Source organism: bacterium (assembly GCA_023150945.1).
Classification (GTDB): domain Bacteria; phylum Zhuqueibacterota; class Zhuqueibacteria; order Zhuqueibacterales; family Zhuqueibacteraceae; genus Coneutiohabitans.
Genome location: JAKLJX010000025.1, coordinates 1 through 57,671, shown reverse-complemented (window position 1 = coordinate 57,671; position 57,671 = coordinate 1). Strand labels below are relative to the sequence as shown.

The 57,671-nt window shown below is 59.7% G+C and carries 41 protein-coding genes, 2 tRNA genes and 1 other RNA gene (1 of these 44 running past the window's edge); 25 read left to right on the top strand and 19 right to left on the bottom strand.

Going from position 1 to position 57,671, the window contains the following annotated elements; translation table 11 throughout:
- The 4 genes from L6R21_23740 to L6R21_23725 all read left to right on the top strand — a co-directional run.
- Positions 1 to 1,027 carry the 3' portion of an agmatine deiminase family protein gene (locus tag L6R21_23740; protein MCK6562224.1) on the top strand. Its footprint begins 200 nt before the window's first position, so only the last 1,027 of its 1,227 coding nucleotides appear in the window; its start codon lies beyond the left edge, outside the window; its stop codon occupies positions 1,025 to 1,027.
- A 183-nt stretch (positions 1,028 to 1,210) separates the two neighbouring features.
- Positions 1,211 to 1,513: a DUF433 domain-containing protein gene (locus L6R21_23735; protein ID MCK6562223.1), complete on the top strand. Its 303-nt coding sequence runs from the start codon at positions 1,211 to 1,213 to the stop codon at positions 1,511 to 1,513.
- 5 nt (positions 1,514 to 1,518) lie between these two features.
- Entirely contained in the window at positions 1,519 to 1,860 is a 342-nt protein-coding gene (locus tag L6R21_23730) for a DUF5615 family PIN-like protein (protein MCK6562222.1), read from the top strand.
- Positions 1,861 to 2,323: 463 nt separating this feature from the next.
- Positions 2,324 to 10,612, top strand: a complete 8,289-nt coding sequence (locus L6R21_23725) for an Ig-like domain-containing protein (protein ID MCK6562221.1) — start codon at positions 2,324 to 2,326, stop codon at positions 10,610 to 10,612.
- A gap of 405 nt (positions 10,613 to 11,017) precedes the next feature.
- Here the strand turns inward: L6R21_23725 and L6R21_23720 are convergent, their stop codons facing one another.
- The 7 genes from L6R21_23720 to L6R21_23690 all read right to left on the bottom strand — a co-directional run bounded on the left by L6R21_23720 (position 11,018) and on the right by L6R21_23690 (position 25,120).
- Positions 11,018 to 13,381, bottom strand: a complete 2,364-nt coding sequence (locus tag L6R21_23720) for a family 10 glycosylhydrolase (GenBank protein MCK6562220.1) — start codon at positions 13,379 to 13,381, stop codon at positions 11,018 to 11,020.
- Between the two features lie 31 nt (positions 13,382 to 13,412).
- Positions 13,413 to 14,102, bottom strand: a complete 690-nt coding sequence (locus L6R21_23715; protein MCK6562219.1) for a hypothetical protein — start codon at positions 14,100 to 14,102, stop codon at positions 13,413 to 13,415.
- A 294-nt stretch (positions 14,103 to 14,396) separates the two neighbouring features.
- Positions 14,397 to 16,649 (bottom strand): T9SS type A sorting domain-containing protein, encoded by a 2,253-nt coding sequence (locus L6R21_23710; GenBank protein ID MCK6562218.1) that lies wholly within the window; start codon positions 16,647 to 16,649, stop codon positions 14,397 to 14,399.
- A gap of 611 nt (positions 16,650 to 17,260) precedes the next feature.
- Positions 17,261 to 18,511, bottom strand: a complete 1,251-nt coding sequence (locus L6R21_23705; protein ID MCK6562217.1) for an IPT/TIG domain-containing protein — start codon at positions 18,509 to 18,511, stop codon at positions 17,261 to 17,263.
- 39 nt (positions 18,512 to 18,550) lie between these two features.
- A complete protein-coding gene (locus L6R21_23700) occupies positions 18,551 to 19,555 on the bottom strand; it encodes a PorV/PorQ family protein (protein MCK6562216.1) in 1,005 nt (334 codons plus the stop codon).
- A gap of 194 nt (positions 19,556 to 19,749) precedes the next feature.
- Positions 19,750 to 21,843 carry a hypothetical protein gene (locus L6R21_23695; protein ID MCK6562215.1) on the bottom strand — a complete coding sequence of 698 codons (2,094 nt, stop codon included), beginning with the start codon at positions 21,841 to 21,843 and terminating at the stop codon, positions 19,750 to 19,752.
- A 178-nt stretch (positions 21,844 to 22,021) separates the two neighbouring features.
- Entirely contained in the window at positions 22,022 to 25,120 is a 3,099-nt protein-coding gene (locus L6R21_23690; GenBank protein MCK6562214.1) for a TonB-dependent receptor, read from the bottom strand.
- A gap of 706 nt (positions 25,121 to 25,826) precedes the next feature.
- Between L6R21_23690 and L6R21_23685 the strand changes: the two genes are divergently transcribed.
- The gene (locus L6R21_23685; protein MCK6562213.1) at positions 25,827 to 26,417 is read left to right on the top strand and encodes a porin family protein; all 591 of its coding nucleotides are present in this window, start codon (positions 25,827 to 25,829) and stop codon (positions 26,415 to 26,417) included.
- A 338-nt stretch (positions 26,418 to 26,755) separates the two neighbouring features.
- On the opposite strand, the gene L6R21_23680 is transcribed toward L6R21_23685, so the two are convergent.
- Entirely contained in the window at positions 26,756 to 27,844 is a 1,089-nt protein-coding gene (locus tag L6R21_23680; protein MCK6562212.1) for a tetratricopeptide repeat protein, read from the bottom strand.
- Positions 27,845 to 27,950: 106 nt separating this feature from the next.
- Entirely contained in the window at positions 27,951 to 28,781 is an 831-nt protein-coding gene (locus L6R21_23675; GenBank protein MCK6562211.1) for a Ku protein, read from the bottom strand.
- Positions 28,782 to 29,078: 297 nt separating this feature from the next.
- Here L6R21_23675 and L6R21_23670 point away from each other — a divergent pair, with 297 nt between their 5' ends.
- Both L6R21_23670 and L6R21_23665 read left to right on the top strand, forming a co-directional pair.
- Entirely contained in the window at positions 29,079 to 29,474 is a 396-nt protein-coding gene (locus tag L6R21_23670; GenBank protein MCK6562210.1) for a BlaI/MecI/CopY family transcriptional regulator, read from the top strand.
- Positions 29,467 to 30,798, top strand: a complete 1,332-nt coding sequence (locus L6R21_23665) for a M56 family metallopeptidase (protein ID MCK6562209.1) — start codon at positions 29,467 to 29,469, stop codon at positions 30,796 to 30,798. Before L6R21_23670 ends, L6R21_23665 begins: the two co-directional genes overlap by 8 nt.
- 166 nt (positions 30,799 to 30,964) lie before the next feature.
- Here the strand turns inward: L6R21_23665 and L6R21_23660 are convergent, their stop codons facing one another.
- The 3 genes from L6R21_23660 to L6R21_23650 all read right to left on the bottom strand — a co-directional run bounded on the left by L6R21_23660 (position 30,965) and on the right by L6R21_23650 (position 34,512).
- Positions 30,965 to 32,359: a sigma-54 dependent transcriptional regulator gene (locus tag L6R21_23660; GenBank protein MCK6562208.1), complete on the bottom strand. Its 1,395-nt coding sequence runs from the start codon at positions 32,357 to 32,359 to the stop codon at positions 30,965 to 30,967.
- A gap of 173 nt (positions 32,360 to 32,532) precedes the next feature.
- Entirely contained in the window at positions 32,533 to 33,972 is a 1,440-nt protein-coding gene (locus L6R21_23655; protein ID MCK6562207.1) for a HAMP domain-containing histidine kinase, read from the bottom strand.
- A 54-nt stretch (positions 33,973 to 34,026) separates the two neighbouring features.
- Complete coding sequence (locus L6R21_23650) at positions 34,027 to 34,512, bottom strand: hypothetical protein (GenBank protein MCK6562206.1); 486 nt, start codon at positions 34,510 to 34,512, stop codon at positions 34,027 to 34,029.
- 253 nt (positions 34,513 to 34,765) lie between these two features.
- Between L6R21_23650 and L6R21_23645 the strand changes: the two genes are divergently transcribed.
- From L6R21_23645 to L6R21_23560, 18 genes are all read left to right on the top strand, one after another.
- On the top strand, positions 34,766 to 35,242 hold the full coding sequence (locus L6R21_23645) for a flavin reductase family protein (protein ID MCK6562205.1): 477 nt from the start codon (positions 34,766 to 34,768) through the stop codon (positions 35,240 to 35,242).
- Positions 35,243 to 35,380: 138 nt separating this feature from the next.
- On the top strand, positions 35,381 to 36,889 hold the full coding sequence (locus L6R21_23640) for a bifunctional metallophosphatase/5'-nucleotidase (protein MCK6562204.1): 1,509 nt from the start codon (positions 35,381 to 35,383) through the stop codon (positions 36,887 to 36,889).
- Positions 36,890 to 37,024: 135 nt separating this feature from the next.
- Positions 37,025 to 37,777 carry an exodeoxyribonuclease III gene (locus L6R21_23635; GenBank protein MCK6562203.1) on the top strand — a complete coding sequence of 251 codons (753 nt, stop codon included), beginning with the start codon at positions 37,025 to 37,027 and terminating at the stop codon, positions 37,775 to 37,777.
- 340 nt (positions 37,778 to 38,117) lie between these two features.
- On the top strand, positions 38,118 to 39,248 hold the full coding sequence (locus tag L6R21_23630) for an aminopeptidase (protein ID MCK6562202.1): 1,131 nt from the start codon (positions 38,118 to 38,120) through the stop codon (positions 39,246 to 39,248).
- An 18-nt stretch (positions 39,249 to 39,266) separates the two neighbouring features.
- The gene (locus L6R21_23625; protein ID MCK6562201.1) at positions 39,267 to 39,812 is read left to right on the top strand and encodes a hypothetical protein; all 546 of its coding nucleotides are present in this window, start codon (positions 39,267 to 39,269) and stop codon (positions 39,810 to 39,812) included.
- Positions 39,813 to 39,869: 57 nt separating this feature from the next.
- Complete coding sequence (locus tag L6R21_23620) at positions 39,870 to 42,170, top strand: hypothetical protein (protein MCK6562200.1); 2,301 nt, start codon at positions 39,870 to 39,872, stop codon at positions 42,168 to 42,170.
- Positions 42,171 to 42,266: 96 nt separating this feature from the next.
- On the top strand, positions 42,267 to 42,689 hold the full coding sequence (locus L6R21_23615) for a hypothetical protein (protein MCK6562199.1): 423 nt from the start codon (positions 42,267 to 42,269) through the stop codon (positions 42,687 to 42,689).
- A gap of 134 nt (positions 42,690 to 42,823) precedes the next feature.
- Positions 42,824 to 44,134 (top strand): signal recognition particle protein, encoded by a 1,311-nt coding sequence (ffh, locus tag L6R21_23610; GenBank protein ID MCK6562198.1) that lies wholly within the window; start codon positions 42,824 to 42,826, stop codon positions 44,132 to 44,134.
- Positions 44,135 to 44,215: 81 nt separating this feature from the next.
- Positions 44,216 to 44,650, top strand: coding sequence for a 30S ribosomal protein S16 (gene rpsP / locus L6R21_23605; GenBank protein ID MCK6562197.1), 435 nt, complete (start codon positions 44,216 to 44,218; stop codon positions 44,648 to 44,650).
- Between the two features lie 290 nt (positions 44,651 to 44,940).
- Entirely contained in the window at positions 44,941 to 45,171 is a 231-nt protein-coding gene (locus L6R21_23600) for a KH domain-containing protein (protein MCK6562196.1), read from the top strand.
- 137 nt (positions 45,172 to 45,308) lie between these two features.
- Positions 45,309 to 45,845: a ribosome maturation factor RimM gene (gene rimM, locus L6R21_23595; GenBank protein ID MCK6562195.1), complete on the top strand. Its 537-nt coding sequence runs from the start codon at positions 45,309 to 45,311 to the stop codon at positions 45,843 to 45,845.
- A gap of 9 nt (positions 45,846 to 45,854) precedes the next feature.
- Positions 45,855 to 46,541 carry a tRNA (guanosine(37)-N1)-methyltransferase TrmD gene (trmD, locus tag L6R21_23590; GenBank protein MCK6562194.1) on the top strand — a complete coding sequence of 229 codons (687 nt, stop codon included), beginning with the start codon at positions 45,855 to 45,857 and terminating at the stop codon, positions 46,539 to 46,541.
- Between the two features lie 30 nt (positions 46,542 to 46,571).
- Positions 46,572 to 46,913: a 50S ribosomal protein L19 gene (gene rplS / locus L6R21_23585; protein MCK6562193.1), complete on the top strand. Its 342-nt coding sequence runs from the start codon at positions 46,572 to 46,574 to the stop codon at positions 46,911 to 46,913.
- Positions 46,914 to 47,119: 206 nt separating this feature from the next.
- Positions 47,120 to 48,226, top strand: a complete 1,107-nt coding sequence (ugpC, locus tag L6R21_23580; protein ID MCK6562192.1) for a sn-glycerol-3-phosphate ABC transporter ATP-binding protein UgpC — start codon at positions 47,120 to 47,122, stop codon at positions 48,224 to 48,226.
- A 326-nt stretch (positions 48,227 to 48,552) separates the two neighbouring features.
- Positions 48,553 to 49,800, top strand: a complete 1,248-nt coding sequence (rho, locus tag L6R21_23575; GenBank protein ID MCK6562191.1) for a transcription termination factor Rho — start codon at positions 48,553 to 48,555, stop codon at positions 49,798 to 49,800.
- 283 nt (positions 49,801 to 50,083) lie between these two features.
- A tRNA-Lys gene (locus L6R21_23570) sits at positions 50,084 to 50,156 on the top strand.
- A 31-nt stretch (positions 50,157 to 50,187) separates the two neighbouring features.
- A tRNA-Lys gene (locus tag L6R21_23565) sits at positions 50,188 to 50,260 on the top strand.
- A gap of 113 nt (positions 50,261 to 50,373) precedes the next feature.
- Entirely contained in the window at positions 50,374 to 50,919 is a 546-nt protein-coding gene (locus L6R21_23560) for a hypothetical protein (GenBank protein ID MCK6562190.1), read from the top strand.
- 138 nt (positions 50,920 to 51,057) lie between these two features.
- On the opposite strand, the gene L6R21_23555 is transcribed toward L6R21_23560, so the two are convergent.
- From L6R21_23555 to L6R21_23525, 7 genes are all read right to left on the bottom strand, one after another.
- Positions 51,058 to 52,236 (bottom strand): RuBisCO large subunit C-terminal-like domain-containing protein, encoded by a 1,179-nt coding sequence (locus L6R21_23555; GenBank protein MCK6562189.1) that lies wholly within the window; start codon positions 52,234 to 52,236, stop codon positions 51,058 to 51,060.
- Between the two features lie 18 nt (positions 52,237 to 52,254).
- Complete coding sequence (locus L6R21_23550; protein ID MCK6562188.1) at positions 52,255 to 52,662, bottom strand: hypothetical protein; 408 nt, start codon at positions 52,660 to 52,662, stop codon at positions 52,255 to 52,257.
- Between the two features lie 175 nt (positions 52,663 to 52,837).
- A complete protein-coding gene (locus L6R21_23545) occupies positions 52,838 to 55,081 on the bottom strand; it encodes a VIT and VWA domain-containing protein (GenBank protein ID MCK6562187.1) in 2,244 nt (747 codons plus the stop codon).
- Between the two features lie 143 nt (positions 55,082 to 55,224).
- Positions 55,225 to 56,088 carry a glucose-1-phosphate thymidylyltransferase RfbA gene (rfbA, locus tag L6R21_23540; GenBank protein MCK6562186.1) on the bottom strand — a complete coding sequence of 288 codons (864 nt, stop codon included), beginning with the start codon at positions 56,086 to 56,088 and terminating at the stop codon, positions 55,225 to 55,227.
- Between the two features lie 58 nt (positions 56,089 to 56,146).
- Positions 56,147 to 56,515: RNase P RNA component class A (gene rnpB / locus L6R21_23535), an RNA gene on the bottom strand.
- A gap of 1 nt (position 56,516) precedes the next feature.
- Positions 56,517 to 57,245, bottom strand: a complete 729-nt coding sequence (locus tag L6R21_23530; GenBank protein ID MCK6562185.1) for a C4-type zinc ribbon domain-containing protein — start codon at positions 57,243 to 57,245, stop codon at positions 56,517 to 56,519.
- 232 nt (positions 57,246 to 57,477) lie between these two features.
- On the bottom strand, positions 57,478 to 57,671 hold a 194-nt coding region (locus L6R21_23525; protein MCK6562184.1), incomplete at its 5' end, for a hypothetical protein.

The window sequence follows — 57,671 nt, the reverse complement described above, 5'->3', positions numbered from 1 at the left end:
CATCCTCAGTCAGTTTGCGCCGGGATCCGAATCCTTCCGCGTGTTCACCTCCGGCTTGACGCGCGGCGGCTTGGGCCGCAATCGTCACGGCCAGCCACGGCTGCAATTCGTGCAGGATGCCGGCGCCTATGGCCCGTGGCCGCGCGACCAAGCGCTGGTGGACACCCGCGGCACGATGTGGGTCAGCCCCTCGGACAATCATCGCCTGCGCGCGATCTTCACCGCCCTGGACGAGAGCTACGGCCTGCGGCCGGCACAGGCGGCAGTGGCCTTCACCGGCGCCAATCTCATTCCATTCGACAACCTGGTGCTGTGCCCCGATCGGCTGGATACGCTGGCGCTTTCCGGCTTTTTGCAGGGGCCATTTCTCACTCTGCCCTCGCCGCCGCCGCCCACGCCATTTCATCTCGATCTGCTGGTGATGCCGCTTTCCGAAACCGTGATCGCGGTGGGCGATGATGAGCTGGCACGGTCGCGCTTGCTGGCGCTCGGCGTCGCGGAACAAAAGCGCATCGTGGCGCACTGGGCGGTGGAATTTGCGGCCTCCGGCCACAATCTCGAAGTCAAAGCCGCGGGCAACATGTTCCGTTTTCAAACCCTGCCGCGGCCGCATTTGATCTTGCCGGCATTGTTGCAGGAAAAATTGCAGATTCTCACCGAGTTGGCCAAGCCCGGCGCATTTCGCGCCGCGGTGCTGGCGGAGCCGGAGTATCGCTGGGATGATCGCATTGCTGCGGCCTTGCGCCGGCGCGGATTCAAGGTCGTGCGCGTGCCTTTTTGGCCGGGCGTCGCCGGCACGGTGGCCGGCAAGAAATCCGGCGGCCTGCCCATGCTGTGTTACGCCAACAGCCTGGTGTGGGAGAAGGGGTTGCTCATGCCGGTTTACGGCATTGCCAGCCTGGATCAACTCGCGCGGGACACGCTGGCGGCTGCTTCCGGCAAGCAGGTATTTGCCGTGCGCGGCGGCGCCTTGCTGGGTTACGGCAATTCCGGGCCGCATTGCCTGACGCTGGAATTCCGCCAGTGAAAGGCATGTTAGCAGTGCAGAAGAACCGTTGATCACACACCGTGCGGTTAGCAATAGGGTAATTATTTTTCATGGCAAATCTGGTACGAATAATTTGTTGCCATTTGCTCAGATTTTGCATAATGTTCCTCAGACGTTCAGTCACAGATAACGCGTTCCTACCAATAACAGTGAGTTCTTCCTATGAGTACAGCACTGAAAGAACTATCATACCCTCACATTACTTCTCACCCTGGAATCGCTGATGGGGCGCCAATTATTGAAGGCACTCGAATTGCTGTCCATACCATCGCGGGTTACTATCAGATGGGAATGAATGTCGATGAGATATTAACTACTCTATCTCATTTGACAGCTTCCCAAGTTCATTCTGCGCTTGCCTATTACTTTGATCATCAACAAGAAATTGATAGTGCTGTAGCCGAGTATTCTGACGAAGAGTTCTGGAAGCATCAAATCAACACGCACCGTAATTTGAAGGATTAAGTGCTGTGCCAAAGATTTCGCTTTACTTGGACGAGGATGTGCATTTAGGGTTGGGCTTGGCTTTGCGTAAACGAGGCTTTGATGTTATCCATGCCCAAGAGTTGGATCAAAAGGGATCGTCGGATGCAGCCCAACTTGCCCACGCTGTAGCACAGCAGAGATGCCTCCTCAGTTTTAATACAAAGGACTTTGTCTTACTTCACAACGAATATGCTGAACATGATAGAGAGCATTGGGGAATAATCGTCTCAAGGCAGCGGCCACTTGGAGAAACCTTGAGTAAAGTTCTGAAAGTATTGCAGCATTTTTCCAGGGAAACAATGAAAAATAGAATCGAGTTTTTATGAGCATGCACTGCCAACATTTTTTGCTGCGGACGGCGCAGCCGTGCCGTGATTTTCAAGATTGGTGGATTTCAACTGTGTTGTTCGTCCTGAACGATGTGGAAGCTGCGCCGCCGCAGAAAATTGTGTTATTGTCCCATTCCCCCTGCGAACAGCCAGAAAGTCAAACATATTGTCCCTCATTCGTTTTGCCTTCCTTTCCCGCCTTTGTTCCTTGTTCAATCCTGAAACAGATGTTCGGCGGAAACACATAATTCTGGCCGAAACCAGCCTGTTTGGCGCAAATTAACAGTCTGATAATTCAAGCTTTGCCATGGTGATGTCACCTCCGCGCGTCACTGGCATATGCTTTGCGCTAGGCGTTGCCGTTATCGAGCACAGGAATGGCGGCCGCACTTCAGCTCTTCAAACCGGAAGCGGCACAGGCGTACGAATCACAATTTTCAGGCGATGAAAAATGGTACCGATGAATTCCAAGCAGTGGCTGCGGCGGGTGTGGTGGTTGGGATTGATGGTGGCGGTCTTTGGCTCCGGCGCCGCCCAAGCCCAGACGAAGATCATGCCGCTGGGCAACTCGATCACCGAGGGCACCGGCTCGTCGAATAATGCCGGGTTCCGCTACTTTCTCTTCAATCTTCTGAGCAATGCCGGAACCTCGTTTGATTTCGTCGGCTCGCTGCAGGACGGCAGCGGTTTCCCGGACACCGAGCATGAGGGCCACAGCGGCTTCCGCGCCGAACAGTTGGACGTAACCACTTATCTCACGCAACACAACCCCGACTACGTACTGCTGGAAGTCGGCACCAATGACATCTCGCAAAACGACACGCCGGCGCAAGTGCGGGACGACATTGCCGCGATCCTGGATGCCATTCACGCCTACAACCCCGCCATCCGCACCTATCTTTCCACCGTGGTGCCGCGCAAGGACAATGCGGCGAAGGAAACGGCCACGCAAGACCTCAATGCCCTGCTGCCCGCGTTGGTGAGCGCCAAAGTCGCCGCCGGGCACAACCTGGTGTTGGTCGACAACTTTGGCCGCCTGACTTCCGATCCGAACTGGCAGACCACGCTGATGGCTGACAACCTTCATCCCAATGATGGCGGCTATGAGCTGATGGCCACGGAGTTTTTCAACGCTCTGCAAGGCTATCAACCCGGGGTCGACGATTTTGCCGACGATTTCAACAGCGGTGTGTTGAGCACGAACTGGACGGCGCATCCCGGTTTCCAGGTGCAAAGCAATCAACTGGTGAATACTTCCACGGTCGACGCCTGGAACAACCACCTCGCCATCCCCAATGTCATCACCAATCCCAATGTTTTGGAATTCACTTACGGCAGCCTGTCCAATGCCGAGGGCCGCTATTTCACCGGGGTGGCGCTGCTGCTGGACAAGGCGGCCACCGATGCCAGCGGTTATCTGCTGTTGCGTAATGAAACCAGCGTGCGGTTGTTCACGATCGTGAACGGCCTGCCGGGCGCGAGCGTGGCAACCGTGGCCGGCAACGTGGCGACGCCGCCACAGGCAGGCGACCGGCTGCGGGTGGAATGGCGCAGCGATGCCAACGGCCATCACTTTGTCGTTTATCTGAATGATCAACTCGATGCGGTGGTGGATGATCCCGCCAAACTGCAGGGCAATGCGGTGACTACCTATGCCGGCATGATAGTACACGGCAACACCACCGACGGCGTGGATGATTTTCATCTGTTCAAGCAGACCGACTCGACGCCGCCGGCTTTTGTTTCGGATTTGTCCGCGATCAACGTGACCTCCGCGACCGTGGAACTGCGTTGGAGCGCGCCGGGCGACGACGGCGACACCGGTACCGCCCGTTCCTATGACTTGCGCTACTCGACGGCGTTGATTACCGAGAGCAATTTCAACAGCGCCACGCAAGTGGCAGGCTTGGGCAATCCCAAACCCGCGGGCAGCGTGGAGAATTTTACCGTGGGTGGTCTGCAAAGCGGCACGCGCTACTACTTTGCGCTGAAAAGCTCCGACGAAGTCGGCAACACCTCCGGCTTGTCGAATGTCGTGGCTGCGACGACGACTGCGCTGACGCTGAGCGGCGATACTTTCGACCGGCCCGGCCCGAGTTTGGGCGCCAATTGGGCGGCGGATGCGCGGCTGCAGATCATCAGCAACGAAGTGCAGCACACCGCCACCATCGACATCTGGACGCCGGCGGTGTTCAAACTGGGCCGCAACGCGCAGGAAGTCAGCATCGTGTGGGGTGAGAATGCCACGGTTTACGGCGCGAATTTTTCCGGTGTGCTGGTGCTGGCCGACAGCTTCAACACCCGGCCGAACGGTTACATGATCCAGCACTCGAACGAGCGCGGCAAAACGCGGTTGTGGCGCCTGCAAAACGGCAACCTGACGACGATGCTCGATGAGGGCAATGCCTTCGGTCCGAACACCAGGGCAGGCAGCGAGATGAAAGTCATCGTCCGCAAGGAAGCCGCGGCGCACTTCTTTGATGTTTACATCAACGGCGTGTTTGACCGCACATTGTCCGATCCCGGCAAATTGGAGAACGGCTCGTACTCCGGTTTTGTGCTGGAGAGCACGCTGGGCGCGGAGAATGCCATCACGAGTTTTGCAGTCGGCGTGCGGCCGAGTTCGCCCGCGAAACTGTTGGTGGTGAGCGGCAACAACCAGACGGGCCGGGTCATGCAGAAGCTGGGGAATCCTTTGAAGGTTTCGTTGTACGACAGCTTTGACAATCCCGTGCCGGGCGCGGAAGTCAACTTCACCGCGACCGTGGGCCAGGCCAGCTTCAGCCGGGCGGACAACAACATTCGCATCGAGGCGGAATCCGGCCAGATTACCGCACCGATCGTCGTGCAGGATGATCCCGAAGCCTCGGGCGGCAAGTACATCGTGTATCCGGTGCCGCAGAATGAAGCCGGCTCGGCGGTGTACACGTTCAACATTCCGGTGAGCGGCACTTACTACATTTGGGCGCGCAACCTCACGCCCGGTGAAACCGGTGCCAACTCCTGGACCGTGAGCGTCGATGGCGGCAATGCTTTCATCTATGACGTTTTTCAAGGCCAGCGCTTCAACACCTGGAAATGGGATTTGCTCAGCGAGCGCGGCACCGGCAATCCGTCCAATCCTCAATTCGATCCCAAGACTTACAATTGGGCTGCCGGCACGCACACCATCGTGGTCGAAGGCCGCTTTGACCGCGCCCGGCTCGACAAGTTTCTGATCACGCGCGACGCGAGCTACATTCCGCAAGACAAGGAAGAAGGCGGTAGCCGCACGGATGAGAACGGCATTGCCAGCACTGAAGTCATGCTCGGCACGCTCGCCGGCCCCATCAAAGTGGAGGCGCAGTTCGGCGGCCTGATGCCGGCTCTGTTCAATTTGACCGCGAAGCCGGGCTTTCCGGGCGGCTTGGCGCAGGCAACTGGCAGCGGACAATCCGGTCCGGCCGGCCAGTTTCTGGCGCAGCCCTTCACCGTGGTGGTGACGGACAGCTTTGGCAATCCCACTGCGGACGGCCGCGTCTCCTGGGTCGTCACGGAAGGGAACGGCCAGCTTTCGAACTATCGCGCCACCAGCGATTCCACCGGCAAGGTCGAAGTCGATTTCGCGCCCGGCAACGGCAGCAGCCAGAACAAAGTGGCAGCGGCAGCGGCCTTCACCACGCAGCGTTTTGAATTCACGGCGCAGACCACCAGCGGCGTGGCAACAGCCGCAGAGTTGGTGAGCGGCTCCAATCAAACCGGCGGCGTAGCCAGCACTCTGCCGGCGCCATTGGTGATGCGCGTTGCGGATGCCGGTGGCCAGCCGGTCGCAGATTTTCCGGTTGAGTTTGAAACCGTGCGCGGCGGCGGCACGACCACCGGCCACGGTGTCGTGGAGAACGGCGGATTTGAGAGAGGGAACAATAACCTGCCCGGCCAGTGGACGCTGGAAGGCAGTCCCACCACCGACGAAGTCCGGCTGAATACCAGCAATCCGCAAGCGGGCAGCCGCAGCGTGCTGGTCAATGCCAACCGCAACGCCGTGGGTGTGTCGCAGGTGATTTCGTACGCCGCCAACACCAGCTACACGCTGACGTTTTGGGCAAAAGTCGACAGCGGCGTGCTGCGTGTTACCTGGCGCATGAATGACGCCGCCGGCAATCTGCAGGACACCATTGTCGATGTGACGCCGGAGGCCACTGCCGGCGCGTGGCGGCGCTACATGGTCACGGCGACCAATCAAGCGGCAGCCAATCGCCCGCTGTTCTTCCGCACGTTGAACAGCGGTGAATTTCGCGTGGATGAAGTCAGCGTGGTGCGCAATACCGGTGCGGACGGCCGCCTGGCGGTGAATTGGACCCTGGGCGACACCGTCGGCACGCAGCAAGTGCGGGCGTTGGCGCGCAATGCCAGCGGTACCAACTTGACCGGTTCGCCGGTGCTGTTCACGGCCCAGGCCACGGTGGGCGCGGCCGCGAAGCTGGTGGAAACCGGCGGCAACAATCAATTGGGTACTGCCGGCCAGCCGTTGGGTGCGCCCCTGGTGGTGAAGGTGACGGATGTCGTGGGCAATCCCGTTCCCGGCATTGGTGTGCTGTTTGAAGTGATTCAGGGCGGCGGCAATCTCGCGGGCGCGGCCACGGCCAATGTGGTGACCAACGCCCAAGGCCTGGCTCCGGTGGTTCTCACGCTGGGATCGAATCCGGCGGTGAGCAATCAGGTGCGCGCCAGCGCGACCGGCTTGACAGGCAGCCCGATCATCTTCACGGCGGGCATCGGCACGCCCGCCAAGCTTGCCAAGATCTCGGGCGATAATCAGGTGGGTACTGCCGGCTCGCCGGCGCCCGCCAGTCTCGTGGTGAAGATCATGGATGCCGGCAACAAAGCCATCTCGGGCGCAGCAGTGACTTTCACGGTGCAGCAGGGCAACGGCACGATCAACGGCAACAGCAACGCAATCCTGCGCACGGATGGCAATGGCGAAGCACGTGCGCCGTTCGTGCTCGGCCCGCTGGCCGGCGGTGAAAACCGCGTGCGGGCAACGGCCGAGTTCAACGGCCAGGCACTGCAAGGCTCCCCGCAGAATTTTGTGGTGAGGGCGGCGGCGCTCAAAGAGATGGTGATCGCGAGCGGCAACAATCAAGTCGGCATCGCCGGCGAGCCGCTGGCGAATCCTCTGCGGGTTACGCTGGTGGATACACTCAATCGCGGCGTGCCGCAACAGCAGGTAACGTTCTCAGTGATCGAAGGCGGCGGCAAGCTCGACAACGGCAGCACCACCGGCACAGTCAGCACGGATTCCACCGGCCGGGCGCAGGTGCGGCTCACGCTGGGTTCGCAAACCGGCACGAACAATAACAAAGTGCGGGCGCAGGCGGCGTTTCCGGTGCCGGGTTCCCCGCAGATCTTCCAGGCGAGTGCGCAAGTCGGCCCGCCCGCGGTGTTGAAGAAGATCGACGGGGACAGCCTCTCCGGCGTGGTAAACAATCCCCTGCCTGAGCCACTGGTGGTACAAGTGACGGATCGCGCCGGCAACCCGCTGTTCGGCGTCAATGTGATCTTTGAAGTGCTGGAGGGCGGCGGCAATTTCGACGGTGTGACCAAAGACACGGTAACCACCAATGATCTCGGCCGCGCGCAAGTCACGCTGACGTTGGGCGCGACTTCGGGCTTGTACAACAACAAAGTGCGGGCGCGTGCGTTCAACGGCTCGCTCGAGCTGCAAAATTCGCCGATGCTGTTCGTGGCCACGGCCGCGCCGAGCAGGGCGCGCGTGCTGGCGATCACGGCAGGCAACCGGCAGCAGGGTTTGGCGGGCGAGCCGCTGGCTGAGCAGTTGCGGGTGCGCGTGCTCGACAATCAAGGCAATCCGATCAAGGATCATCCCGTGCGCTTTCGTTCCAGCGGCACAGCCAACGGCACTTTCAGCGCCACCGCCACAACCGACACCACTACCATCACCAATGCCAATGGCATTGCTGCAGTGACGTGGATTCTCGGCCGCTCGATCTTGCCGGACAGTCAAACGGTGATCGCAACCGCCAACGACGGCCTGCAGAACCTGCAAGGCTCACCGGCAACGTTCAAAGCCGCGGCTGTTGCCGGGCTGCCCAGCGCCTCGACCTCCAGCATCACCGCCACCGGGCCGGTGCCGGCCAACGGCCAGAGCCGCTCCAACATCACCGTCACGGTGAAGGACAAGTTCGGTAATGTGGTTGCGAACAAGCCGGTACAACTCATCGTCTCCGGCGCGAACAACAACATTCAACAAACCGGCAACACTGACGCGCAGGGCCGCGCCACCGGCTCGCTGGCCTCGACCAAAGCCGAGCTCAAGATCATCACCGCCAAAGTCGCCGGCGTGTATGAGATCAAGCCCGGCGCCAGCGTGCGCTTCAGCCCACTGGCCGCCACGCAAATGGCGATTCGCAGCGGCCACAGCCAAACCGGCAACGTCAACACGGCGCTGTTAGAGCCGCTGAGCGTGCTGGTGACGGATCAATTCAACAACGGCGTCCCCAATGTGGCGGTGGAATTCAACGTCGAGGCAGGCGAGGGCCGTTTGCTCGGCCCGAACACGGCGGTGACCGACACCAATGGCGTCGCGGCGATCCAGTATGTGCTCGGCCCAACCGTGACCGAAAATCGCGTGCGCGCCATTTCCACCGGCTTGCGGAATTCGCCGCTGATCTTCGTGCTCAATGCCGTCAACAATGCGGCGCGCAGCCTGCAATTGATCTCCGGCAACGGCCAGACCGGCGTGGTGTTGGAAGATTTGCTGCAGCCGCTGGTGGTGGGCGTGGTGGACAAGGACAACCGGCCGGTCGCAGGTAAAACCATCAAATTCGAAGTGACGTTCGGCGGTGGCCAGGTCAATGGCGGTCAGAGCGCGAACGTGAGCAGTGATGAATTTGGCCTGGCGAAAGTGGTCTGGCGCCTCGGGCCGAGCGCGGGCTTGAACGTCGCACGCGCGAGTGGCTCCAGCTTGAACAACTCGCCGCTCGATTTCCAGGCCCAGGCGCGCACCGGCCGGCCTTCCAACCTCGTGCAAGTGAGCGGTGACGGCGCTGCCGGGCCGGTCAATCAAACCCTGGCCACGGCGATGGTGGTGCGCGTGGTGGATGCGAACAGCAACGGCATCGACGGTGTGCCGGTGATCTTCGAGTTGATTCAGGGCACGGGCCAGCTTGCCAACGGCTTCGTCAACACTGCGAACGGCGGGTTTGCCTCCACCCAAATCACCTTTGACGGCGCGAGCGGCCCGCGCAAGATTCGCGCGAGTTCCAACGGATTGACCAACTCACCGTTGTACTTCACCGTGACCGCCACGCCGAGCGCAGCCACCCGGATGCAGGTGGTGGCGCGCACCAACAACCAGAGCGGCACTGCCGGCCTGCCGTTGAATTTCCCGCTGCAGACCAAAGTCACCGACGCGTACGGCAATGCGATTGCGGGCGTGCCCATCAGCTATGTGGTGAAGAAAGGCGGCGGCAATTTTGCGGGACAGGCGGCGGCCACGGTCATGACCAATGCGCTAGGCCTCGCGCAGATCCCGTGGACCGTCGGCCCCGGCGCCAATGAAGCGGAAGCCATCGGCACCGGCCTGACCGGCTCGCCGATCGAATTCAAGGCCACCGGCGTGACCGGCAACAACTTCCCGATCATCGTCGACGTGCCGGATCAGCAAGCCGTGGAAGGCAACCGCATCGAATTTGTGGTCAGTGCAGCGGATGCGGACAACGAAGCCATTCGCTACGGCGCGGCCAATCTGCCGCCCGGCGCGGTGTTCGACTCGCTCGGCACCCGCATCTTCACCTGGCAAACTGATCTCTCCAGCGCCGGCCGCCATGAAGTCAGCTTCTTTGCGCGCGACTTGCGCGGCGGCCAGGACGAAGAGATCGTCGTCATCGAGGTGGCGAACCGCAACCAACCGCCGGTGATCGTCAGCCGCATTCCGGCCGGCGTGCCGGGCGCGCCACAGGACACCACGGTGCTGAGCGGCAAGCTCACCATGCGCGTCAACGCGGTTGACCCCGACGGCGACGTGCTGAGCTATCGCTGGTACTTGAACGGCGAGCTGACCAGCGCCCTCACCAACACCTTCGAGTTCGACAGCAAGATCAAACTCAATGCGGTGGAAGCCTGGGTGTTCGATCTGGAAGACACGGTGCGCACGCGTTGGACGGTGCGCACGCCGGTGCAGCTCGAAACCTTCAGCGCCACCGCGGTGGAGGGCAAGGGCGTGCGCCTGGAATGGGTCACCGCCAGCGAGACCGAGAACGCCGGCTTCAACTTGCTGCGCAGCCGCAGTCGCGACGGTGAGTATGAAAGCATCAATGTGCAGATCATCACCCCGAGCCTGGACGGCCGTTATTCCTACCTCGACACCGAGGTCGAAGTCAACGCCCGTTACTTCTACAAGCTCGAGGATATCGATCTCAACGGCAACATTACCGTGCACGGCCCGGTGGAGATCACCGTGGCGCCGCCGGCGCGCTTCGATTTGGCGCAGAATTACCCGAATCCGTTCAACCCGTCCACCAACCTCCGCTATCAACTGCCGCAGGAAACCCAGGTCAAGCTGGTGATCTACAACCTGATCGGCCAGGAAGTGCGCGAGCTGGTGAACACCATCATGCCGGCGGGTTATCACACCGCGGTGTGGGACGGCCGCGACCAGCGCGGCAAGCTGGTGCCCTCGGGCATCTATCACTATCGCCTCGAAGCCGGCGGCCAGGTGATGGTGAAACGCATGACGTTGCTGAAGTAATTCGCCGACTCCTCCCTTCACAACAAAAGAAAATCCCACCGCAGCTTCGGTTGCGGTGGGATTTTTTTTGCGAAGGGAGGAGTATCTGAGTTTTGCCGTTACAGGAGGGAAGCTCTCCGGCGCCGGGTCGAAAGTCATCGCCCGGGCGCTGACGCATGGCGAAAATCGCCGCTCAAGAACGGCTTGCATCTGCCCAGCGAGCGCCCAGGCGGGGCTTGTTGTGTGCGCGGTATTCAGCGCGCAAAAGATGACTGCCCGCAGCTAAAACCATCGGTGCGGATGATACGAGAAAAACCAGCAGGCGTGGCCTTGCGCGCAACCTTGCCGCCGGCGCCTGCGCTGGCTGCTCCGAGCGGTGGCATATGGCAACTTGCCAGGTTCGAGAACAAACCGTCTCGGCGCGCCCTATTTGGTCAGCAGCATGCGCTTGGTGAGCACTTGCGCGCCGAAGCGCAAGCGGTAGAAGTAGACGCCTGAGGCCAGTGAAGAGCCGTCGAAGGGGACTTCATGGCGGCCGGCAACCAGATGTTCATCAACCAACACCGCGATTTCCTGCCCCAGCGTGTTGTAGATCGCCAGGCGCGCCGCGCCGTTCGCCGGCAGATTGAACACGATGATGGTAACAGGATTGAACGGGTTGGGATAATTCTGCTCCAGGCTGAATTGCTGCGGGATTTCCGGATTTTCCGCCACCGCGGTGCCGCTGCCGGTCTTGAAGCGCCAGGCTTCCGACCACAAGCCGGCACCGATGGCATTGGTTGCCCGCACGCGCCAGAAATAGAAGCGATTTGCTTCGAGGCCGCTGGCTGCGAACGAGGTATCGCTCAGGCTGCTTTCATCGACCACCAAAGCGGTCGAATCGAAGGTCAGGCTGCGCGCGACCTGCAGCTCATAGGAATCCGCCGCAGCAGAACGCCGCCACTGAAACACCGGATTCAGCGCAATCTCACCGGTGTTGTTTGCCGGAGAGACCAGCAAGGGTGCGGCCGGGAATCCCGTCGCAAAACTGAAAGCCTGCGAGAAGAAACTCGTGCCACCGGCATTGCTCGCGCTTACTCGCCAGAAGTACTTGGTTTGTCCCGCCAGCCCGCTGATCGTCTTGAACGTATCCACCACCCCGGTTTCATTCACCAGCAGCGCGGTTGCAAAGCTGGAATCGCCGGCCACCTGCACGTGATAGGAAGTCGCGGTTGCCGGAGCATACCAGCTCAACGTGACGTTTGGTGCCAGGTCGAGCATGCCATTCGCGGGCAGAGCCAACAGCGGCGCAGCCGGCGGCAGCACCTGAATCACATTGCTCATCATGCTCTCGTTGAAATTGCGATCAAGCGCCGTCACCACGTAGTAATGCGGACCATTGTCCGCCGGAGTCGGCAACACCGCGGCGTTCTCACCGACAACCGCGGCGATTTTGCTGGGATCCTCCAAGGCGAGTGGATTGATGTTGAGCGTCGGGAAATGATAGACGACATAGCGCGAAGCGGTATCGCCGTCGCCGGCCGGCGGCGGCACCTCCCAGCGCAGCGCTGCGGGGCCGCCGGCGGCCAGCCGTTCATAGCGCAAATTCTGCGGGGCATTGGGCAGCACGCCGTCCTTCCACGCCATCACCGGCGGCAGGGCGGGATAGCGAAAGAGATCGGTGCGCAGGCTGTCGGCGAAGCCCTTGGCATTGTCGCGGAAAAAGAGCGCGCGGAACATGATGCTGCCCTGCACGCCGGGATTGGCGCGATTGGCGCGCACCTGCCGCGGAATTTCGTTGGCCGGCCAGTTGACGGCGCGATAGATTGCCTGGCCGGGATAGAAATGCCGGCTATTGCGCTGCGAAGCCCACCACGGCATGAGCTTGCCGTAATCCTGGCCACCGCCGAAGGGCCAGTAGAGCTGCGGGGTGATGTAATCGACAATCTGCCGCTGCAGCCAGGCCACCGCGTCGCAATAGATCGTGCTGTAGGCATCCAAGCCGGTGATTCCGGAAGGCACGCCGTTTTTCCAAATGCCGAACGGGCTCATGCCGAATTTCACGTGCGGCTTGACCGCTTGAATGCTGTCGTGAATCGTTTGAATGAGCAGATTGACGTTGTCGCGCCGCCAGTCCGCGAGGTTGGTGAAGCCGCGGCTGTAATTCGCAAAAGTCGCGGCGTCTTGATTGCCGATTTGATTGGGCGGATAGGGGTAGAAATAATCGTCGAAGTGCACGCCGTCAACGTCGTAGCGGCTCACCACGTCCATCACCACGTTGGTGATGTGCTGGCGCGCCTGCGGCAGACCGGGATCGAGAATCTTGATCGTGCTGATTTGAATCACCCAATCCGGGTGTTGCACTGAAACGTGCCGCGAATCGTTGGGATAGTTGCCCACTTCCCGCGAGACGCGATAGGGATTGAACCAGGCATGCAGCTCCATGCCGCGCTTGTGCGCTTCTTGAATCGCAAACTCCAACGGATCATAGAAGGGCGAAGGCGCCAAGCCCTGGCCGCCGGTCAGCCAGAAAGACCAGGGCTCGAGTGTCGAGGGGTACATGGCATCCGCTTCGGAGCGGACTTGAAAGATCACGGCATTCACATGGTGGGTCTGTAATTCATCCAGCAGCCGCACCAACTCGGCGCGCTGGGCGGCGGGCGTGAGAAACGGCGAGCTGGGCCAGTCGAGATTGATGACGGTGGCGATCCACGCCCCACGAAACTCACGCTTGGGCGGCAGGGATTGCGCGGAGGTGGAAAAGGACACGGTGAGCAAAAGCAGCGAGCATAACAGTAGCGCTTTCTTCATAGAACCTCGCAGGTTTTTACGTTTCAAGCCATCACCTTTTCTTCCCTTTGCGGCGGCGCTTTGTGTCGCCCTTTTCGGGTTGCGGAGAAGGCGCAATCAGTTCGAGTTTGCTGCCGTATTTTCTGATGACTTCACTGCGCAGCCCCTCCCGGAATTCCACCGGCAGTGCAAAGGCGGAGGCACTGTAGTCCCATTGGCGTTGGCGGATCATGTCGCGCTCGAATTTCCCCGCGCACTCGTCACACAGCGACATGTCGTCCACGCGACCGTAGGCATCGCAGGCTTGGCATTGCCCGTCGTAGCCCGGCCAGTCGTCTTCCTCGTTCGTTTCCATCTCTGCGATGAGAGTCAGCGCCGCACTCTCTTCCGGGTTGGTGTAGTAGCTTTTTTCTCCGTAATACCAGATGCCGGTCTCGCCTCGGTCCTCCCGTTTTGGGGTGGCACGTTTCGTTTTGCCCTGCGCCATGAGTCTTTCCAGGCTTTCCCGATCCTCTATTGTCGCGATCCGGCTGAAACGCAGGTTGTAGGCGCTGGCCTCGGGCTCTTCGTGCCGGAGATGGTCGCGAATCAAGTCTTTTGATTTCTTGACTGAGGCTTCCGTGCTGAAGAACTGCTGAAAATACCCCAGTGCCAGCCGGGGTTCTTCATGCGGCGGTTGTGGTGGGATGACGCGCGGCCGCTCAAATTCGACCTGGATGATGGTGTTGTAGTGTTGCATCATGGCGATGCAAGCCTCCATTGCTTGATTGCCAACTGAGCGTTGCCAGCCCAACGTTTTCCTGTGCCTGCTTGCGTGGCGAGTTGCGGCGGCTCGCACGATCCTGCTGGAAGCGTGCCGGTGACAGGCCTTTGACAGCCAAAGGATACATGCGGGCCAGAGAATCTACGCAATGATCTGAACAATAGTAGGCAGATCACCGCGCAAAAGCAAGCGCCTCAATGCAACAACGAAAAGGGCGCGGGGGGATTCCCCTCGCGCCCTTGGGAAAGGCCTGAATTGCTTTCTATCGCCTCGCTATTTCACGAACAGCATGCGCTTGGTGAGAACTTCGTTCTCGAATTTCAGGCGATAGTAATAGGTGCCGGTGGCCAAGCCGGTGGCATCGAAGGTCAGGTTGTGGCTGCCGGGCGCCATCATCTGATCAACCAGGGTGGCAACCTGGCGGCCCATCATGTCGAACACCACCACCTGCACGCGCCCCTGCTTCTGCAAGCTGAAGGGGATCGTGGTCTGCGGGTTGAACGGGTTGGGATAATTCTGGAACAACTGGAAGGTTTCCACATAGGCCCAGTTGCTCTCCCGGCCTTCCACGCTGGTGCCCACGCGCATGAACTTCTGCACGATCGGATAGTCGCTGGCGCCGAAGCAGAGCACGTAGGCAATGTTGCGATTCGGGCTGAAGGCGATGCCGCGCGGCCGCTCGTTGACACTCGCCGGGGTGTTGAGCTGCCATTCGATCCAATCGACGACTTCCTTGGTCGCCGGATCATAGGCATACCAAACATTCGGCTTCCAGAAAGTCGTCGCGCCCGGGAAGCGGTTGGGCAGATCATTGTAAGAGCCGGCGCTGAACCAGAGCTGGGTGCCGTTGGGATCCCACACCACGGATTCGCAGTCAAAGCCCTTCAACAGCGTGTCGGTGACGGCGAAGGCCGAAAACTCGTCCGGACGGGTGTACTTGTAAACTGCGTGCGTAGTATAACCGCACCAGTAAATGGTGTTGCCGTCTTTGCCGACTTCAAAGCTGCGGGAGAAGCCCACCGAGCTGTCCACCGCATTGCCCAGGAAGTTGAAATCCTTGTCGAAAATCTTGATCGCGGCCGGGGGAATCACCGGCGCGGTGAAGAGGTTGCCCTGGGCATCGACCGCCGGCGCAGTGAGCGTGACGCCTGTCGTCGGTATCACTTTGGCCAAGCCGGCACCGGTCTTGTAGTCGAGACGATAAACTGCATCGAAATGAACCGCCAAAATGTTGCCGTCATAATCGGTGCGCATGCCGCGGGCGCTGTTGTACAGCGTGTCGGTCACGCCGCCGACGGTGATGGTCTTGATCGGTGAGAACGGCGCTGGGGTGCCATCGGGGTTGAAGACATTGAGCACGCGCGTGGCTCTCTTGTTGCCGGCCGCCGTGGTGATGCTGTCACTGACACCGAAGATCTGCACCCAGACCTTGCCGTCCGGGTCGACCGCGATGCCGTGGCCGCCCGAATTGCCCTTGAAATTGTCGTTCGGGAAATTGCTCTTCGAGGTGGCCGGGAAACTGCTTTGCAGGCGCTCGAACTTCTGCACGATTGGATAGTCGCTGGCGCCGAAGCAGAGCACGTACGCGGTGTTGCCATCCGGGCTGAAGGCGATGCCGCGCGGCCGCTCATTGGCATTCATGGGCGTGTTGAGCTTCCACTCGATCTCATCCACCACTTTGTTGTTCACCGGATCGTAGGCGTACCAGGTGTTGGGTTTCCAGTAAGTGGTGGCGCCGGGGAAACGGTTGGGCCGATCATTGTAGGAGCCGGCGCTGAACCAAAGCAGGCTGCCGGTCGGGTCCCACGCCACGGATTCGCAGTCAAAGCCCTTCAACAGCGTGTCGGTGACGGCGAAGGCGGAGAACTCGTCGGGACGGGTGTACTTGTAAATCGCGTGCGTGGTATAACCGCACCAATAAATGGTGTTGCCGTCTTTGCCGACTTCAAAGCTGCGGGAGAAGCCCACCGAGCTGTCCACCGCATTGCCCAGGAAATTGAAATCCTTGTCGAAAATCTTGATCGCCGCCGGGGGAATCACCGGAGCGGTGAAGAGATTGCCCTGGGCATCGACCGCCGGCGCAGTGAGCGTGACGCCTGTCGTCGGTATCACTTTGGCCAAGCCGGCACCGGTCTTGTAGTCGATCCGATAAACTGCATCGAAATGAACCGCCAAAATGTTGCCGTCATAATCGGTGCGCATGCCGCGGGCGCTGTTGTACAGCGTGTCGGTCACGCCGCCGACGGTGATGGTCTTGATCGGTGAAAACGGCGCCGGGGTGCCGTCGGGGTTGAAGACATTGAGCACGCGCGTGGCTCTTTTGTTGCCGGCCGCGGTGGTGATGCTGTCACTGACACCGAAGATCTGCACCCAGACCTTGCCGTCGGGATCGACCGCGATGCCGTGTCCGCCCGAATTGCCTTTGAAATTGTCGTTGGGAAAATTGCCGGCGAATTTCCATTGCGCCTGGCTGCTGGTTGCCGCCAGCGCGAGAACGACGACCAAGGCTGATAGCCATTTAGACATAGCTTTCTCCCTTCACGAAGATGAATTGGATGGATACTGCTGAAGAATTATGAGACGCAGCAAACGTTCTTTCTTGCCCAGCCTCCTTTCCTGATTGCGTAGATCAAATGAGTCCGATGAAGCCTAGCTCCCTTGCGGGCCGCTCTTCGTAGTCCCGATTCCTCGTGGATCGCTGTTGAGGCCAATGAATTCACGGGGTGGAGCAATGCCCTCGTAGTCCCGATCCCTTGTGGATCGCTGTTGAGGCCAATGAACTCACGGATTGGAGCAATGCCTTCGTAGTCCCGATCCCTTGTGGATCGCTGTTGAGGCCAATGAACTCACGGATTGGAGCAATGCCTCCGTAGTCCCGATCCCTTGTGGATCGCTGTTGAGGCCAATGAGCTCACGGATTGGAGCAATGCCTTCGTAGTCCCGATCCCTTGTGGATCGCTGTTGAGGCCAATGAACTCACAGATTGGAGCAATGCCCCACCAGGGGGCAGGGCTCCGAGATCTTCATTCTGTGTAATTCCGATCCCTTGTGGATCGCTGTTGATGCCAATGAACTCACGGATTGGAGCAATGCCCCACCAGGGGGCAGGGCGACGAAATCACGGTAACAGAACGCTACTAGTTGTCGCCGCGGCCGTAATAGGGCGCACCGCCCTTCACAGTGTTGATCTTGAGCAGGGCTTGCGTGCTGCCGCCGCTGGCTTCCCGGATCGCGTACAAATACGTGCTTTTGTCCCAGCCAAAGCTCAAGCTCTTGGGTTGAAACAGGCCGGGATAGAGCGCTTCCGCGGTTTTGTTGGGATGCACCACGACGACAGCCTCCGGCGCATCCGTGCCGACATACATGTCGCCGTCAGCGGCAAATGTAATCGCGAAGACACCGGCGCCGCCCGCACCGAAGGGCGAAGCCGAGAAATTGAAATACTCCTCCTCCGGGCCCAACTGGTCGGCTGACACAATCTGGAAGCGCCAAACCTTCTCCGCGCCGTCACGGTTGCCGGCCAGGTAGAGATGATCGCTGAAAACGCGCACCGACCGCACATTTGCCACAAACGGAAAGTTGCGTACGGTCTTGTCCTGCTTGACGCGATAGACCTCCGGGTTGTTGCCGCCCAGCCACAGGTTGCCCTCGCGGTCGAAATCCATGTCATAAAGTCGTGTGGTCGTGGTGGGCAGCACCACCCAGTTGGTGGGGTTGCCGCCGGCCGCCGGGATTTGAATGATGCGGCGTTCCAGCGTCAGGCCGTAGAGAAAACCGCCCGGCCCGACCTTGAGTGAAGTGTAGCGCGTCGGCGTGCCGGTGGGCTTGGGCGAAAAGCTGCTGCGCGTGCCGTCCGGCGTGAACTTCGCAACGCCGGACTGGCTGGCGACATTGTTATTGACAAAGGAGATATAGGCATTGCCCTGCGCATCCAACGTGACGGCCCAGGGTGATTCCGCTTTGTCAAGCAGTTTGAACTCGCTGACCGCCTCCAGCAGCCGGTAGGAGATGATGTTGCTGAACTTGTCGGCATTCCGTACCGCGATTTTCAAGTTGATGTTGTCTTTCGGCAGATTGGGCGCCTTCACCTTCAGCAAGGTGGCAGAGGCCTCCAGCACGGTGCCGAGCGCGGCATCGAAATAGACCAGGTTTTCCTCCTTGGTGGAGGAGAAGTTCTGGCCGTTGATCGTGACAATGCCGATGCCAGCAAAAGTATCCGGCGGGGTGACGCTGGTGATCACCGGCGCCGGCCGGCTGACGTAATTCGGATCGAACAGGCTGGGAGTCGGTTCATCCTCGCAGCCTGCCACGAAAGCGCCGAGCAGGAGGCCGACGGGCAGGGCGGCCAGCAGCTTTCTGGCGGTGGAATAAAGAGTGGATCTTCTCATCGTCGTCCCATTGCAATTTGAACGTGGTCAAAAAGCGTTTCAGTAGCCGAATTTCACCGAGAAGCGATGGACTTGGTCGAAGAGGCCAAAAGGCGTGTAGGCATAGTCCAGCGCCAGGTTGGAGCCCTTGCGGAAGCCGGCGCCCAGGCTGAGGTTGTGCTCATCACTGGGGAAAATGTATCCGGCGCGCAGGGCGAAGGCGTCGAGAAACACGTATTCGCCGCCGAGTTTGATCTGTTCGTCATAGTCGCGGGGATGCAGCGCATCCACGGCGAGCACGAAATCGTGCGGCGAGTCCGCCTCCGCCAGCAGATCCATGGCATTCATGGACAGGCCGATCTCGAACGTCAAGGGCAGTTGAAAGGTCTCGTCCTGATATCTAAGCTCCTTGGAAAAATTGCGCACGTTCATGCCGAAGTCCAGGCTCTTGAAACCGGTGCGGTAAATGATGCCCAGGTCGAAAGCCAGGACGTCTATCTTGCTGTCCGTGGTAATTTGGCTGCCGTCGCCGCCAAAGCCGATGATCGCGGACTTGAGATCCTGCTTCACGAAGCGCACATTGCCGCCCACCGAAAACTTGTCCGTAAGGGCTTTGGCATAGCCCAGGCCCACCGACAGGGCGGTAGGGCGGAAGGTGCCCGTGTCGAGGAAGCCCGCCTCATTGTCGGCGCGGATGGTGCCGTAAACATCGCCATAATCTACGGACAGAAAGCTCAGGCCGAACACACCGTACTTGCCATCGCTGGGGCTGAAAGCCAGGCTGCCGAAGGAATAGTTGATATCGGCGATCCATTCCACGCGGCCCAAGGCAATGTCCACCCTGGTGTTCAAGCGCGCGATGCCGGCGGGATTGAAAAACAGGGCGGCGGAAGAGCCCGTCATGGTGGCGGTGGCCTCGCCGATGGCAGTGGCACGCGCGTCAGTGGCCACCGTCAGGAATTTCAGGCCGGTTTGCGCCAGCTTTTGTTGCTGGCTCATCCCGGGCGCGACCGCCAGCGCAACCAGCAGACAGCTCAGTTGCCAGACTGCAATTCGTTTTCTCATCGATCCACCTATTTGGCTAGTGGTTCATGGGATAAATCTCAAATCAGGAAGCCCCGGCGCCGCCACTTGCGTCGTTGCGCCGCGGCCCGCAGCCGGGCTACCTCCGGGCGCAGGCGGCGTTGCTCGTACCGTTGCTTTGCACGGTTCGGCGCTGGGGCACATTTGCATGGGTCGTCACGGCCGGCCGCGCGGTCTTATCGCACCACGACGAATTTCACCACTGAGCTTTTCCCCGTGGCTTTGTCGGTGACCACGGCGAGATACAAGCCGCTGACGATCACTTGATTGGAAGAGGTGATGGAGTTCCATTCCTCGTCACCGCTGCCATCGGTGTGCTCGATGGTCTGAATCAACTCACCGCTTTCGGTGAAAATGCGGATGGTACACTGGCCGGGAATATTGAAGAATTTGATCTGATTGGGCTGATCAAAGCGCAGCGTACCGCGTGGCGCGGAAATGTGAAAGGGATTGGGCACCACGCGTATCGCGCCCGCTTCGTTCACGTCACCGCTGGTAACCGGTGGCCCGGCCTGGCGCTTGAGATTGGCCTGGTTGTAAGTTTGCGTGTAATAGCGGCTGCTGCGCAACGCGCCGCTGGGCGTCAAGCCGCCGCCGGTGTTGTTCTCCGGTTTGCCAACCGCGACGACGTAGTAGTAGTAATCCCGGCCGCGAATCGGCGAGGTGTCAGCGTAGCTCCGGTCGCCCGGTCCGGCAGTGTGAATCAGGACGTGGGTGCTGTCCTTCGAGCCGGCGGCGCGATAGATCTCGAATCCCGCCAGATTGGGATCACTGCCTTCATATGTTTCCCACGACACCACAATGCGGTCACCGCCGCTTTCGACATTGACCGACTTGGGCGGCAACGGCGGCCGCGCAATGGCATAGTCGGAAGTGAAGTTGGCAAGGGCGCGCCGAAACATTTGGAAGAGGGAATCCCGGCCGGACATGACCCAGGTGTTTTTCTCACGCGCGGTGATCTGGCCGCGTTTGTACTGCCGGCCGAGGGTTTCCTGGCGTTCGCGGCTGAGGCCCGCGGCGCCTTCGGCCATGACGATGCGAATGCTTTCCCCGGGACCCAGGGTGTAGGGGCCATAACCATTGGCGATCGAGAAGCCGCCGGGCGTGCCCAGTGCCGGATCACCGGTTTGCTCGATGAAGTTGCCGCTCGGCTCGACACGGTCGGCATGCCGCGGCTGGTGGCCTTTCGACATCCAGCCATATTCCAGCGTCATCTTGGGAATATTGAAGGCGTCATTGTTGGATTGCAGCGGCTCATCCGAGCCTTCGGTGCTGGTGGTGGAAGGCTGGGCGGGGTCATCGGTTTTGTCGGTGGCCGAGCGATCGGCGTGCAGCGTGACCACGCCGATGAACTGGGTCGCGCCCAGGCGGCCGGTGGTGTCGGCCTCCGTCGTGCCCACGCCACTGCCCGGGTTCCAGATCGGGCCGCCGATGTTGTCGTAGAGCGTGAAGGCCGGGTATTTGCCGTGCCAGGTGAATTGCGCGCGGAAGTTTTCGCCCGGCGGATCGGGTTTGAGGCCGTCGCCGCGGGCATCATTCATGGCGTTGATGCCCCAGCCCGTGGCATTGCCGATGACATAGCGAGTAGCGGCGCAAACCGAGTTGCGGTACTGAAAATAGAAATAGACACCTTCCAGCGTGGTGTTGGGCAATTCGATCTCCGCATCGCCGTCGGTGTTGCCGGTGTTGGTGAAGGTGTAGTCGTAGATGAAATAGTTGTCGTGGTAATCCTGGCTGAATTGCATGATCTTGCGGGTCATGGTGATGCCGAGCTGGGAATTGACCACGGCCACGAGCATGCGGTCGGCCGCCATGGTGGGGTCGACCTCGTCGTTGTCCACCGGCTTGTCGTAGGATAATTCGCCGTCGACGTACACTTCCGGCGGCGCAAACCGGCTGATCATCTTGAATTGCAGCGGAAAGAATTCGTTGGCGCCGTTGACGCGCGGACCAACGTGGACGACTTTATGGGGATAGGCCTGGCCTCGTTCATCGGTGAAGTTGACCGCGCCGATCCACAGGCCCCGGGCCGCTTGCATATCCTGGTAGGCATAGATCGCCGGCCATTGCATGCCGTCCTGCTGGTTGCCGACCGGCCCGCCGACTTCGATTTCACAGCCGATGGCGGAAAACCAACTGTGCAGCGAGCCCGCGGACATGAATCTATTCTGGAATTGCGCCAAGCCCGGGCTGGGCGCCAGGAGAATTGCCAGCAATCCGAGGACAATCACAGCGAGCGAGGCGTGCTTGAGATCAGACATCGTTTTCATTGCTCCCTCGAGTGGAAAGAAATTGTGCAGCAGTTCCTTAAGGAGCCGGAGGTTATAGCCGACCGTGTGCGCCGGGTGAAAGTGTCATGCCGCCGTGACGGGATGACACTTTCACGCCCGGGCACGCCGCTATAAAAACCGGGAGCGCCGGAAGGCGCGACGACGAACGAGTAGCATGTCAAAACAGGTTGAATGACAATTGCAGACCGAAAAAGACATCCCGCGGGTTGAGAAACGTGAGAAATTCCTGATTCGGCATGTCGATGTAGGCCTTGGTCTCCAGGATTCTCTGCTTGCGGGCTTCATCGGGATCATTGGGATCGTACGGCTCGTACGGCACGGTGCGATAGTCACCCGGCCGATCGCTGCCGACCACTGGTGAGAAGCCGGCGTCGAAATCACGCAGGGTTTTGCTGACGTCTTCCGGGTAATGCAACGACTTCAAATAGCGTTCGTAATCTTCGGCGTTCACGAATCCGCCCTGCGACATGTACTTGATGTTGAAGACATTGTTCACGTCCATGAACAACTGCACGTCGGCGTTGGCGAGGCGGAGGGACTTGCTCAGCCGCAAGTTCACATTATAGAAATTCTTCCAGTGCAGGATGTTTTGAATCTCCGTGATATTCGCACCACCGGGAGGCGTGTAGTAAGCACCGGAAGACCAGTTCGCCAGGATATTCAGCCGCAGGTTTTCCAGCGGATGCCAGCCCACCACTTTCGGGCCGAATGCGGCCGGCGAGAAGAGATACACATTGGCCCGCGCAAAGGGCTGCGCCAGGGGTTTCGTTTGGTAATGCGAGCGCGTGTCGTTCTCATATCTGAGCTGCTGGCTCTTCACGTCGACATACTCGGCAAAACCGAAATTGCCAAAGGTGTTGACTTGATAGGTGTAATTCAGGAAGCCTTGAATCCAGTTGCCGCGATTCTTCGACACGGTGAATTCGAAGCCGCGGATGTCTTCATAGTTCGTCGGTTCCACGATTTGATAATTCACCGCGTTGCGCACGCTGCGGTATCTCACCAGCCGCGGCTGTTCGGACACGTCCTTGTAGTAACCGGCCAGACGCAAAAGATACTGATCGAACATATTCTGCTCATACCCCAATTCGTAGGCCACGGTCTTCTGCAGCGGGTTGTTGGGGTTGCCGATGCGGATGACTTCCTTGGTCGAAGCGGCGCGCCGGAAGAGATACAAATCGTCGGGCGTGGGAAGCTGGCGGAAATGGCCGTAGTTGAAGTAGAGTTTGCTGTTCACGGAGATCGGAAAGGCGACGCCCAGGCGCGGGCTGAGGGAGAATTTCCGCTCGGTTGCGGTCTTGGTCAGCAGGGTGTCGATGCCGTCGGCCTTGGCGCCGGAAAAGGCGGCGTCAAAGGGCGTCTCGATCACATACCAGTCGCCGCCGGCATGGGAATAGTCCAGGCGCAGGCCAAGGTTGGCGATCATGCCTTCGAATTCCAGCTTGTCCTGCAGGTACAAAGCGCCGCGTTTAGGGAAGGTGTGCCAAACCGACTGCGAGTTGTTGTCGGGCAGATAGAAGTCAAACTGGGCGTAGTTGACGTTGTTGTCGGTGTAGACAAACTCGGCGCCGGCTTTGAATTGGTTGAAGCGGCCGACCTGTTTGCTGATGTCGAACTTGCCGGCCCACACGCCCACTTTGCTGCTGTCGCGCGAATTGCTCATGCCGAATCCCATGCGGAAATCGGGGGTGCCCAAACCCGGCGCCGGGAAGGCATAGAAGCCGAAAGGACCTTCGTCGACCAGGAGGCCGTTGCCAAAGGAGTAGCGCGGCGTGGTGTCGCGCGGCCGGCCGGGGTTGGTGTCATATTCGGAACGGAAGTAGTGCAGCGTTGCTTCATAAAACGTCGACGGATTCAGCACGTGCGTGAGCTTGACGCCCAGGCTGTTGCGCGTGATTGCGGAGGGCGCCCAATAGTCGGTGTTGAACATGCGCGTGTCGATGTAGCTGACGCGGTTCAGCGCACCGGCAATGCCGCTGGTGGAACGAAACAGGCCGGGCAAGCCGGCATTGTTGTCATTGGTGCCGCGTTCCCGGCCGTTGATGCCCTCGATCATCAGCTTCATTTTGGGCGAGAGATCCGCGGTCAGTTTCAATTGCAGGTTGTAGTCGCGATAGCCGTCGCGCGAGAGGGGAATGACGTACATGCTCTGCGCCGTGCGGTAGGAGGCAAAAAAACGCAGATCCTTCAACTGGCGGCTGACCAGCGGCACCGGTCCGCCCAGGCTGACGTCGAAATCATAATCTGGATCAACGATATCGAGTTGGCGGCGGTGCTGCCACAGAAAGAGCTGGCGCAAGGCTTCCGGCGAAAGGTCATCGTTGGGATCGTCATTTTGCAGCCGTTTTTGCGCGACCGCATTCCACCCGCCTTCGAACGGCGCATATTGCTTTTGGGTGAATTCATCCCACGCGCCGTTTTTCGTGCCGGTCCAGCACACGGCTTCATCGGCAAATGGCCGGATCCAGTAGGAATTGCGATCATGCGGGGAAGGCCCGAAATGCTTTTGCGCGGTAGGGCTGTAGCGCGAGATCAAACCGAAACTGTAGCGATCTTTGCTGCCCTCCTTGGTGGTGACATTGACCACGCCGGAGCGAATGTTGCCGTATTCGGCATTGAAGCCGCCGGTTTGAATCTGGATCTCTTCGATGGCGGTGTAACTGATGCCGGTGTAGGGCTTGTTGTCGCGCTCATCGCGCAGCGCGATGCCGTTCACCACGAACGCCGTTTGGCTGGCGGTATTGTCGGTCGCGCGGCCGCGAATGATGATGCCGGCATCACCGTAACTCACGCCGGCTTGCAGCGCCACCACGTTTTCCAGGCGCACCACCGGCAAAGCCTCAACCTCTTTGATGTTCAGGTTGGCGGTGCTGGCGGAAACGTCTTTCTGCACCACCGGCCGCTCCGCCACCACCACCACTTCCTCACCCGCCAGGACTTCCGGCCTCAAGGAAACGTTGATGGTAGTGGTGAGATCGATGTTCACCCGCACTTCGGTGACTTCCAAAGCCGTGTAGCCAATCGTGCTGGCGCGCAGGGTGTAGGTTCCGGCGGGAACAAAAGGCATGACATAATAACCGTCGGCGGCAGTGGCCGCGCCGATGGTCGTGCCGGTGAGCATAACATTGACACCCGGCAGCGGCTGGCCGGTCTCGGCATCTTTCACCGTGCCCGCAATCTTTCCGGTGGTGCCGGCATAGGCAAGCGCGGAAAAGCAGGCGAGAGCGGCAAGCAGGATCACAAACTTTTTAGGCATGCGTGACTCTCCTCTCCTTTTTGAAAATAGAATCGGGATCGCAAGAGAATCTATGGGAATGAATGAGATGCTGCCGTGAAAATGAATTCTTGGGGGATGAATTGAGAATCGCGACTCCGGAACGCCGAATCCGACAATTGCAAGCAGCCAATTGAGAATTGCAAGACTCACGCCACACAACCGGACGTTCGAACCGTCTAATTTTTCAGGCCTTGCTGCAAACCAATCGCGTCTTTTTTTCTTAGGTTTGTGAAAATGAAGCCAAAGATTCCTGTTGTTGAGAAAGTTCTTTCTATGAAGAAAGATTGCGGCTTTTCGGCAAGAGTGAGGGGCAGAAGTGAATCATGCTGTCGCGTCCAACATGATCTTGGGATTCAGAATGGATCTAACCACCAAGGAAATTGAGCACGATCAAAATAGCCAAACTTTCCAGCCATGTCAAGCGAAATGTTCCCGAAGCCGTCTTGACTCAGTTGCGCGGTAACGCCAGCGCGGGCGTCCCGCCTGCTGCCGGCACCGAGACTGCCGTGGGAGCAGAGGGGCAGACGCTGCGCGGGTGTGGCGGGAGTGCAACAGTGTGTCACGGCCGCCGCAGGTTCAAGCCAAGTGGGCATTGCAAATCATTGTGCTGCCGAGGCGTCCAAAGTGGCATGGCATTTGTCAATTTTTATCGGCACACTCATCCAACGACAAGGAGCCGTGAACCATGAAAACTGGAACTGTTTTGTGCGCTGCCTTCGCCGCGGCCATGCTGCTGACGCAGGCCGCGGCGCACTCCCAGCCGGCCCCCGCACTTTCCAACCTCGGCTTGCAGGTCGATATTGGCGCGGGCAGCGAGCGCCTGGCCAGCGCCCAGAATCTTGAACCGGCCGGCGCGCTCGCGCTGCATTTGGGCTACGGCGTGTCGCAGCAGGTGACGCTGTGGCTCGGCTTGCAAGTGAGCAATCATGAACACGAAGAGTTGCCGGAGCTGGAAAGCAGCGTTGCGGGCGCGGAGCTGAACCTGCAATACAAACTTCGCCCTTACCAAAGATTCCGGCCCTATGGCAAAGTCGGCTTCGGCGGCTTCGTGCAGGAAATCGCGGCCACGCAGACAATGCTGAGCGGCGGGGGCGTGGTGTGGGCGCTGGGCGCCGAGTACCATCTGGTGAAGTTTCTCGCGGTCAGCGGTGAGTTCTATTGGAAGGACTTTGACTTCGAGCGCCGGCGCTTGGGCCGCGAAGGGGATTTCGAAGAGCTGGAAGACCCCATTCCCGGCAACAGCCGCGGCTTCATGCTCCACCTCATTCTGCACTGAGACCGTCAGCGGTCTATGCTCCCCGCAAAGCCTGTTGGGCGTGCTGCCCAACGGGCTTTTTGCGTTCAAGAGCCTGCGACCGGCCACGATGGCCTCGCTTCTCGGCCACGCCGTGATCGCTGATCGAATCAGAACAACCAGATTCATCATCGGCCGCGAGCCGAAAAGCGCAATCAAGCGAAAAGCGCCACCAACGCGAATCCTGTCAATCTTGTTCATCCTGTCGAATCGGCGAATCTCAAAGCCAGCGCACACGGCAACACGCCACGGCAACGGTCAAGAGCCATTTTGGAGACAGGCTTGTGAGAATTTACAGAATTGCGGCGGGAACCGGGGCGCTAGCCCGTGCTGCCCAGCAAATGCTCGCGGGCGATCGTCGCCCATTCGCCCGAGGGATCGAGCTGCAGATAGCGCTGCCATTGCGTGCGCGCCGCTTCCTGCATGCCGAGCTTCTCATAGACCACGGCCAGGTTGAAAATCGCGGGTTCATATTCAGGAAAGAGCGTGAGGGCGCGCTGGTAGAGTTGCAGCGCCTGGTCGGTCTCGCCCAGTTCGTCGTAAATGTTGGCGAGATTGTAGCAGACGAGATAATTGCCGCTGTCCTCGGCTTGCGCGCGCTCGAGCAACTGCGCGGCGGCCGGCAACTCGCGCCGGTGAAAGTGAATGTTGGCGAGATTGATCAGAGCTTCGACGAAATGGGGATTCATGGCGAGCGCGTTTTCATAGGCGGCAATAGCCTGATCGTACGTTTCCGGATTGCCGTCGGCACGGTAACCGAGATTGTACCAATCCTCCGCTGTGCGCGGCGCCGCGGTGGCCGCGGATTTGGGCGTGAGCGCCACCACCGCGCCTTTGGGCTTGAATTCTTCGAACTCGAGCGCGGTCTGCGGCGAGGGCTGCCGGCCTGCCCGTATGCGCTGCGCGATCGCGCGCAAGGCCAGCTTCTGGTCGAGCAGCTCGTCGATTTGCCGGAAAACGAGCAGGTCTTTGAATTCGTAGTATTGCTGCGCGTTGGTTTTGACCGCGGGCGTGAACAACCCCCAATGCGCGAAGTAGCGGATGAGATCCGGACGCAGTCGCGGAAACACGCGTTGAATGCGGGCGAGGGAATAGAATTTTTTCTCGAGCGAGGCTTTGCTCTCCTGGCCGGTCATTTCCAAAAACTCGGCCTCGGAGAGGATGCGAACGCCGCCGCCGCCGGCGTTGATGGCCTCGGCGCGCTTGAGCTTGTTGCTCTTCACAATGTTGGCGAGATAGCCCTCTTCGCCGATCACCAGCATGGTCGTTGCTTTGGTCACGCGCGGGGAGGCCTGGCCGCCGAGGCGCCGCACCAATTCCTGCGCTTGCCGCCGCGAAAAAGCGAAGAGCTTGCCGGTAAACACCACCACGGCGCCGGCAAGGAGATTTTGGTTTTCGCTAGTGGACATGTCCTGCAATCAGATTCCTTCACCGCTGTGGGCCTGACATGAAAAAACCACACAGATCATTTCCATGTGGTTGCGCTTGCGATTCAAATCGTAAGCCGGGAGGAAATCATTCCTCCTCCGTGCCGGTTTTGCGGCGCGGTTTCTTGGTGACGGGCGGCGCTTTTTCCATGCCGCGACGGACCGCCCCGCCATTGCCCGACACCGGCGACGCATAGGTGGCGGTCTTTTCCACTTCTTTCATCTGTGCCGCCGCCTGCAGCTTGGCCACTTTCGCCTTGATCAAGGCGAGCAGCTTTTCTTGATAGCCGTCCTTGAAGTTCTTGGCGCGGAACTTCCTGGTGTGCTTGTCGATCAGCGCGGCCGCCATCTGAATGCCCTCTTTGTTCTTCTTGATGCCGCCGTTGACCTCGTCGAGTTGGGCGGCATCGCGCAGCTCATGGTCGTAACGCAGCGTCGAAACGACCAGGGCATTCTCCTTCACCCACAACGCCACCAAATGCTGCTTGCGGTTCATCACCATTTGCCCGATGCCGTATTTGCCGGAGGGGCGCATGGCCTCGCGCAGATTGCCGAAGGCTTCGGCCGCCAGCGGGCCGTCGGGCGCCAGGTAATAGGGCGTGTCGAACAGCAGCGGCTCGAGCGCGGGTTGCTCCACAAAGAAGAGAATCTGCAGCGTGCGTTGCGTCTTGGGCGCGAGCGCCTCCAACTCGGCTTCGCTCAGGGTGACGAACTTGCCGGCCTCATACTCATAGCCCTTGGTGAGTTCGCCTTCGAGCACCGGACCGTGCACCGGGCAGCGCTTTTCGTATTTGATTTTGGATTGGCAGGGCGCGTGCAGCAGGTTGAGCGAAAGATCGTTCGCTTGCGTCGCCGAGTAGATTTTCACCGGAAAGTCGAACAGGCTGAATTGCAGCCGGCCGGTCCACAGCGCTCGCATGGGTTGGTCTCCTTCAAGTAGTCGATTTTATCGGAGAATATACCGCAGCACGCGAAAGTAGCGGAAAAATCTGGCATTATGGTAAAGAAAAGCGTTCAGGATGTCAAGCGGAATTTCCGCCGGTGACGGCGGTGCCAAGCGCGGCGAACGCAGTCTGGCCACGGCCAAACTCGCGTGCCGACTGAGGATCCGTCAAAAAAACACCACCGCCCGGGTGCTTTCTTCCAGTCACGAGAAATTTCTTGCTTTCTTCCTATTTGTTTAGTATGATTCCTAAAAAATTAGTAGGAGGCTGTCATGGCGAAACGCCGCGCCGAACTGTCGGCGGTGGAGTGGGAGATCATGCAAGCCGTCTGGCGCTTGAACAAGCCGGTGACCGTGCGCGACGTGCTGGAGCAGGCCTATCCCGGCGCCGAAAAGGCCTACACCACGGTGCAGACATTCATGAACATCCTGGTGGACAAGCGATTTCTCAGAAGGAAAAAGACCGGCTTGGTGAATTTCTACACGGCGGCAGCCGCGCGCGAGACGGTGTTGCGCCAGTCGCTGCAGGCCCTGGCGCAGCGCATGTTTCACGGCTCCTTCGGCGCGATGGCTTCGTTTCTGGTGAGTTCCAACCACTTGAGTGCCGCCGAGTTGGCCGAGCTGCGCCAGTTGTTGGAAGAACAGAGCGGAGGCAAGTCCGATGGCTGAGATCATATCGGCATTCAATGCCCACGCGCCCGCTGTTGTCCGCACGCTCGCCGTGCTCGAACTGCAGCTCGCGCTGCTAGCCCTGCTGGTGTGGGCCCTCGACCGCCGGCTGCGCCCCGCCCCGCCCACCTTGCGCTACGGGCTGTGGCTGCTGGTCCTGCTCAAGGCGCTGCTGCCGCCGTTGTGGACACTGCCGCCCTCGGCCGCGGCCGCTGCCATTCTGGAAAACTTCGATTTTCTGCCAGTCACGGCCGCAACCACCACAACTGTGCCGGCCGGTCTCACTGCTGCCGGCATGCTGCTCGCAGGGTGGATTCTGGCAGCGCTGGCGTGGCTCGGACTGGCAGTGACGCGCTATCTGAGTTTGCGGCGCGCGCTGCGCCTGGCCCAACCAATACAGTTGCCGGCCGGCACAGCGGACTTGTCTTGCGCCGGGCAATGGCCGCGGCTGTTTCGCGCCGAACACTTGCGCTCACCGCTGGCCACCGGCTGGTGGCGGCCGGGCATCTACCTGAATGACGCCGCGCTTACGGCGGAGTCAACCACCTTGCGCGCGCTGCTGTGCCATGAGCTGGCCCACATTCGCCAGCGTGACAGTTGGGTTCTGCTGTTGCAGACACTCGCGCAAATCCTGCATCCGTTCAATCCCGCCATTTGGCTGATGAATGCCCGCCTGGCGCGCTACCGCGAGCTGCGGTGCGACGACTTTGCACTGCAGCAAACCGCGATCGCGCCGCGGTGCTATGGCGAGATGCTGCTGCATTTCCTGGAGGCTGAGGCAACGCCGCGGCCGCTGCCCTTCAGTGCCGCCTTCTTCGAAGCCAAGGCCGAGATCAAACAACGTCTCACCCATCTCTTTTCTCCCAAGGAGGCTGACATGACGATTAAATCCTGGCGGCAGGGCCTGCTGTTCGCCGCCCTGTTGCTGTTCTTGACCGCCGTTTCCTGGAATTGCCGGCAGGAAGCGCAGACGCCGCCGCAAGACCTGACCGCTGCCGGCGCACACGATCTCAACGCGCCCGATACCGAAGCAGGGTTTGATGTCGCACCGGCAATTCTCACCCAAGCCATGCCGGTCTATCCGGCGGAGGCGCGCAAGGCGGGAGTGGAGTGTGACGTTTGGCTGCAGGTGCGCGTCAGTGAGCAGGGCAGGGTGGAGGAAGTCTCAGTGAAGAAATGTGATCAGCCCGCACAGGGCTTCGAAGAGGCGGCCATGACTGCCATGCGACAGTGGACTTTCAAACCGGCGATGAAAAACGAGAAGCCGGTCGCCGCCGTGATCACGGTGCCGTTCAAGTTCAAGCTGCAGGAGAAACAGGGCTAGCGGTCCGTGACCTTGATTCGTGTCCGTCCAGAAAGGAAGAAACCGCCCGGGCGCTTGGAGCCTTATGAAGCCCATTCCACGAAGGAATTCAACAACCAAAGTTGACTCGAATCAAGAACGCCCGGGCGGTGGGTTTCTTCAACTGGCTGAGCATTTGCCCGCGGGCCTATTCCTCCGCTGTTCCCATGCCGTATTTTCCCAATTTATACAATAGCGTCGTCGTCTTGATGCCCAAAATCCGCGCGGCTTCCGCCTTCACTCCGTGCGCGCGCGCCAGCGCCCGTTCCAGCATGGCGCGCTCGACTTCTGCGAGCGTTTTGTTCAAATCGAGGTTGTCGTCGGAGAGGGAAAGAATCGCGCCGCGGTCTTTCACCAGCGGCGGCACGTCCGCCAGCGTGATGGCGGCCTCTTCGCAGAGCACGGCGGCGCGCTCGAGCACATTTTCCAACTCGCGTACGTTGCCGGGCCAGTGATAGTTCTTCATCATCTCCAACACTGCCGGCTCCAGACGCAGGCCGGGCTTGCGCAACTCACGGCCCAGGCGCTGGAGAAAATGATCGACCAGCACGGGCAGATCTTCCAGCCGCTGGCGCAAGGCCGGCAGATTGATGGGCACGATGTGCAGGCGGTAGTATAGATCCTCGCGAAAACGGCCGGCCGCCACTTCTTCCTCGAGATTGCGGTGGGTGGCGGCAATGACGCGCACATCGACCTGCACGGTTTCCTCGCCGCCGACGCGCTCGAACTCCTTTTCCTGCAGCACGCGCAGCAGCTTGATTTGCAGATTCGATGAAATATCGCCCACTTCATCCAGGAAAATGGTGCCGCGGTGCGCCAATTCGAAGCGGCCGAGCTTGCGCTTGAGCGCGCCGGTGAACGCGCCTTTCTCGTGACCGAAAAGCTCGGACTCCAACAGGGTTTCCGTCAGCGCGCCGCAGTTTACCCGCACAAACGGGCCTTCGCTGCGGCTGCTGTTCTTGTGAATTGCGCGCGCCACCAGCTCCTTGCCGGTGCCGCTTTCGCCGTAGATGATCACGCTGGCATCGGTGGGCGCGACCTTTTGCAGCACGCGAAAGACTTCCTGCATCACCGGCGCCTGCCCGATGATTTCGCCGAAATTGAACTGCTGCTCCTCCTGCTGGCGCAGATAGAGATTCTGTTCCTGCAGGCTTTCGAGCTGCCGGCGCTGGCCCAGGCGTTGCGCAAAGCGCTCCAACTTCACGGTCAGTTCTTCCGGCGAAATCGGCTTGGTGATGAAATCCGCCGCGCCTTTTTGCATGGCCTGCACCGCCAGTTCGATGGAGCCAAATGCGGTAATCACGATCACCTCGCAGCCGGGCCGCAGCGCCTTGACTTTCTCCAGCAGCTCGAGGCCGTTCATGCCGGGCAGGCGGTAATCCGAAATGATCAAATCTGCCGGACTGGCGGGGAGCGCCTGCAGCGCGGCTTCGGCCCGCTCGAACGCCGTGACGTGATGCCCCTGGCGCCGGGCGACCTGCTCCAGTCCCTCGCGCATAGCGGCGTTGTCTTCAATGATCACGAGCTTGAGTTTCTCAGGCATATTTCTTTCACTCCACCATTCTCTTCGGATTGCCCAGCCTCAGATCGGACGAAGCAGTATCTTTCCCCACATGCAAGCTTCTCCCCACACCGACAATCCCAGACCTGCCTCGGCGACACGCGAAACACGCCCAAGGGCATTTCGTGTGTTTCGTGGGCTGATTCCAAAACCTGTCAAGGATTGCCCGGCCTCCCGCTCGCGGCCGGCGGTCTTTGCGGCAGTGTCAACCGGAAGTGCGCGCCCTTCTTGCTCGGCACCAGTTCAATGTGGCCGCCGTTCAATTCAGCGAAACGGCGCACCAGCGCCAGGCCCAAGCCGCTGCCCTGAGGCCGCGTGGTGAAAAAAGGCTCGAAGATCTTGTCCACCAGCTCAGGCGCGACACCGGCGCCGCTGTCTTTCACCGAGAGCTGGAGCCGGCCGTGTGATTCTTCGGCGGTGATCTCGAGCTCGCCTGCGCCATTCATGGCCTCGATGGCATTGCCCGCGAGATTGAGCAGCATGCGGCGTAACTGCTCTTCATCCACCAGCGCGGAGGCCGTGGCCGCCACGCGCAGCCGCCAGGTCACGGCCGGATGCAAACCGCGCAAGTGGCCGTGCACGTCTTCGATGATCGGGCGCACGCGCACCTGCTGGCGCACGCTCGGCCGCGGCCGGGCATAGTCGAGAAAATCGCGCACGGTGTTTTCCAGCCGGCGCACTTCGGCGCGAATGCGCTGCACCTGGGGCTTGAGCGCTGCCGGCGCGTCGCTCTCCAGCATGCCGGCAAACAACTCGATGCCGCCGAGCGGATTGCGAATCTCATGCGCCACGCCGGCCAGCATCATGCGCAGGTTCTGTTCGCGGCTCACGATCGCCGTGTGCATCTGCTGCATGGTCTGCGCCAGAAAGCGAATCTCCTCCGTGCCCTTCACTTCGAACGACACGGAGGGCGCGCCGTGGCCGATGGCTTGCGCTGCCGCGCGCAAGCGCTCCAGCGGGGAGGTGATGCGCCGCGCGAACACGATGCCGCTGAGGGTGGCCGCGACCAGGCCGAGGGCGGCAATGCTCCACAACACCCGTTGCGTTTCCGCCACCGCGGCGAGACTCGCGGCGCTGCCTTCGATGCCCACCAGCGCGCGCACCTGTCCGCCCTCTTGCAGCGGCGCGTAGGCGGCTTTGAACGGCTGCTGTCGCGCATCGAAGAACAGCTTCGCGGCGGCCGCGTGGCCCTGCCACGCACGCGCAATTTCCTCCTGATCGAAACGCAGCCGGACGTATTCGCTGCCAATGGCCAGCTCGCGGCGGCTGTCAAACAGCAAGCGGGATTCACGATCGCAGATCACCAGGCGGCTGAGTTTGCCCGCGGCCAGCAGCGGCGCGCACGCGTGCTGCAGCGTCTGCACCGTGCGCGCTTGTTCATCGCCGGGCAACAGACTGATGATCGGCGTCACGCCGGCGGAGGTGGCCGCGAGCTGCGCGCCGGCGGCGGCGAGCGCCACCAGCTTGTCGGCAAGCTCGCTTTCAATCTGTGCGCGCATGCGCCAATGCAGATAAAAACCCGCCAGCGCCAGCAACGTGCCCACCTGCAGAATCAGAAAGAGAATGAGTTGTGTGCGAATTCGTGGACGGAACATGAGGTCAGATGCAGGTTGCAGCCGCGCAGCAGCGATTGCGGCTGAAAGAACGAGTCATGGCCGGAGCTGGCCGCGGCGGCGGAAGATCAGATACAATCCCACCAAGATCAGCACGACGGGCCAATAGTCCCGCAGCTCCGAAAACGGCCCGAAGATGATCAGGAAAATGGCGGCCATACCGGTCAAGATGATTCCGGGAATCAACAAGCCGCGTTCGTGCTCGCCGAGGAAGTACATCAGCAGAAAACCCAAGCCCGGCCCGAGAATGAAGATCGGCCAGAGGCTTCCCATATGATCCCAGCGATTGCCCCAGGTGCAGTACAGAAAGAGCAGGCCCTGGGTGATCAAAATAGCGGCAGGCATGAGAAAACCGTAGTAGCGCCGATTAGACAAGTAGGGCAGCAGAAACAGCACGCCGCCCGCAATGAGCCACAACGGCCACCATTCTTCCCAGTACAGTTTGACGACATTTCCGGCAAGAAAAGCCAGGCCAAGCACAATCAGCAGACCACCAGCGACCAAAGAGGAACGATTCATCATGTGACCCTCGCAATCATCACCACCGCTGAGGCAACTGTTTGACAGCCGCCGCAATTAAAGGAAAGGCCCTTTGAATGTCAAGCGCCATCTTGCCCGCTGCCGCACGCGCCACGGTGCTCCTGCTTGCATTTGGCCGGCTGCCCGACTATATTGCGCCGCAAATTGCCGGTATATCGGCGAGTCACGCAGGCCACTGCCGCTGCGACTTTTCGCGCGCGACGATTTTCACCAGCCATTCAGTCAGGAAACCGACATGATCGACGAAAAAGATTTCCGCCAGGTGATGGGCACGTTTGCCACCGGCGTCACGATTGTGACGACCCGCACCGGCGAAATCATTCACGGCCTCACGGCCAACGCCTTCTGCTCGGTTTCGCTGGCCCCGCCGCTGGTTCTGGTGTGCGTGAGCAAAACGGCACAGAGCCATGACTTGATCCGGCAGGGCGGCTGCTTTGCGGTGAGCATTCTCGGTGCGCCGCAGCAGGACGTGGCGCAGCGATTTGCGCTGGACCAACTGCCGGCGCACGAACGCTTCGCCGGCCTCCGGTTGCACCGCGCTATCACCGGCGCGCCGATCTTGGAGGATTGTCTCGCCTGGCTGGACTGCAAATTGGTGGCGGCGCATGAGGGCGGTGATCACACCATTTTTGTGGGCGAAGTCGTGGCCTTGGGACAAGCTGCCACTCTTCCTCCGCTGCTTTATTTCCGCGGGGACTACCGCACGCTATGAGCAGGGCAGGCCTTCTCTTGAAGGCAGAGTAACCGCTGCCTCATTCAGAAAAATCTCTTCTTGCCTGTGCGGCGCTGTTGTTGTTTCCGGCTGGCGGCCTAGCCACCACTCTTGAGCGCAACTTATACTGGAGCCTTTATGTGGAAATTCTTTTTCCGGCGGGAATGGCTGCTTGCCCTGCTGCTCGCCTTCTTTGCCTGCGCCGGCCCGGCGAGCATGGCCCGGCGCGAATCCGGCGCCGCGATCACGCTGCTGCAAATCAATGATCTCTACGAGCTCACGCCGGTGAGCGGCGGCAAAGAGGGCGGCATGGCGCGGCTGGCGACTTTGCGCCGGCAACTGCAGGCGGAGAATCCCAACACCTACATGATTCTTGCCGGTGATCTGCTGAGTCCCTCGGCGCTCGGCACTGCAGTGGTCGACGGCGAGCGGCTGGCCGGCCGGCAGATGGTGGCCGTGCTCAATGCCATCGGTCTGGACTATTCCACCTTCGGCAATCATGAATTCGATCTAAAAGAAAAGGCCTTTCTGCAACGCCTGTCCGAATCGCGCTTCACGTGGTTTTCCAGCAATGTGTTCGATCGCAACGGCAAGCCGTTTCCCAACGTGGCGGAACACGCCATCTTCACCACCGCTGCCGGCAGCCAGCGTGTGCGCGTGGGCATGTTCGGCGTGACCATGTCCAAGAACAAACCCGACTACGTCACCTTCACCGATCCGCTCGCCGCCGCGCGGCAACAAGTGCTGAAACTCCGCGGCCAGGTGGAAATTCTGATTGCCGTGACACATCTCCCCCTCGAGGAAGACATGGCGCTGGCGCAGGCGCTGCCGGAGATCGACTTGATTCTCGGCGGGCACGAACATGAGAATGTGCAAGTCTGGCGCGGCCCGGATTTCACGCCGATTCTCAAGGCTGATGCCAACGTGCGCTCAGCCTACATTCACGCGCTGCACTATGACCCCGCGGCCAAGCAGGTGCAGATCCAATCGCGCTTGCAGCCCATCACCGACAAGATTGCAGAGGATCCGGCGGCAAGCGCCGAAGTGCAGAAATGGGTGGAACTGGCCTTTGCCGCGTTTCGCAAGATGGGCTTTGCGCCGGAGAAACTCGCGGTCAACTCGCCGGTCGAGCTCGATGGCCGGGAATCCGTGGTGCGCAACCGGCCCGGCCTGCTGATGGATTTGATCGCAGCTTCTTTTCTGCGCGCGGCGCCGGAGGCTGATTTGGCAGTGTTCAACGGCGGCTCGATCCGCATTGACGACGTGCTGCCGGCCGGCGCGATCACGGAATACGACATCATTCGCATTCTGCCTTTTGGCGGCAACCTCGCGCTGGTGGAAATGACTGGCGAGTTGCTCGGCAAGGTTTTGGAGCAGGGCCGGAAAAACAAAGGCAGTGGCGGCTATTTGCACACGGCCAAGGTGAATTGGGACGAAGGCCGGGGCCGGTGGCTGATCAACGGAAGCGATTTGGAAGCCGGCCGCATTTACAAAGTGGCGATCAGTGATTTTCTGATTACCGGAAACGAGCAAGGCCTGGACTATTTGAACCGCAGCCATCCCGGCCTCAAAGTCTTGAATGACAATGTGGCGGAGATTCGGCGCGCGCTCATTCTCTATCTGCAGAAGACTTACGGCGTGCCGTGAGCGCTGCTCGCGTGGAAATGCTTTGCATTATTCGCAGAGCCGCCTTATTTTGCCGCGCTTTCCTGCAAACGTTCAAGATGAGCCGGTTGCAGGTCCGGCTGCCGGCCGCCTGACCCAGTTTCACCACCTCTTGTCATGAAACTCATTTCCTGGAACGTGAACGGCATTCGGGCCGTGCTCAAGAAGAATTTTGCTGCGTTCATCGAAACCGCTGCGCCGGAGGTGCTGTGCGTGCAGGAAACCAAGGCCGCGCCCGAGCAAGTGAGTCTCGCGCTGCCGGGCTATCAGCAGTTTTGGAACACCGCGGAAAAAAAGGGCTATGCGGGCACCGCCATCTTCACCAAAATCGCGCCGCTCAGCGTGCGGCGTGACCTGGGCGTGGACGAGCATGATCGCGAAGGCCGTGTGCTCACCACCGAGTTCGCCGACTTCTTTCTCGTCAACGTCTACACGCCTAACGCCAAGCGCGACCTCTCCCGGCTGGAATATCGCGTGCAATGGGACGCGGATTTTCTGAAATTCCTCAAGCGGCTGGAACGCAAAAAGCCGGTGATCTTTTGCGGCGATTTGAATGTCGCGCACACGGAGATTGATCTCGCCAATCCCAAGGCCAACGTCGGCAATCACGGCTTCACCCCGGAAGAGCGCGCCGGTTTCGACAATTTCGTCAAGCACGGATTCGTCGACAGCTTTCGCGAATTCCACCGGGAGGGCGGGCATTACACCTGGTGGAGCCAGATCGGCAACGCCCGCAGTCGAAACGTGGGCTGGCGCATCGATTATTTTTGCATTTCAGCGGTGTTGCGACCGCGATTGCAGAAGGCTTTCATCCTGCCGGAGGTGACCGGCTCGGATCATTGCCCGGTGGGTATTGTTTTGGCGGCCTAGTCTGACTTGGTCAGATTCAGCGCGGAGATGCAGAGTTCGCTGAGCATTCAGGCAGTCTTGCCTGTGAACGCCGCGACCCCGCGGCAATTCTTGGAATTTGACGTTGTCAAGCTTGGTGCCGTTATCTTGAAAAGTGTATCCTCTACTGCTGTCATCCTGTAAGGATCCCGTGAAAATTCTGGCACAGTGCCAAGTTATTCACAAAGTTTCTGGCGGGAGGACAAGTCAAGTTGGCCGCCCAAACAAATTGAAGTAACGGCAGGCTGCACAATTGACCAACGGCCTGTTGGAAAAAAGTGAAGCAAACCGCATCATCTGATTTACCACACGAAAAATACGCATGTCCGATTCACGCCTCGAGAAACTCGCCGAGCTGCTGGTCAATTATTCCGTCAGCGTGCGTCCCGGAGATCGCGTTGTCATTCAAGGTGGAACCCCGGCCGAGCCGCTGCTGCTGGCGGTTTACGCGGAGGTGGTGAAGGCCGGCGGCCATCCGCTTCTGCTGCCGGAGCTGCCGGAAGCCAATGAGCTGTTTTATCGTCATGCCTCCGAAGCGCAACTGCAGCACGTCTCCGCCGTGGAGAAATTGATTCGTGAAACTTTTGAAGTGATGATCCAAATCGACGCCGCGCCCAACACGCGTGCGCTCAATCAAATCGATCCGGAGCGCATGGCGCGGCGGGCGCAGGCGCGCGCCGGACTCAGTCACACGCTGATGCAGCGCACCGCGCGCGGGGAGTTGCGCTGGGTCTACACGCTCTTTCCCACCCACGGCTATGCGCAGGACGCCGACATGAGCCTGCGCGAGTTCGAAGACTTCTACTATCAAGCCTGCATGCCGGACCCGCACGACCCTGTCGGTTATTGGCGCCGCGTGGCCGCCGAGCAGGACAAGATCGTGGCCTGGTTGCAGGGCAAACAGACCGTGCACGTGAAAGCGCCGGAGACCGATCTGCGCCTGAGCATTGCCGGCCGGCCGTTCATCAATTGCGCCGGCACTTTCAATGTTCCCGACGGCGAAGTCTTCACGGCGCCGGTGGAAGACAGCGTGGCCGGCCACGTCTGCTTCTCCTATCCCGCCATTTATCGCGACAAGGAAGTTGCCGGCGTGCGGCTGTGGTTCGAGGCCGGCCGGGTGGTGCGCGCCACCGCCGAAAAGAATGAAGATCTGCTGCGCGCCACGCTCGATACCGATGCGGGCGCACGGCGCGTGGGTGAGTTTGCGATTGCGACCAATGCCGGCATCACCCGCTTCACGCGGCAGATCTTGTTCGATGAAAAAATCGGCGGCAGTTTTCATCTGGCGCTGGGCGCCAGCTATCCCGAGTCCGGCGGCGTCAATGAATCCGCGATTCATTGGGACATGATTTGCGATCTGCGCAGCGGCGGGGAAATTTGGGTGGATGATGAGTTGTTCTATCGCAATGGGAAATTTCTCAATTTAGACAAAAATCTCACTCTCAACAGATAAGGAAAGGATGCACCCCTCATGCAAACAATCCGTCTTATGAATGCTGCGCTGCTGGCCGGTGCGCTGCTGCTGTCAGCCTGCCAGGAGCGGCCGCAATCTTCACAAACCGCGCCCACCGTGGCGGCCGAGCCTGCGCGGCTGCCGCTCGATGTCGGAGTTTCCCTGCCGCTGGATTTGCAGATGCAGGTGGTGGAGATTTCGCCAAACGGCACGGCGCAAATTCAGACAACGTTCTCGCCGCGGCTGGCAGAGGCGCAGGTGAATCTCGCCATTACTTTGCCGGAAAAATACGAGTTGCTCAGTGGCGAATTGAAATGGGAAGGGAATCTCAAACGCGGCGAAACCGGCACGCTCAACCTGAGCGTGCGGCTGCTGGAGCCGACACCACGCTATGTGATCGCGCAGGCGGTGGTCACGCCGCCGGAAGGCCGCGTTTTCAAACAGGGCGCCAGCGCCTATCTCGATCCTGCCCGCCGGCTGGAAAAGTCGGCGGAGATGCAGCCGGTGAAGGGTTATGAAGGGGTCGAAAGCCTGCAAATCCATCGCCCCAACGCCGAGAAGTGAGAACCGATGCCCGCAATCATCGGGTGGAATAGAACTCGCCGAATCTTGGAGAAAATCATGGGTTTCAAAAAGGCCATTCATTCCTGCAGTTTTGTTGTGCTGCTGCTTGCCGCGGCGACCGCCCGCGCCGATTACAAGGTAACGGGCCGCTTTCTGTATCAGGATCTCGAGCTCGATATCAACGGCTTCACGGGCGCACGACCCAACAAGCCGATTCGTCTGGCAGACGTTTTGGTTCTCGACACCAGCACCAACTCGGTGGTGGCGCAGGGCGCTACCGGCCTCAATGGTGAGTTCAGCATCACGGTGAATGACAACGCCATTCGCACCATTGCCGTGGTGGTGGTCGCCAACAGCCAGAACACGCCGGGTCTGCAGCAAGCGGTGATGGTGATGACCAGCACCAACCGCAATGGCACCGCGCCACATGCGTTTGAAGGCGGCGTTTCTCCCAATCACAATCCCACGCAGGATTTCAACATGGGGACGGCGGTGGCGCAATACAAAGCCGGCGGCGAGCCATTCAATATTTATGACAACATACTGGACAATGCCGATTTCCTGCAAGTGGTGGATGGCACCCGGCCACAGGCGCCGATCAAAACCATTGTCAATTTCAACATCAACCGGACCGACGATTTTGCCTATTACAGCTCAGGCGCCGGACCGGGTGGCGGCGTTTTTCTGGGGCCCAATTACGGCTATGACGACACCATCATCCTGCATGAGCTGGGCCACTATGTCGAACGCAACTACGGCGATTTTGACGACAATCCCGGCGGCCGTCATTTCATCGGCGACAGTGCGCAAGATCCGCGGCTTTCCTGGGGGGAAGGCTGGCCGACGTTTTGGGCTTCGCACGTGCGGCAGTGGCGCGGCGACAACAAGCCCAATGTCTATCTCAACTCGCTCGGCGATTCCACGCGCAACCGCTTCAGCTTCTCTTATGATCTCGAAGGCCGCGAAGGCGAAGGTGCCTCTTCCGAGAACGCGGTGCAATCCGCCTTATGGGACATGACCGACGGTGCCGATACGCCGGATGCCACGCCCGGCGTGGATGACGAACCCGGTTACGAGATGACGCGCACTTTCGACGAGACCTGGTTGGTCGCCTCCTTTCTGATGGCGGCGATCACCGAGCCGCAGTCGTTCGAAGACTTTGTTGATACCTGGAATGCCAACCTCCCCAATCCGCAAAGTGCCACGCTGAATGAGATGCTCTATCGCAATCACAACATGCAATTCTTCCCCGACGAGTTTGAAGACGACAACACGCTCGAAAAAGCGGTGCGGCTTTCCTATGCGCAGGTCGGTGGCGGCGCGGTGACGCATCACACGCATTATCCCGAGGGTGATGAAGACTGGCTGGTGTTCGAGGCCTTCTCCAGCGTGAAGTATGCGGTCAGCACCAATACCATGCGCGACGGCGCGGATACTTATCTCAGCGTGCATGCCGCGGACGGCACCGAACTGGCGGCCAATGACAACGTCGGCACGCCCACGCCCGGCGACAACAATGCGTTTGAAGTGTTGCGCTCGCTCGTTGAGTATCAGCCGGCGCAGAACGGGCCGCTCTACATTCGCAGCCGCCGCAGCCCGGCCAACCGCAATGCCAAGTTTGGGAACTACAATCTCGTGGTTTCGGCGGCCGAGGTCGGGCCGGAGGCGCCGAACCTGCAGGTTTCGGCCACTTCGGTGGTCGTGGCTGTGCGTCAGGGGGAAGAGCGCGAGCGCCAGGTGTTCATCACCAACACCGGCACCGTCGATACACTGGCCTACGAGTTGGAAGAACAGCAGCGTGACTTCCGCGTGTTCGATTTCTCCTGGCTTGTGGCCGCGCCGATGCGTGGCCGTTTGGGCCCGGGCGAGAGTGATACGATTGTGGTGGAGTTGACGAGCGCCTCCGCCAATCTCGGGCAAAACGTCGCGCGTCTGGAGATCCGAAGCAACGATCCGAACAACGCGGTGCGGCCGGTTGCCGTGGTGTTGAATGTGACCGCCGCCACAGCCGTGGCTGAGCAACAGGCGCCTGCCGCAATGCCGGCAGCTTTTGCGTTGCAGCAGAGTTATCCCAACCCCTTCGTGCTGGCGACTGAAAGTGGCGCGCCCGCCGCGACCCGCATCGCCTTTGACATTCCGGCGCAAGCGGCCGGCGGCGTGGCGGTGAGTCTGCGCGTTTATGATGTCCTCGGCCGCGAAGTGCGGACGCTGCTGCAGGAGGTCAAACAACCCGGCACCTTTGCGGTGAACTGGGATGGCCGTGACCAGAGCGGCGCGTTGGTGCGGAATGGCGTCTACTTCTATAGGATCGTTGCCGGGGAATTTGCCACCGTGCGCAAGCTGATGGTGGTGCGCTGAGTGCGGAGCGGCCGGCGGGGCGCGGCAGGGCTGCGCCTCGCCCCCGCGCCGTCGCAAGCGGGGAAAACGTCTCGCGTTGATGACGCCGCGGCCGGTTTGATTGCCGATTTGCGCGACCGCGCTGCGGGCATTCCCCGCCTGCTCAGCCAGAAGGGGATCGAGGTGCGGCTGAAGCATCTGGCCGCGGGTGACTATCTCCTGTCGCCGGCGGTGGTGGTCGAGCGCAAGACCACTTTGGCTAACGGCCATACGACTTCACTTGCTCGCACGCAGCGCGAGGTGCTGGAGATCATTCCGGGCCTCGGTCCGGCCTTGGCGAGGAGCTTGCTGAACCGGTTTGGCAGTTGGCAAGGGGGCATTGCCGCCGGCATCGGCCCGGCCCGTGCAGGCCGGGTCCCGGAGATTCTTCGCTCCGAATATCGCGCTGTGAAACGCTGCTGCCGGAGAATGATTCCGGTTAAGTTCTTTCTTTCCAGTCTGGGAACCGCAGGCGGGAAGGAGAGAAGTTGTTCTCCCTAAAGCTTGTAGAGCCAGAAAATTAGCTTGCATCCCACAGGGTTTTTTTATATCTTTCGCGGCTTTACAAGCAAATTTCGGCTCGATTTTGAACGTTCCTATCCGCGTCCGGCGGATATTTTTGCTTTCATTATTGCATGTTTCAACAGCTCACCGGTCATTTCGAAGACCTTTTCAAGAAGCTGAAGGGCCATGGCAAGCTCACAGCCGAGAACATCGCCGAGACCTCGCGCGAAGTGCGGCGCATTTTGCTGGAGGCCGATGTTCATTTCAAAGTTGCCAAGGATTTCGTCGAGGCCGTCGAAAAGAAGGCGGTGGGCGCCGAAGTTTTGACCAGCATCACGCCGGCGCAGCAGATGATCAAAATCGTGCACGAGCAGCTCACCTTGCTGCTCGGCGGCAACGACACGCCGATGCGTGAAAGCAGCATCCCGCCCGCGGTAATCATGGTGGTGGGCCTGCAGGGCACGGGCAAAACCACGTTCTGTGGCAAGTTGGCAAAATTTCTGAAGGCCAAGGGACGGCGGCCGCTGCTGGTTGCTGCGGATTTGCAGCGGCCGGCGGCGATCGAGCAATTGCGCATTGTGGCCGAAGCGGCGGGCGCCGGCTTTTTCTCGCGGCCGCACACGACGCCGCTGGAGGTTTGCAAGGCCGCGATCACCGAAGCGCGCCAGCGCATGCTGGATATCGCGATTCTGGACACGGCCGGCCGGCTGCACGTTGATGACGAACTGATGCAGGAGCTGGTGAACATCAAAAAGAACCTCAAGCCGCATGAGATTCTTTTTGTCGCCGACGGCATGACCGGCCAGGACGCGGTCAACACGGCGCAGGCGTTTTTGCAGCGGCTGGATTTCACCGGAGTGGTGCTGACCAAAATGGACGGCGACGCGCGCGGCGGCGCGGCGCTCTCGATCAAGGCGATTACCAGCAAGCCGATCAAGTTCATCAGCACCGGCGAGAAACTCGACGCCCTGGAAAAGTTCCATCCGGAGCGCATTGCCTCGCGCATTCTGGGCCGCGGCGACATCATCACCCTGGTGGAAAAGGCGCAGCAGGCGGTCGATCAAGAGAAGATGCGCAAGATGGAGGAGAAGCTGCGCCGGGCGGAGTTCACGCTGGAGGATTTCTACGACCAACTGCAGTCGGTCAAAAAGATGGGTCCGTTGAATCAGTTGGTGGGCATGATGCCGGGTTTGGGCGGCAAGATTCCCAAAGATGTCGAAGTCGATGAAAAAGCTCTGGTGCGGGTGGAGGCGATCATTCAATCGATGACACCGGCGGAGCGCCAACGGCCGCAGATTTTGAATGGCAGCCGGCGGCTGCGCATCGCCAAGGGCAGCGGCAACAGCGTGCAGGAAGTCAACCGCCTGCTCAAGCAGTACGAAATGATGAAGAAGATGATGAAACAGATCGGCGGGCGCAAAGGGCGACCGTCGCGAGGATAGGGCCGGCGGCGGCGTACGGGCCGCCGGGCGACATTTCCGAACAACAATTACCCAAACTCAAACGATGTAAGGAGGTTCGATTTGGCCGTTCATCTTCGCCTGAGCCGAATGGGCAAGAAGAAACAACCGATTTACGGCATCGTTGCCATTGATTCACGCGCCGCGCGCGATGGCAAGTATTTGGAGAAAATCGGTATTTACAATCCGCGCGTGGAAGCCGAAGCGGTGACCGTTGACGAAGAGCGCGCGCTGTATTGGCTCAGCACCGGCGCGCAACCGACGGATACGGTGCGCAACATTCTGAGCCGGCGCGGCATCATGCTGAAATGGCATCTCAAACGCCGTGGCGCAGATGACGCCAAAATCAGCGAAGAACTGAAGAAGTGGGAAGCGCAGCAAGCCGAGAAGCGCCAGCGGTTGGAAGTGGCACGGCTGCAGAAAAAGAGCAAGAAAAAGGCAGAGGCCGAACCCGCGCAGCCGGCCGAGGCGCCGGGCAACGCGGACAGCAACGCCTGAGTTCAACCGGCGCACGGTTGTTGGCCACAGCGCCGGGCAGTCGTGGTGCGTCATGTGATCTTTTTGATTCAACCCTCTCCTGGGAAAATCGTTTTCGCCGCCTGAGTGACATACTCTTGTGTAGTGCTATGGATCATGTGGTGGGACACAAGCGGGTTGCCTCGATCGAACGGTGTGGGACGCAGATTCGATATCGACCTGAAGCAGCGAAAATCTCTGCGATTCTGATCTGCTTTCGAGTTCGCGCAGACTCTAGAATCTCGAGGAATGAACCCAATGGAGGGTTGATCATGAAGGAGTTTGTCGAGTTCATTGTCAAACATCTGGTGGACAAGCCCGGCGATGTCGTGGTCACCGAGGTGGACGGCCAGCGCACCATGGTATTCGAGCTGCGCGTGGGCCAGGGCGACATGGGCAAGGTGATCGGCAAGCACGGGCAAACAGCCAAGTCGTTGCGCACTTTGCTGGCCGCGGCCTCCGCAAAAACCGGCAAACGGGCGGTGTTGGAGATTCTCGAATGACCGGATTGCCTGACGAGCCTGGGCCTGCCGCAATTCCCGCGACGCGACCGCACGACTGACGTGGCCCGGCGGGAGGCGGTAACCGCGCGGTCAGCTTGCGCACGCGAAGCCCTGCCGAAAACCCGAAGAAATTCCCCATGGCAGATGTCAAGGAAGTCACGATTGGCGTAATCGTGCGCCCCCACGGCCTGCACGGCATGGTGAAAGTCGTGCCTGAAACCGAAGACCCCGAGCGCTTTCGCCGCCTCGAGACCGTGGAATTGCGGCTGCAGGGACGATCATTGGGGTCGTTCCGCCTCGAGCGAGTCATCGTCGAAAGCCGCGGCCTGCGCATAAAGTTTCATCAACTGGACTCGCTTACTTCGGTCGAACCGTTGCGTGGCGCGCAGATCGTCATTGCGCGCGAAGCGTGTCTGCCCACTGGGGAGCAGGAATACTACCCCTTTGATCTGCTGGGCCTGCCGGTGTATACCAGTGCGGGCCGGCTGGTGGGAATGCTCAGCGACATTGTGCCCTATCCCGCCAATGATGTCTGGGTTGTGCGCGACGCTTCCGGCCGGGAATGGCTGCTTCCCGCCATCAGTTCCGTGATCAAGAGTGTCGAAGTGGCGGTGCCGCGCATTGTGATCGAGCCCCTGGAGGGATTGCTCGACGATTCCACCAGCTTGCCGTGATTGAATGAAATGCAGATTCACGTCGTCACCGGATTTCCGAAGCTCTTCAATGGCCCGCTGACCGAGAGCATCCTCAAGCGCGCCCTCGAGCGCAAGCTGGCTGAGATTCTCATACACGATTTGCGCGATTACACCACCGACAAGCATCGCACCATCGACGACTATCCCTATGGCGGCGGCCCGGGGATGATCTTGAAGCCGGAGCCGATTTTCGCCTGTCTCGATCATCTGCGCGCGCATTACGAGCTTGCCGGCGCGCCGATCATCCTGATGTCACCGCAGGGCGAGCGCTTCACGCAACGGCGCGCGAATGAACTGGCCAAGCTGCCGACGGTGGTTTTCATTTGCGGGCACTACAAGGGGGTCGATGAGCGCGTGCGCGAATGTCTGGCGACGGAAGAACTTTCCATTGGCGACTACGTCGTGACCGGCGGCGAATTGCCGGCCATGGTAGTCATCGACGCGACGATTCGATTGATTCCCGGGGTGTTGGGCGATTGGGATTCGGCGAGCGGTGATTCCTTTCAGCAGGATTCGCTCGATTACCCGCATTATACCCGACCCGAGGAGTTTCGCGGCCTGCGTGTTCCGGAGGTGTTGCTCTCCGGCCATCATGCCAAGATTGCGGAGTGGAGAAAAAACATGGCGGAAGCCCGCACCCGCGAGCGCAGAGCGGATTTACTGCAACCGAAATGAAAACGACTACGGTCAAGGAGGATATCCCAGATGAACATTGTCAATGCCCTGACGGCACCACAACTACGCAACGATCATCCGGATTTTTGGCCCGGCGACACAGTGGCGGTGCACCACAAAGTCGTCGAGGGTGACAAAGAACGGACGCAGACGTTTGAAGGCGTCGTGATTCAACGGCGCGGGCACGGGATCAACGAGACCTTTACCGTGCGCAAGGTTTCGGAAGGCATCGGCGTGGAGCGCATTTTCCCGTTGCATTCCCCCAACATTGAGAAGATCGACCATCTGCGCCGCGGGAAAGTACGGCGGGCGCGCCTGTACTATCTGCGTGAGCTGAAAGGCCGCGCGGCCCGCATTGAAGAAAAAAGGTAACCCTATGAGGATTATGGAAAAGCCGCCGGCAGAGCGTTGCGGATGCCGGCGGTTTTCGTTGGCAAGGTGTGCCTCGGCTGCCGACAAAATGCTTGACAATCAGACTTCGAATATTTACATTGCACCGCGTTTTTTAATCCTGCACAAGATAATCCATTCTGTCATACCTATCGTTACTCTGAACCACTGATCATCCATCCTTCCGTATGGCCCGTGTTGAATTACGCGATGTGAGCAAAGTCTATGACAAGGGCGTGGTTGCCGTCAATCGTGCGAATATTTCGATTGCAGACAAGGAATTTGTGGTATTAGTCGGACCGTCCGGATGTGGCAAGTCGACGACACTGCGCATGATCGCCGGTCTCGAAGAGGTTTCGAGCGGTGAGATTTACATTGGCGACCGCCTGGTCAACGAAGTCCCGCCCAAAGACCGTGATATTGCCATGGTCTTTCAGAACTACGCACTCTATCCGCACATGACGGTTTTCGAAAACATGGCGTTCGGATTGAAGTTGCGCAAGTATTCCAAGTCGGAAATCGAGACGCGCGTGAAGGAAGCCGCCAAAATCCTGGGGATCGAGCAATTCCTGGATCGCAAACCCAAGGCTCTTTCCGGCGGGCAGCGGCAACGGGTGGCGGTCGGCCGCGCCATCGTGCGCAAGCCCAAGGTCTTCCTGTTCGACGAACCGCTGTCGAACCTCGATGCCAAGCTGCGCGTGCAGACGCGCATCGAAATCTCGAAGTTGCACAGCCGGCTGGAGACGACTATGGTCTATGTGACGCATGATCAGGTCGAGGCCATGACCATGGGCGATCGTATCGTTGTGATGAAGGACGGCCTGGTGCAGCAGATGGATACGCCGCTGAACCTGTATCATCACCCGGCGAACAAATTCGTGGCGGGGTTTATTGGGTCGCCGGCGATGAATTTCATTCCCGGCAAGGTGCTGCGCAACGGCGGTTTGAAATTTCAGTGTGAGCAATTCGCGTTTCCGATTCCGCAGAGTTTTGCGCCCTCGCTTGGCAACCACGTGGGGGAGGAAGTGGTATTTGGCATCCGCCCGGAGGATATCCATCTGGCCGGCGATGCCGCCGGCTTGCAGGAGACGGCGGAAACCCCCGGCGTGGTCGAAGTCGTCGAGCCGATGGGCAGTGAAATATATTTGTATGTCAATCTTGGCGCGACAAGTCTGGTTGCCCGCATCAACTCCCGCACGGAGCCCCCAATCGGCAGCCAGTTGCCCCTCACGTTTGACATGAGTAAATCCCACTTCTTCAGCGCTCAAACCGAAGAGAGCCTGCGACCTGCTTAGCGTACTTCTGATCGATTTGCTGCAAGACATCAGATACAGACGTTCCGAGAGCTTCAATCTCCACTGCGCGTCGCGTTGTTGAGGGTGGTGAGCATGCCGGCCATGCTTGCCACGCGATGATTTCTGTTTGGTGCCGCCAGCCGCTTCAATCTCCGTTCAGGTTTTATGTGCGGCCGCGCCGCCCGCAATCGGTATGACTGCTCATCTCTCCGGTGCATCACTCTGACCAACATCAATTGCTGCCGTTCGCGGCCAAGGCAAGAGTCTTACCCAGACGATGAATCTAGCTTTCTCCGAGCGATCACTTTTAATCTAAAGGGCTTGTTATGGATATTGCCGAACTGAAAGCCATGAAGATCGCAGAGCTCAACAAAGTTGCACAGGAATTGAACGTGCAGGGCGCTGCGGGCTTGAAGAAATCCGATTTGATTTTTCGCATCCTGGAGGAGCAAACCAAGAAGGAAGGTTTGATCTTCGCTGACGGCGTGCTGGAAGTGCTGCCGGACGGATACGGCTTTCTGCGCTCACCGGACTACAATTACCTGCCCGGGCCGGATGACATTTACGTCTCCCCCAGCCAGATCAAGCGCTTTGGCCTGCGCACCGGCGATACGGTGTCCGGGCAGATTCGGCCGCCCAAGGAAAATGAGCGCTTCTTTGCGCTGCTCAAAGTCGAAGCCGTCAACTTCGAAAACCCGGATGTCGCCAAAAGCAAGATCCTCTTCGACAATCTCACTCCGCTGTATCCGCTCAAGCGCATCAAGCTCGAACACGATGCGCGGGACTATGCTTCGCGCGTCATCAATCTGCTTTCCCCGCTGGGCAAGGGCCAGCGCGGGCTGATCGTCGCCCAGCCCAAAACCGGCAAGACCACCATTCTGCAGAAAATTGCAAACGCCATCAGCGCCAATCACCCCGAAATCAAACTCATCGTGCTGCTCATCGACGAGCGCCCGGAAGAAGTGACGGATATGGAGCGCTCGGTGGATGCCGAAGTCATCAGCTCGACCTTCGATGAACCCCCGGAGCGGCACGTGCAAGTCGCCGACATGGTTTTGGAAAAGGCGAAACGCCTGGTGGAATACAGTCAGGACGTGGTCATTCTGCTCGATTCGATCACGCGACTGGCGCGCGCCCACAACGCCGTGGTGCCGCACTCGGGCAAAATCCTCTCCGGTGGTCTTGATGCCACGGCACTGGAACGGCCCAAACGCTTTTTTGGCGCGGCGCGCAATATCGAGGAGGGCGGTAGTTTGAGCATTATCGCCACAGCATTGATTGACACCGGCAGCCGCATGGATGAAGTCATCTTCGAAGAGTTCAAGGGCACCGGCAACATGGAACTGCAACTGGACCGGCGCTTGGCCGACCGGCGGATTTTCCCGGCCATTGATATCAACAAATCGGGAACGCGCAAGGAAGAGCTGCTGCTGAGTGATTTTGAGCTCAATCGCGTCTACATTTTGCGGAAATTTCTCAGCGAATTGTCCTCGGTGGAAGCGATGGAATTTCTGCTCGAGCGCATGAAGGGCACGAAATCGAACGAAGAATTCCTGCAGAAGATGAACTCCTGAGCAGTCTACTGGGGCTCAGCTTCCCGCCGCACCAGCGCGCCGGCAGGCCAGTCTTCACGTGGTCATGGCATTTGCGACACCAGCCCTCAGGCCGTGCTTTCTACTTCATCCTGCCAAAACAGTGCTTGCCCAGCGACCCTGCTGGCCGCGAGACCGGAATCCAAATTCTTCGAAGTTCGGCAGGTCCGCGCGAAGCTCCCTGTGGCGTTCAAATCGGTGGAAATTTAGATTGACTGCCAGGCATGGATTATTTATATTGGCGGCGTTTTGTTCGAATTGGGTCGAGGGTGTAGCTCAGCCGGTAGAGCAGCGGCCTTTTAAGCCGTTGGCCGAGAGTTCGATTCTCTCCACCCTCACTTCTCGATTCGATCATCGTTGTGATGTCTCGCGCCCATAGCTCAACTGGCAGAGCAGCGGACTCTTAATCCGGAGGTTCTAGGTTCGATTCCTAGTGGGCGCACTGCTGGTTCTCAGGGGAAACAACAAGTCCGACGCGCCTCCACCCGCGAGGCGCGCGCTCGCCCGCCTGGCTGTGAAGTGAAAGGCATTGCTTGAGGGAGGGAGAAACATCTCATGCCGACAAAACCTCGCAAGCGTCCTCAAAAAGACAGTCCGGTTCTCAAAAAACTGAACCGGTTGGAGAAGCGTGTCGAAGGCTTGGCTCAGGACCTGGCCTCATTTCGCACTGAAACCAATGAACGATTTGATTCGGTGCGTCAAGAAATGAGTGACGGCCTGCAGTCTGTGCGTCGAGAAATGAGTGACGGCCTGCACACCGCGCAACAGGAGACCACAACGAGAATCCAGTCTCTGCGAGACGAGAACTCCGAGAAGTTTGCGAATCTCGTCGATGCCGTGGTCAAGAGATTCGACACCCTTGCCAGCCAAATTGCGGACATCGAAAAACGTGACGCTCAGTTTCGCAACGAGATGCTGACTATGATGGATACCGTGCTGCGGCGTTTCGAACTGTTTGACCAGGAGAAGACGGCCTTGGGGGCGGGACAAGATCGCCTGCAGTCTGAGATAAGCAATTTACAGGCTTCTGACCACAGGCAAAACAAAGCCATCGCAGAGCTGGAGGGCCGCGTCGCCAATCTGGAGGCGGCACAAGCATAGACTCGTTCCCCCTCACGACAAGCACTCTTCAGTCACACTCGTGTCCCTCGCGGCTCTCGCTGTTCCGCGGCCCTACCGTTCAGTATTGTCACAGCTCAAACCAATCCCACGACCATCGCCAACTTTGACCCCGCAGCGCTACACCAGCGGCACCAGCGGGCCCAACTCATCCAGAAACATCTCGACATGATGCTGGGAGACGTGTTCCTTGCCGGTCATGCTGCGGCCAAACTGCAGAACCAGTTGATTGCCAAAGCGCAGGCGCAGACCGCGTACATCTGCAGCCTTCAAACCGCCGGAGGTGACCGGCAGGCTGTTGCCGAGGCCGTGCCAATTCTGATCAAAGCGATTCGGATCGCGTGTCTTGAAGAGATCCGCCAGCAGATTGGTGTGAAGCTGAACCACGTGCGCCTCGGTTTCCACCATGTCGCCGGTGATCGAGCCGATTTCAACCAGATCGGCGCCCGCCAACCGGGCGAGCTTGCCGAGCGTAGTCATCGAGATACCCTGCCGCTTGTTGCGGGCGGTGGTCGCATGCGAGGTGCGGTCGGCATAGATCACCAACTCGGGAAATTCACTGCGCAGCATTTGCAGCATGCTGAACCCGCACGCCTGGAAATCGATAACCACGCCGCGGCATCCTTTTTTGACGGCAAATTGCGTGCGCTGCAGCACCACGTGGCCCGGGCCGCTGACATTGGGAAAGTACATCTTGGGCATGCCGGTCTTCTCGGCACACTCGCGCGCCAGCGCCAAAATCGTGTCAACGCGGCTCTCGAACGAATTCGCCGGCATGTTGCAGATTTGCGGGCTGTCGCGCACGATGTCACAGCCGCCCAGAAACGAAGCTCGCGCCTTTTCCTTGTAAGCGGCGAGCGTCAAGCCGACTTCCGGGCTGATGAGTGAGGCCACCAGCGGCCGGGCCGGATTGCCGAAGAACGTGGCCAGCAGCCCACTGCCATACGCCGAACCGCGAAAGCTCTTAATCCACCATTCCGGAAAGCACACATCCTGCAGCCGCAAGCTCGCGATCTTCTCCAATCCGAAGATCTTGCCCGCAATGATGGTGAGCATCTGCGGGATATTGCCGCCCTCGAACAACTCGGCGGGGAAGGCCACCTGCGTGCCTTCCTCATGCACCGCGTAGGCACAGGCGCGCAGCCCATGCACCATCTCTCCTCCAACCACATCAACAGAAGCTTTCTTGCACAACTCTTCGGCGGCATCGGCCAGGGTGTTCCTGGGCGCCGGTTCGAGGTAATAGCTGCACAAGACCTCCGTGGGCTTGGGCTGGTAGGCTTTGTTGATGTAACTCATGCTGGTCTCCTGTCTGTGTCATGATTGGGCAGATGCAGTCGTCGTGTCTGGGTCGGAGGGGGCGGCGGCTGCGGCGTCTTGCAGATCGGCAATTTCCTTCTCTTTGCTTTCGAGCTTGCTTTCCAGGACGCGCAGCGCTTCGAATTTGTCCTGTGCCAGCGTCGCGACTTCGGAGAGCTTGCCCTGCACGTGCCACTCATAGACCTGACCGCCGAGCGCGAGAAATGCTTTCTCGATCTCGCGGTGGATCAGATTCTTCTCCCACTTCAGTTTGGCGAGCTTGGTGGCTTGTGCGGTCTTTTCCGATGCCGTCTCCAAACCCTCACGCAACGCCTCGGCGCCGCTCTTGATCCAATCACTGGCCAATTCCGAGAAGGTCGTGGCGCTTTGCTGCAGATCTCTGGCAATTTTTTCCCACAGGCTCATGATGACTCTCCAATATTTGTTTCAACCGAACTTCCATTGGCTGGCGCCATTATGCGAAGTTTCTGCAAAAAATCCAAATCAAAACAGCAAAACCTTGCCCAGGCATAGACCGAGACAAGGTTTTGAAGTGGCTGCGAGGTCTTTCCAATTGCGCGCCGGCGCCGCGCAGCATTTTTCACTTGATCAGCTTGCGCAGCTCGGCCTCGTCCAACTGTTGCGCTCCCTGCTCTCCAATCTCCACGAACGTTTCCCGCCATTTGAAAATCACTTTCTGGCCGAGGCGGCAGAAATCCCCGGCTTCCGGGAAGAGGCGCAGAAACCTGAAGTAGGTTGCGGAGGCAAAGGGGATCTTCACAGTTGCCATGGCGGGTTTGAACCCCGCATCAATCCAGACACCGCCGGTATGCTGGGTCAGCGTCCGGCCTCGCACCACCTTCAGGCGCCCCGGCTTGTCCTCCGCGACCACGGCGGCATCCTTCATCGCGCGAATCGATTTGCTCAGCGCAACCGCTTCCGCACCGGATGCGGCTTGCAGCAACATGCGGTCTGCCGGCGCAGGCGCCACCGGCCTTTCCCAGGAGCGCACCTCGCCCGGCAGCGCCCGCCCGGCGAATTCCTCTTCTTCCCGCACCAGATAGGAAGTGTAGGGCGTCACCAGACCGAATTCTTTCGCCAGGCTGATCACTTCATTTTTCAATTCCGCGTTTTCACCGTTCAGCCGGATCTCCTCCAACAAATCACCCACCCGGCGCGTGGCCCACAAACGCGCGACGAACTCACGCGCGCGCTCACGCTGCGGAAAGTCGAATTCGTACTGCAGGGTTTGCCAGCGTTCGCCGACCTGGCCGCGCAATGTCATGCTGGCGTGCCCGGCCTCTTGATAGCGGCCCGCCAGGATAATCTGGCCGCCTTTGAACAAGTCCGGCAAGTGGCGAGGCGACAACAACCTCACATCGGTGCCGCGAAATTCGCAGGTGAGGTTGCCCATCACCGGGTAACGCACTTTTTCATAGAACTTCGCCACGCGTGCTCCGATGTTTTCCTGGGGCGCAATGTAGTCGGCGAAAGCATGATGGTCGCGGCCGATGCCGTCGAGCAGCTTGGTGTTGACATCGAAGCCGACGCCAAATGAAAAGATGCGCACGCCATTGTGATTGGCTTGCCGCAGATTGCGGCGAATCTGGCCCTCCTCCTGCACGCCGGTGGAGGGCAGGCCGTCGGTAAGGAAGATAATCATGCCGCGGCCTGCCGGCGTCTCGCGCAAGAGCTGGTGTGCCGCCAGCAGTGCCTCGTTGAGGTTGGTGCCGCCCGTCGCCTCCAGCCGGTCAACGTGCCATAGCGCATCATCGCGCGCGCTGGCGCCGGCCAAAGCCGGCCGAAACAGCCTGACTTCGGAACTGAAGGTTACCAGCCCGAAACGATCGCGCTCGCCGAGCCGCTGCAAGCAATAGCGCAGAGCCGCTTTCGCCTGCGTGATCTTCTCGCCCGCCATGCTGCCCGAAGTATCGAGCACCAAAACCAGATCCCGCGCCAAAACTTGATCCTCCTGCAACTCAACCTGCGGCGAGATGAGCAGCATGAAATAGCCGGGTCGGTCGCTTTCCGGGCGATGCGTCAACAAGGTTGTGGCGATTTCATTGGGATCAAGCGAATAGTAGAGCAGGAAGTCGCGGCCCTCCAGCGCCTCACTCATCTCACAATCGACGGTCGCCCGGCGGTCACCTTCCGGGCGGATTTCGACCTGATGCGAAGGCGAATAGATGTTGCGCAGCGCAGTTTCCGTCTGCAACTCGAGATGCAGCATACTCTGCCGGGATTTCACGCTTTCCGGTTGGTAGGCGCGTTCGTCTTCGAGTGGAATCGGCACGCCGGGGCGCGGCATGGGTTCCGGCCACGGCCCGCCGGCACGGCGAGGCGTGAGCGTGCCCTGCACGGGATACTGAAACGTGACCGTGTTGCCCTCGCGCGCGAGGTTGGCGTCGTAGCGCAGTGTCAGCCTGCGTGTGGCTTGGGCGGGAATGGGAAAGATGCGTGCGCGAAACGTGCGGTAATCGGCCATTTCCAGGAGCGCCGGATCGAGTTGCTTGCGCACAATGTCTTCATATATGCGGCGTGCCTCCTCCGCACTCAACAACTCGCCAGCCATCTCCTTGCCGTCGGCATTCATGCTAAAGCGCGAAACGTGCGCACTGGCCGGCAGCGGAAAGAGAAAAGTGCCCTCGACCGTTGCCGAGCCGGGATTGTAAAACTCGTGCTCGACTGTCACCACTGCGATTTGTTCGTGGATTTGGGCGGTAATCGTGTGACGGCGCAATTCCAGACTGGCCGGCTGGAAATCCGGGCGGATAATGAGCCCCTGACCCTGCAACGCCCCGGACAGCACCAGCAACAGTGAAAGGAAAAACAGACGCGATTTCATGAGACTCTCCTGTCAAGAGTAATTCGTGCAAGTGTCGTTTTGCCTACATTACTCCTGACAGGCAGCTTTATTCCGGCGAGCTTGAAGTCTTTTTGAATGGGGGGCAACCGCGCAGGAAAAACGGTGCGATCCGGGTGTCGGTCTCAGCGCAACAGTTCCAATAAATATTTGCCGTACTCGTTCTTGGCGAGCGGTTCGGCGAGGCGGCGCAGTTGCTCTGCCGAGATATAGCCCATGCGATAGGCAATCTCTTCGATGCACGAAATCTTCAAGCCCTGGCGCTTTTCGACGGTCGCGACGTAGGTCGAGGCTTCGATGAGTGAGTCATGCGTGCCGGTGTCGAGCCAGGCAAAGCCGCGGCCGAGCACCTCCACGCGCAATTCGCCGGTTTCCAGATAGGCGCGGTTGGCGTCGGTGATTTCCAATTCGCCGCGCGCCGAGGGTTGCAGGCGTTTCGCGATTTCAATGATGCGATTGTCATAGAAATAGAGGCCGGTTACCGCATAGTTGGATTTGGGCTTTGCCGGCTTCTCTTCGATGCTGATGGCGCGGCCGGTGGCATCGAACGCCACGACGCCGTAGCGTTCCGGATCACGCACGAAATAGGCGAACACCGTGGCGCCGGATTCCTGTTCGGCGGCGCGGCGCAGCATTTCAGGCAGGCCGTGGCCGTAGAAAATATTGTCGCCCAAGACCAGGGCCACGCGATCGGGGCCGATGAAATCAGCGCCGATCAGAAACGCCTGGGCCAGACCTTCCGGCCGCGGCTGTTCGGCATAGCTGAAGTGCAAGCCGAAGCGCCGGCCGTCGCCGAGCAATTCCCGAAAGCGCGGCAAATCCTGCGGGGTGGAGATGATGAGAATTTCCCGAATACCGGCCAGCATCAAGGCGGAGAGCGGGTAGTAAATCATCGGTTTGTCATAAACCGGCAGCAATTGCTTGCTGATGACATGAGTGATGGGATAAAGACGTGTACCGCTGCCACCGGCGAGAATGATGCCTTTCATTCCGACTCCCTTGTTTTTGGGGTATGCAAAGAAAAGGGCACAGCGTTGACTGTGCCCTTTGCGAAGCGAGCCTGTAAGCCGAATTCTGTCTCCCGCCGCAGCGGGATGACCACCATTTATCTGGGACTGTTGTCACCAACAGCCTCGAGCATGCTACCCGCTTACTCGAGCGAGCCGCCCTTCATGTCCCGCTCTCACTTCGCCGTTCTCAATAAAGCGGGACAAACGTAAGCCTATTTGCACTTGCACGAAGTACTGGTTACCCTTTTCACTCTTGCCCCGCGCAGCGGGGCAGACCTGGTTTCTGTGGCCCTGTAGCGCTATCGCTAGCGGGAGGCGTTACCTCCTACTCTGCTCTGCCGTGTTCGGACTTTCCTCATCTCGCCGGCGCCGAGGCGTGGCGGGACGCGGTGGTCCGGCTCACTCCGCTACACCGTCACCGCATGTTCTTCTTCCAGCCAAACCAATATGCGGCCGCAATTTTCGCAATAGTAGATTTCCCGGTTTTCGCGAATTTCCATCATCCGCTGCGGCGGGATGCGCGTGCCGCAACCGTCGCAGCTTCCCCGCGCCAGCACCACCACGGCGGTGCCTTCCCGGCTGCGCTGGATGCGATCATACGTGCGCAGCAGATTGGGCTTCAAGGTGCGCGCCAGCTCACTGCGCCTTCTGCCCAAATCCTCGACCTGGCTGCGGGTTTCCTCCAGCAAGACGGCCAGTTCCGCCTCCTGCTGCTGCGTTTGTTGTTGCAGTTGCGCGATGGCTGTGTCGTGCGCGCCGATTTCTTCCTGCAGCTTGCGCTCCTCCTCCAGCATCGTGAGAATGCGGGTTTCGCCCTGATCGACCTCCTGCTCGGCGGTCTCGATTTCCAGGGTGATGGCGTCGTATTCTTTGTTGGTTTTGACGGAATAGAGTTGGGTTTCGTATTTCTTCTTGCGTTCCCTGGCCAGCGCCACTTCGCCCTCCAACGCCCGGCGGTTGCGTTCGAGCTGGCCGTACCGCTCACGGGCATCATCGCGCTTGCGCGTCGCTTGCTCGAGATTCTGTTTCAACTCGCTCAACCGCTGCGGCAGATCGCCTTTTGCCTTTTCCAAAGCGAGGAGTTGGCGGTCGATTTGTTGCAGGGCCAGGAGCGTTTGTAGAACATCAGCAATCATATTTTCCTCACGTCACAGGAGTCCGTTCAGAGATTCGTGCTGGCAAAGAGGGGCAAGTTGCGCCGGTGTGATCCTATTGCCGCAAAAAAAAATGCACCCGACACGCAGGTGCATTCCAACTCGTTCTCGCCGGCCGCATACGCCGCCCAGACCAAGCCCGTGGGCTTTGCGCCGAGGTGGCTTCCGCGCAACCACAGCGCCGAAAGCTGTCCTTTCCTGAATACCGACGGGGTCATGTTCTTTGCGTGTGCGTGACTGGTTTGTGATAATTTCGAAAATTTGCAGACGAAGGCTGAATATATGGCAGGAGGTCAAGAGATGCAAGGTTTTTGTTGGCTCCCCCACTGCACCGCATTGGCTCATAAATATTGTTACCGAAGGTTTTTTGAAATGGCGTCGTTGCCTCATAATATGTGTTACCCAATC

What these genes read in the sequence shown, in the direction of transcription:
- L6R21_23700 (MCK6562216.1), bottom strand. Translation starts at nt 19,555, where the DNA reads ATGAGAAAACGAATTGCAGTCTGGCAACTGAGCTGTCTGCTGGTTGCG.
- rho (MCK6562191.1), top strand. Translation starts at nt 48,553, where the DNA reads ATGGATATTGCCGAACTGAAAGCCATGAAGATCGCAGAGCTCAACAAA.
- ffh (MCK6562198.1), top strand. Translation starts at nt 42,824, where the DNA reads ATGTTTCAACAGCTCACCGGTCATTTCGAAGACCTTTTCAAGAAGCTG.
- L6R21_23530 (MCK6562185.1), bottom strand. Translation starts at nt 57,245, where the DNA reads ATGATTGCTGATGTTCTACAAACGCTCCTGGCCCTGCAACAAATCGAC.
- L6R21_23645 (MCK6562205.1), top strand. Translation starts at nt 34,766, where the DNA reads ATGATCGACGAAAAAGATTTCCGCCAGGTGATGGGCACGTTTGCCACC.
- L6R21_23675 (MCK6562211.1), bottom strand. Translation starts at nt 28,781, where the DNA reads ATGCGAGCGCTGTGGACCGGCCGGCTGCAATTCAGCCTGTTCGACTTT.
- L6R21_23655 (MCK6562207.1), bottom strand. Translation starts at nt 33,972, where the DNA reads ATGTTCCGTCCACGAATTCGCACACAACTCATTCTCTTTCTGATTCTG.
- L6R21_23630 (MCK6562202.1), top strand. Translation starts at nt 38,118, where the DNA reads ATGTCCGATTCACGCCTCGAGAAACTCGCCGAGCTGCTGGTCAATTAT.
- L6R21_23625 (MCK6562201.1), top strand. Translation starts at nt 39,267, where the DNA reads ATGCAAACAATCCGTCTTATGAATGCTGCGCTGCTGGCCGGTGCGCTG.
- L6R21_23600 (MCK6562196.1), top strand. Translation starts at nt 44,941, where the DNA reads ATGAAGGAGTTTGTCGAGTTCATTGTCAAACATCTGGTGGACAAGCCC.
- rplS (MCK6562193.1), top strand. Translation starts at nt 46,572, where the DNA reads ATGAACATTGTCAATGCCCTGACGGCACCACAACTACGCAACGATCAT.
- L6R21_23685 (MCK6562213.1), top strand. Translation starts at nt 25,827, where the DNA reads ATGAAAACTGGAACTGTTTTGTGCGCTGCCTTCGCCGCGGCCATGCTG.
- L6R21_23660 (MCK6562208.1), bottom strand. Translation starts at nt 32,359, where the DNA reads ATGCCTGAGAAACTCAAGCTCGTGATCATTGAAGACAACGCCGCTATG.
- ugpC (MCK6562192.1), top strand. Translation starts at nt 47,120, where the DNA reads ATGGCCCGTGTTGAATTACGCGATGTGAGCAAAGTCTATGACAAGGGC.
- L6R21_23735 (MCK6562223.1), top strand. Translation starts at nt 1,211, where the DNA reads ATGAGTACAGCACTGAAAGAACTATCATACCCTCACATTACTTCTCAC.
- L6R21_23720 (MCK6562220.1), bottom strand. Translation starts at nt 13,381, where the DNA reads ATGAAGAAAGCGCTACTGTTATGCTCGCTGCTTTTGCTCACCGTGTCC.
- L6R21_23725 (MCK6562221.1), top strand. Translation starts at nt 2,324, where the DNA reads ATGAATTCCAAGCAGTGGCTGCGGCGGGTGTGGTGGTTGGGATTGATG.
- L6R21_23560 (MCK6562190.1), top strand. Translation starts at nt 50,374, where the DNA reads ATGCCGACAAAACCTCGCAAGCGTCCTCAAAAAGACAGTCCGGTTCTC.
- L6R21_23665 (MCK6562209.1), top strand. Translation starts at nt 29,467, where the DNA reads ATGGCTGAGATCATATCGGCATTCAATGCCCACGCGCCCGCTGTTGTC.
- L6R21_23635 (MCK6562203.1), top strand. Translation starts at nt 37,025, where the DNA reads ATGAAACTCATTTCCTGGAACGTGAACGGCATTCGGGCCGTGCTCAAG.
- L6R21_23650 (MCK6562206.1), bottom strand. Translation starts at nt 34,512, where the DNA reads ATGATGAATCGTTCCTCTTTGGTCGCTGGTGGTCTGCTGATTGTGCTT.
- L6R21_23695 (MCK6562215.1), bottom strand. Translation starts at nt 21,843, where the DNA reads ATGAAAACGATGTCTGATCTCAAGCACGCCTCGCTCGCTGTGATTGTC.
- L6R21_23670 (MCK6562210.1), top strand. Translation starts at nt 29,079, where the DNA reads ATGGCGAAACGCCGCGCCGAACTGTCGGCGGTGGAGTGGGAGATCATG.
- rfbA (MCK6562186.1), bottom strand. Translation starts at nt 56,088, where the DNA reads ATGAAAGGCATCATTCTCGCCGGTGGCAGCGGTACACGTCTTTATCCC.
- L6R21_23555 (MCK6562189.1), bottom strand. Translation starts at nt 52,236, where the DNA reads ATGAGTTACATCAACAAAGCCTACCAGCCCAAGCCCACGGAGGTCTTG.
- L6R21_23710 (MCK6562218.1), bottom strand. Translation starts at nt 16,649, where the DNA reads ATGTCTAAATGGCTATCAGCCTTGGTCGTCGTTCTCGCGCTGGCGGCA.
- L6R21_23640 (MCK6562204.1), top strand. Translation starts at nt 35,381, where the DNA reads ATGTGGAAATTCTTTTTCCGGCGGGAATGGCTGCTTGCCCTGCTGCTC.
- L6R21_23715 (MCK6562219.1), bottom strand. Translation starts at nt 14,102, where the DNA reads ATGATGCAACACTACAACACCATCATCCAGGTCGAATTTGAGCGGCCG.
- L6R21_23550 (MCK6562188.1), bottom strand. Translation starts at nt 52,662, where the DNA reads ATGAGCCTGTGGGAAAAAATTGCCAGAGATCTGCAGCAAAGCGCCACG.
- L6R21_23705 (MCK6562217.1), bottom strand. Translation starts at nt 18,511, where the DNA reads ATGAGAAGATCCACTCTTTATTCCACCGCCAGAAAGCTGCTGGCCGCC.
- L6R21_23680 (MCK6562212.1), bottom strand. Translation starts at nt 27,844, where the DNA reads ATGTCCACTAGCGAAAACCAAAATCTCCTTGCCGGCGCCGTGGTGGTG.
- L6R21_23545 (MCK6562187.1), bottom strand. Translation starts at nt 55,081, where the DNA reads ATGAAATCGCGTCTGTTTTTCCTTTCACTGTTGCTGGTGCTGTCCGGG.
- rimM (MCK6562195.1), top strand. Translation starts at nt 45,309, where the DNA reads ATGGCAGATGTCAAGGAAGTCACGATTGGCGTAATCGTGCGCCCCCAC.
- L6R21_23620 (MCK6562200.1), top strand. Translation starts at nt 39,870, where the DNA reads ATGGGTTTCAAAAAGGCCATTCATTCCTGCAGTTTTGTTGTGCTGCTG.
- trmD (MCK6562194.1), top strand. Translation starts at nt 45,855, where the DNA reads ATGCAGATTCACGTCGTCACCGGATTTCCGAAGCTCTTCAATGGCCCG.
- L6R21_23690 (MCK6562214.1), bottom strand. Translation starts at nt 25,120, where the DNA reads ATGCCTAAAAAGTTTGTGATCCTGCTTGCCGCTCTCGCCTGCTTTTCC.